The following is a 44,493-nucleotide window of genomic DNA, read 5'->3' on the forward strand; positions in this document are numbered from 1 at the left end:
CGCCATCGGCGCCGCGCCCGTGGTGCTGCTCCCCATCATCTGGAAGTTCCTCCCCGAGTCCCTCGAATACCTTGAGTCCAAGGGGCGACGGGCTGAGGCCAAGGCGCTGGCGGCCAAACTGCAGATCTCCGACTACCGGCCGGTGGTTCCTGCCGCTCCCGTGCCCGGCGCCCAGGCGGAACCGTGGTGGAGGACGATCACCACGATGTTCTCCCGAAAGTACCTGCGCTCTACGGTCTTCTTCTGGATTTCCCTGTTCCTGGGCCTGCTGCTGGTTTACGGCCTGAACACGTGGCTGCCCAGCATCATGAAGAAGGCCGGTTATGACCTCGGCTCGTCGCTGACATTCCTGCTGGTCTTCAGCCTGGCTTCCGCGATCGGTGGCCTGCTTCTGGGCCGGGCCGCGGACAAGTACGGCAAGAAGCTCATCCTGGTGGTGTTCTACATTCTGGGCGGCCTTGGCATCATGCTGTTGGTCTTCCCCAACACCATGGTGGTCAACCTGCTCTTCGTGGCCTTCGCTGGTATTGGGTCAATCTCAACCTCTCTGGTTTTGACCGGCTACATCGCCGATTACTACCCGTCGAAGGTCCGTGGAACGGCAACCGGCTGGGCGTTGAGCTTCGCCCGGCTTGGTGCCATCTCGGGACCGTTGATCGGTGGCTGGATTGCCGGCTCGAAGCTGCCCTTCGAGGCGAACTTCGCGATCTTCGCCGGTATCGCAGTGCTGGCGGCCGGTGCGGTGGCGTTGATTCCCAAGCCACAACCTGAGGTGCCGGTATCCGACGTCGACGTCGACCCCGACGACGCCGCAGTCAGCGCCCGTTAGGAGCATAAGTGGAAAGGTTTCCGGAGGCGTGCGTCGAGCGAACGGTGGAATGGGTGGACACCGACGCCTCCGGACACCAGCACAATTCGGCCATTCTGCGCTGGGTGGAAGCCGCCGAAGCTGAACTCTTCCGGTTACTGGACCTGCCGGAGTATTTCCCCAGCGCACCCAGGGTCCAGCAGGTCATCAATTACAAAGCCAAGCTGTGGTTCGGCCAGCGCATCACCGCGACGGTGAAGATCAGCGCGCTGGGGCGCACCTCGCTCACCATGGCATTCGAGGTGACGTCCGACGGCGGGGACGTGGCGGCTTTCGGTACGGTCACCACCGTCCACGTTCCCGAGGGCGGCACCTCAGCGGAACCGTGGCCGGAGCACTTCGTCCGGAGGATCACCGCGCGGGATGGCACTTAATGACAATGCCAGGGCCCCGGATTGTCATTTAGTGCCATCTCGGCGGGGATTTGGGAGCCCTTAGCGGAGACCCTTCAGGATGTTCTTGGGCCGCTGCATCTCACCATGCTTGGCGCCGAGGATGATCACCCAGGCCGCGAATGCGGGGATGGCCCACTGCAGAGCCTTCAGCTGGGTCTGGGCTGACTTGAGTTCGTCGGAAGCGCCCGCGCGGGGCTCGGTGGCTCCTTCTGCGCCCTCTTCGGAGAGCTCATCGACCTTCTTGCCAACAACGCCCGCGTAGAGCGTGACGGCAGCTCCGGCCAATGTCACCACGGTCTTGTAGATGGTGTTGGCGGCGACGCTGTCCTGCTTCGCGATCCTGCCCTTGTTCTCCCAAGCGATTGCCAGGTCTGAGGCGAGGTGCCCGGCGAAGGCTGCTGTCTGCACAGGAGCCCACTTGCCCCAGCCCTTGCTCGACAACCGGGTACGCTCCGTGGGATCTTTGGCTTCCGCGGCGGCTCCATTCAGCCCAATGGCCCCCATCAATGAGCCGCCGAACCAGGCCGCGGCCGTAAGGTCGTGAATGGAGCGTGCTACCAGGTTTCCTGCCATGATGTGCTTCCTATCGTTTGAACGGAAAGATCTCTCCGGGGCAGTAACAGCCCTGGAACAGCGTCCGTCCATACTAAGCATGCTTAGTATGGCTCGGCTAGTCTCGGGCGAGGTCCGGCGCCGACCTATGATGAACTGGACTGGCGCCCAATGCGGGGCGCGGAAATGAGGATCCTTCCGATGTTCGCCGTCCCGGCACCCCCGGTGCGCCACCAGCAGCTGCTCGTTACCATTTTCGGGCTCTATGGTCGGAACGCAGGTGATGCCCTGCCGGTGTCCGCACTGATTTCCATGTTGGGCTCACTCGGTTACGACGCTCCGGGCGTGAGGTCCTCCGTCTCCAGGCTCAAGGCAAAAGGCGTGCTGAAGAGCGTTCGCGAAGGCGGGATTGCCAAATACAAAATCTCGGAGTCGGTCAGCGACGTGTTCCGCGAAGGTGACCGCCGGATCTTTGCCCCTGAGCAGCCTGCGCCGGTGGATACCTGGGTGCTGGCCGTTTTCTCGGTGCCTGAGTCCATGCGGAACCGGCGGCATCAACTGCGTTCAGCGTTGTCCGGCTTGGGCTTCGGCTCGGTGGCTAACGGCGTGTGGATAGCGCCGGCCCACAAACTTGAGCAGGCCAAGGAGCGTCTCACTGCCAATGGTTTGATCGAGTTCGTGGACCTGTTCCGGAGCGACTACGTCTTTGATGGACCCATGCGCCCCAAAATCTCCGAGTGGTGGGACCTCAAGGAACTTGATGAACAGTTCACCGAGTTCCTTGGACTCTATGGGGACGCGGAGCAGCAATGGATTGAGCGCGTGGGCGAGGACCCGAACGTTGCCCTGGCCCAGTCCACAGAGGAGTTGCGGCGTGACGCGTTCCGCTACTACATCCCCATGCTGACTATGTGGCGCCGGTTTCCGTACCGGGACCCGAACCTGCCGACGGATTACCTGCCGCCAGAATGGCACGGCCCGGCTGTCCGCAGGACTTTCCAGGCTGTGCATCGTCTGGCCGCACCCTTGGCTGCCGCCCATGCGCACGAGATCATCGCCGAAGCGCTGGACCCGGCCGCGGCCTGACTATTCGCTGGTTCGCGGTGCGTCGATGAGGCCGAACACCTCTCCCTGTGGACCCCGCACCACGGCCATGCGTCCCAGCGGGCTGTCCGTGACCGGTTCCAGGAGTGTCGCACCCAGTTCAACAGCCCGGGTGGCAGAGCCCTCCACAAAGTCGCTGGCGAACCAAGTCATCCAATGGTTGGGTGTGGTCCCGGAGAGCCCGGTGTCATGGTGGACCCCTGCTACTTCGCGGCCATCCAGGGGCCTCCGGATAGTGGAGTAGACCAAGCCATCCTCCGTAACGTCCTGGTAGCTGACGTCGAAGACTCCGGAGTAGAAAGCGCGGGCCGCTGCGTAGTCGCGGGTATGGAGCTCGTTCCAGCACAGTGCGCCGTGCTCGTTGACCCGCTCCGCGCCGATGTGGTTGCCTGCCTGCCAGACTCCGAACACTGCGCCGGCGCTGTCCACGGCCAAGGCCATGCGGCCGGAGTCCGTGACGTCGAACGGCTGCGCAATCAGCTGTCCACCCGCTGCGCTGATCTTCTTCGCGGTGACGTCAACATCGTCCGATGCGAGGAACGTTGTCCACGTGGTGGGCATGGATGGATCCTGCTTGGGGCCCAGTCCTGCCACGGCACGCCCGCCAACACAGGCCAGGACATAGCCGCCCGCGTTCTGGCCGCCGGAGATGAAATCCCAGCCGAACAGGCCAGAATAGAAGGATTTCGCCGCTTTGGGATCATTTGCGCCCAGGTCCACCCACATGGGGGTTGCTGCAGGCCAGCTCGAGATTCGTGTGGACATGGGACTCCTCGCGTAGGGGCTTTTAGGGCGAAGCTGCCTCCCCGTAAGCCCATGCGCCGGGCCTGACGGAGAGGCAGCCACCCATAATGTGCGCGCCGCCGCCGATTCGTGACACCGTTTCGCCGTCCTTTTTTCGGCCTCCAAGGGGCCAATTGCCGGAACCAAAAAGCACCTATGACAAAGGCGGCGGGCAAGCATCAGCCGCTTGCCCGCCGCCGTGCCTAACGGGATTAGACGGTGCGGGTTGCCTTAGCGAGGTTCTCGCGGAGTTCGTCCGCATTCTGCCGTATGACGTAGGCGGGGCGGTCGCGCTCGACGCGCCAGCTGTCTTCCAGCGGGCCGATGTTGACGGTGTCGAAGCCAAATTCGTCGTAGAGCTTGGTGACAAGTTCTGCGGCTTCGGGGAAGTCGCTGGCGGTCGCCAGGGCGCGGCGGTTCGGCGTCCCGGCGGGGGTGCCGTCAGTGGTGATGTCCTTGGCAAAGATGTGGTTGAAGCCCTTGGCTACCTTGGAGGTGGGGAGGTGCTTCTGGAGGAGGCCTGATGTGGTTGCTTCGCCGTTGTCCAGCTCGGGGATACGGCCGTCGCGCTCCCAGTAGTAGTTGTTCGTGTCGATGACCACCTTGCCCTCAAGCGGCTCCGTGGGGATGCTCTGGTAGTTCTTCAAGGGAACGGTCACGACGGCGAAATCGCCTGCCGCTGCTGCTTCGGCTGCCGTGGCGGCCCGGGCCCTCGGCCCAAGTTCCGCGACCAGATCGCCCAGCGTCTCGGGACCCCGCGAGTTGCTGATCACGACGTCGTAGCCCAGTTCCACGGCCTTGCGTGCAACCTGGCTGCCAATGTGTCCTGCACCGATGATTCCAATTGTTGTCATGTAGGTGCCAACAAGATGTTGCAGGCGCGTATTTCCCGCGTTACGCCACATTTCTTAGGTGGCCTATACTAAGTAGTCTTACTATGCATTTCATCGATGACGAGGAGGTTGGCGTGGCCGGGCACTTGGAGATGGTTGAAACGCCCGACGGGGGATATCGGATTCTGATGGTGGACGGCAATGACGCCCTCATGGGCCTCTCAAAGCGGTTCTCTTCGGTGGATGAGGCGGTGGAAGGCGTGGAGGCCATACGGGAAGTGGCCGGCACTGGGCTGCTGCGGCAAGCCTCTTCTGATCGGTACGCGGTACTGATGCTGGAAGAGCCCGCCATTGATTCGGCGCTCGCGGCGCAAGGTACCCGCACGGCATCGGAAGTGGTGGGTTGTGGCAGCTGAGGTGAAGTCCCAAAAGACGCGCGCAGTCCTCTTTGATGTGGACGGTACGCTGATCGATTCCAGCTACTTCCATGCAATGGCCTGGTGGCAGGCGTTCAGGCGCGAAGGGCTGGACATCGAAATGTCGGCCATCCACCGCCGCGTAGGCATGGGAGGCGACAAGCTGATCCAGAGCCTGGTCCCGGACTGCACCGACGAAATGCAGGAAGACTTGAAGTCGGCCCACGGTGCCGTATTTTCGACCTTCTGGCCGACGCTCCGGCCCTTCGATTCCGCGTGTGACCTTCTGGCGGCATGCTCCAACGCCGGTCTTGCGGTCGGCTTGGCATCATCGGCGCAGGAACGCGACCTCGACGTGAGCCGCCACCTCCTCGACGCAGGCTCCTCCATCGACGCCTGGACCAGTTCAGATGACGCCGAGGAAAGCAAGCCCGCCCCGGACATCCTGATGGCCTGCCTGGAGAAGCTCGGCGTGGACCCCGAGGATGCCGTCTTTGTTGGCGACGCCGTGTGGGACGTGAAGGCCGGCGCTGCGATCGGGGTGCCGGTGGTTGCCCTGACCTGCGGTGGAATCAGCGAAGCGGAACTGCGGGACGCAGGAGCCGCGGAAGTCTACGACAATCCGCAGCAACTGCTGGAACACTTGGAGACGAGCCTTATTGGGAAGTTGAGCGGCCGGGGAAGTTGAGCGGCCGGGCCAGCTGACCGCCAGAATCACCTGACCGGCAGGGGGGCGCCTGGCTCCTTGGGGCGAGGCGCCCCGCCCGGTTACCGGACGTCGTCGTGCTGGATGCCTTTGTCCCGACCGCGGCGGTTGCGCAGCGTCCAGATGATGAGCGCGATGATGATGACGGCGGCTACCCCAGCGAGGACCCACGGAACAACGTCTGTCCGGGTTTGCTGTTGCTGGCCGGTTTCGCTGGTGCCGGGGTTGGCCGGTCCTGTGCCCGCTGGGTTTGGAGCGTCGGACGTTGGCTCCGCCGTGGGGGTTGCTGTGGAAGGGCCGGTTGGGTTGCTCGGCTCGGGTGATGGGCTCTGCGTGGTTGCGGCAACGCTGCCCTGAAGGCTCGTGGCCGCGTTCGCGGCTCCCGCGGTGGAGGCGGCGGTGCCGGCGAAAAGGGTCACTGCCAAGGCGGTCATAGCTACTCTGCGAAGCATCTTCTTCTCCTGGGGTAGGGCCTGTTCGTAAATCCTCGCAGTAGTAAGCATACTGACTAAATTGCAGTCCGAGGGGTACCGGGTGTCGCCCGTTCAGGTCCGGGCGACACCCAACACGCGGTCCTAGCGGTTCAACTTGTCGGCATCCGGTTCCGGGTCGCCGATGTGGCCCGGTGCGTTGGCGGCAAGGACGCGCTGCACGAACGCGCTGTACTCCTCCATGTAGTGCCGCAGGAGGCCTGCGGTGCCTTCGTCCTTAACGGAACCGTCGTCGTCGTAAGCGTCCGCGACAAAACGGATGTACGCCTCCGGTGCGTTCAACTGCGGCGCGTCCAGGAAGCTCAGCACGCTCCGCATCGAGGACTGCATCACCGCAGTGCCGATGCCGCCCGGCGACGCTCCGATGATTCCGGTGGGCTTCCGGGCGAAGGAATTGGTGCCCCACGGGCGGGAGCCCCAGTCGATGGCGTTCTTCAGCGCGCCCGGAATGGAGCGGTTGTACTCCGGCGAGACGAACAGGATGCCGTCCGAGGCCGCGATGGCATCCTTCAACGCCTTGCCGGCGGGCGGAAAGTCGTCGTCGTAGTCGGAGCTGTAGAGGGGGAGGTCCTTGATTTCGATCTCATGGAACTCGAGTTCCGGCGGCGCCACGCTGATCAGCGCCTTGGAGAGGGTCCGGTTGATGGAGGTACTTGAAAGACTTCCTACGAAATAGCCGATTTTGAACGTGTCCATAGCGGCGTTCCTTCCCGACGGCACGGCCGGAACCGGCTCGTCGACGGTGTGGTGGCTGGTTGCCACCAGCTTCCACCGACCCTAGTGGACTTGTGCACATAGCGCAGCCCCCTACTCCCGCCCGGACCCTTGCGGTCATAGACTCATGCCAACTGGTTTCTGGCGAGTTCCGGAGAGGGGTGGCGTTGAAAGCAGGGATTGGGCGCGAGAGGCTCGACGGTGAGCGGCGGGTGGCCGCTACGCCGGAAACGGTCAAGCAGTTGGCGGGCCTTGGACTCGACCTTGAGATCGAGTCAGGCGCCGGCGCTGCCTCCGGCCACAGCGACGACGACTACCGGGCCGCCGGAGCGGCCGTCGTCCAGGCCCTGGACCTTGGGACACTCGACATCTACTGCCACGTGCGCCCCATGGACCCGACGACGGCGGGATCCCTCCAGCGTGGCGCGGTCACCGTGGGACTGGGGTCGCCGTCGTCGGAGTTGCCAACCGTGCGGGCCCTCGCCGCTGGCGGCATCACATCGTTCGCCCTGGAGCTGGTGCCCCGGATTTCGCGGGCCCAGTCCATGGATGCACTGACTTCCCAGGCCCTCGTGGCCGGGTACCGGTGCGTGCTCGAGGCAGCAATGCGTTTGCCCCGGTTCTTCCCGCTCTACATGACGGCGGCCGGAACCATCCCGCCGGCCCGGGTGCTGGTCCTTGGAGCTGGCGTGGCTGGACTGCAGGCAATCGGAACAGCCAAAAGGCTTGGCGCCCGCGTCTCGGCGAACGACATCCGGCCCGCGTCAGCAGACGAAGTAGCGTCCATGGGCGGAACATTCATCAAGCTGGACCTTGAAACGGCGGAAGCCTCGGGTGGCTACGCCCGGGAACTGAGCGCCGACAGGGGAGCCCTGCAACGGGCACTCCTTGCTCCACACGTTGCCCAGGCCGATGTCCTGATTACTACCGCCGCTGTTCCCGGAAGGCGGGCACCGCTCCTGGTGAGCCGCGAGATGGTCCAGGGCATGCGGCCTGGGTCGGTGGTGATTGACCTGGCGGCAGAGTCCGGCGGCAATGTGGAAGGGAGTATTCCGGGGCAGGATATCCCCGTCCCCACTGGCGACGGCCAGGGCACGGTGACCCTGGTGGGAATCAAGGATCCGGCCTCCGCCATGCCGGCGGACGCCTCGCGCTTGTACGCCAAGAACGTGGCCAACCTTTTGGCGCTCATGACCCGCGAGGGCGTGGTTTCACCCGACTTCTCGGACGAGGTGGTGGCGGGGGCGTGCCTGACGCACGATGGCGCCATCCGGCACGCGCCCACCGCGGAAGCACTTGCAGCACTTTCCCCCGGATCCGAAGGAGCACCTTGATGGACGGCATGAGCCTGTTGACGATCACGGTCCTGGCAGTCTTTGTGGGCTTCGAGGTTGTTTCCAAAGTCTCCAGCACCCTCCACACACCCCTGATGTCCGGGGCGAACGCCATTCACGGCATCATCCTGGTGGGTGCCATCATCGTCGCCGGGCAGGCTTCTGATCCGTGGGTCCTGGCGGTCGGCCTGCTGGCTGTCGTCCTTGCCACGGCCAACCTGGTGGGTGGGTTCGTGGTGACCGACCGCATGCTGGAGATGTTCCGGGGACGGCAGCGGCCGCCGTCGAGCGCTGATGCCGGGCAAGCCACGGGCAGGGAGGGGCGTCGATGACCCTTCTGAACCCCACTTGGACTGCGCTGCTGTATCTAGCAGCTGCCGCCTGCTTCATCCTTGCCCTGAAGGGGCTGAGTTCGCCCAAGAGCGCGCGCCGCGGCAACCTGATCGGGGCGTTCGGGGCGCTTGTGGCCGTGGTGGCGGTGTTTTTGTCCGTGAAGCTGGACAACATCCCCTGGATCCTGGGGGCGATCGTGGTGGGTGCCGGCGTTGCTGCCCCCGTGGCGCGCAGGGTGCAGATGACCCAGATGCCGCAACTCGTGGCCTTGTTCAACGGTGTGGGCGGTGGTGCGGCGGCCCTGGTTGCCCTGCTGGAACTGCCGCATACGGAAGACGCTTGGGTTCGCTTGGCCATCGTGTTCACCCTGTTGGTGGGTGCTGTGTCTTTCGCGGGTTCGGCGATCACCTTCGCCAAGCTGCAAGGGCTCATGACCACACGGCCCGTGACGTTTCCCGGGCTGCCCGTCCTCATGGCTGTGGTGCTCCTGGCCGCCGTCGCTGCCGGCGCAGTGGTCATCGCCAGCGGCGCGCCCGGCTGGGCTGTGGTGCTTCTGGTCCTCGGGCTCGGAGCCGGCGTCCTTCTGGTGCTGCCGGTGGGTGGCGCTGACGTGCCGATTGTCATCTCGTTCCTGAATGCCTTTACTGGCTTGGCTGTCGCCGCATCGGGCCTGGTGCTGGGGAACGTCCTCCTGGTCGTTGCCGGAACACTGGTGGGAGCATCCGGCACCATCCTTACCCGCGCCATGGCATCGGCCATGGGGCGCAGTGTTGCCGGCATCATGTTCGGTGCCTTCAAGGGTGGCTCCACCGCAGGTTCAACGACAGTGAGCGAACGGCCGGTCCGCTCCTCCAGCGCTGAGGACATCGCAGTGCTGCTCGGCTACGCGCAGCGTGTGATCATCGTTCCCGGGTACGGACTCGCCGTGGCGCAGGGGCAGCACACCGCGGCGGAACTTGCCTTGGCTTTGGAGGCCCGGGGGATTGACGTGGACTTCGCCATCCACCCTGTTGCGGGACGCATGCCCGGACACATGAATGTGCTCCTCGCCGAGGCAAACGTTCCCTACGAGTCGCTGAAGGAAATGTCGGACATCAACTCTGAGTTCAAAACCACGGACGTCGCATTGGTGGTGGGTGCCAACGACGTCGTGAACCCCGCGGCCAAGACCACGGCGGGCTCGCCCATCTACGGAATGCCAATCCTGGAAGTGGCCGACGCCCGGCAGGTGGTATTCCTGAAACGCTCCATGAGGCCGGGGTTCGCCGGCGTCGAAAACGAGTTGCTCTATGAACCGCAGACCACGTTGCTGTTCGGGGACGCGAAAGACTCGCTGACCAAGGTGTTGGGCGCCGTAAAAGCACTCTGATGAATGCGGACAGCATAAACGCGTCATTTATGCGCCGTTGATGGCACACGTCATGTACAGGAACTGTGTACACCAGGCTAGGAGTCATCGAGTGAAAGACCGTGGGAACGAATCGTTGTTTGGATCACGCCTCGAAACAGCGCGGGGAAAGCGGGTGTCCAACTGGAAACTGCTGGTGGGCCAGGCCGTCCAGATCTGGCGTGGGAACGAGATCGTTGACCAGGGCCAGGTGGAAGCCGTCACTGCTGACGGCAGCGTCCTGTGGCTGACCCAACGGGGAGCGATCGGACGCCGGATGGTCACGAAGGAGCGGGGCGCGGGCCTCTGGGTCCAGCTCATGAACTGACCCCAGAGGCTCGCCCTGTGCGCTCGCCGTCGGGTATTCCGGGCCGTCCGTCCGCGCCCTAAGCTGGGGCGTACCAGCCCAAAGCCTTAACTGAGAGGTTGCGACATGACCGTGAAGCTCAACAAGAAGGCCTTCGAGCACGCCAAGGCCCTGATCCGTGATGGCAAGGTGGCTAAGGACACCCGGGACGACTGGAGTGAGCATGCCCCCTCAACCAAGGACGAGAATGCGTTCCTGGACAAGCATGGCCATGCCGAGTACTCCAAGTGGTTCCTCGGCGTCGACGACGAACACCCGGATGACCAGAAGGGCCACTACAAGTTCCCCATCGGAGACTTCACAAAGATCCACCGCTGCGGTGTCATCGCCGCCGAAAGCCGCGCCGGCCAGAACGATTACGATGACATCCGCGATGCCCTGGGAAAATTGCTGGACCGGATCGACAAGGACTAGCCGGCAAGCAACCTGCCCCATGCGGGGTCAAGCAGCGGCGCGCCGGCCAGCCTCAGGGCGTGCCAGAGGGTGACCGCCACGGAATCGAGAACGGGTACTCCGGTGCGGGCCTCCACCTCCGCCGTGATGTTTGCGCCGTAGAGGTTGCCGACCGTCGTTAGCAGCTGTAGCTGCGGGTGCCCTGCTCGCGTGAGGGATTCTTGAGGAGGCTGGCGAGAGCGTCGCCGTGGGTCAACTGCGGGTGGTGCCCGGCGCCCGGAACCACAATCAGCTCGACGTTGGGAAGGGACTTGAGCTGCACGGCCGCATCGGCGGTGAGTGGGTCCTCGCTTCCCGTGATGATCCGGACCTGGCCGCTGAACCGCCCCAGGGCGTCCTGGAGTTCGCTGCGCCACTGCTTGGATCCCGTCAGGGCGAGATGCTGGGCCACCCTCGTGGCACTGCTTCGCTTGAGGTCGGCCACGCTGGATCGGAGGGCTTCCCTGCTCGCATCCGTGCCGGTCAGTTGCTGTGACAACCTTGCCGGTCCGACACGTCGCAGGTAGGAGCTGACCAGCGGCCGAAGCCTGGACAACGCGGGTGTCGCCGGCTGGAGGAAGAATGGCGCGATCAACGTAAGGGACGTGACCTTCGCGGGCACCCGGTCTGCTGCGACCACTGCTGCAGCGGCACCGATCGAATGGCCGATAAGGTCGACAGGTTCCCCCTCCAGCAGGGCGGGCAGCCACCCTTCCCAGTCCTGAACGCCCGCTCCTCCGCTGAGTCCGAGTCCGGGAATGTCCATCACGCGCGCCCCGATATCAGCCGCCACTCCAGCCCACGTGTCTGCGTTGACCGGCAGGCCGGGAAGGATCAGCCTGGTGGGCCCGGCGACGCCCAGTTCGAATGTCCGTATGCCGCCGACGTCCACGAACCGACGGTCCTCGGCCATGATGGCCCCGAACCGATGCGCGGCCAGGTAATCGGCCCACCGTTCCAAGGACAGCAGCACGTCCGGCATCCGGATTCCGTGTTTGTCGGCGAACTTGATTGCTGACTGGGTTGGGTAGCGGTCGGAGGACATGAAGGTAAGCGTCTCGGGATCTGCCTTGGTGATCCGCTCCGGGAGCCGCTTGATGACCCCAACCGGCAGCCTTAGCCGTGGGACCTTCGCGCCAAGATGCCGGCCGACATGCGTGAGCAGGTCCGCCAGTGGCGGTGTGGCGTCGTCGAGAATCCAATACGCGTTGCCCGCAGTAGCCGGGTCGACCGCGGCAGCCGTCATGAAAGCCGTAAGATAGTCGACCGTAACGACCGGGAGGAACGTCGTTTCGTCTCCTGGCAACGCCGCAACGCTGCCTTCCCAGATCTGTCCGATGGTGGTGGGCAGCCCGATGAGCTGGTCGGATTCCCCAGTCACGCTGTCGCCGATCAGGCTGGACGGGTTGACGATGGTCCAGGGGATTCCGCGTTCCATGGCCAAGGCCTGGAAGATCGCGTCGGATTCCACTTTTGAGGCTTCGTAGGCACCAAGTTCCTTGTAGGCCGCAGCGCGGTAATCCTCTGACCATGGAATGGTGGTTGGATCCTGTCCGCCGACGCGGTATCCCGACACATGGACGACGCGCTGCAGTTTGGGGAGATCCGTGGCGAAGTCCATCAGCTTCTCGACGATGCCGACGTTCGCGCTGCGTGCCTCGTGGGCGGTCATTCCGAATCGGTAGGTCCCGGCGCAGTTGTGGATCTCGGTGACGTCCGGGAATGTCGAGGGGCCTCCAGTGACGATCCCGGGGGAATCGAAATCGACGATCGTCGTGTTGATGCTCCCTGTCAGGCCGTGCTCCCGCACCCATCGCTCGACACGGGCACCGGACTCGGCGGTCCGTACAGCCGCCGTGACGTTCGCGCCAGCTTGGGCCAGGGCCAGGACGAGATGCCTGCCAACCAATCCCGAGGCCCCGAAGACCAGGGCGTGGCGGGGGCCTTCAAGTGTTGTCATCGGGTCCTCCCAGTGGTCTCGAGGCGCTGGTTGATGAGCTCTGCCACTACATCAGCGGCCGAAGCCAGGGGTTGGGTACTCATCATGGCGCGGGAGACGATCACCGCGCCCTCGATTGTCGACACAATGACCGTCGCCAAGGACCGCGCCTCCTCTGCGTCAATGCCGCTTGCTTCCAGCAGCGCGGACGTCGGTACGATCCACGACTCGAAGGCAGTGGCACATGCCTGCCGCAGTCGCTCGCTCTCAGCGCCCATCTCCAAGGTGACGACGGAGACAGGGCAGCCCAGTTGGAAGTTGCCCTCGCTGACGATCGTCGCCAAAGCCTCAATGGCGGCGCGGGCAGCTTCAGCCGGGCCGCCTGCGGAAGATGCCGCCTCCGCGATCAGGGCCTGGAATTGCGTCGCGGCGAGGTCGACCGCTGCGACTCCCAGGTCCTCCTTCCCGCCGGGAAAGTGGAAGTAGACAGACCCCTTGGGCGCGGCGGCGTGTTCGATCACAGCGTTCAGGCCTGTGCCGCTGTAGCCGCTGGTCTGGATGAGCTGCAGCATCGACTCTGTAAGCCGTGCCTTCGTCAGGTTTCCTTTGATAGCCATGAAAAAATAATAGACCGGTCTATATATTTTTGTAAACCAGCGCAACCCGAAGCAAAAACCCGGCCCCCTCGTGTGAGGGAGCCGGGTTTTGGGCGGAGCTATTTGTAAAGGCTGTACTGGCCCTAACGGACGGGGTCGGAGCCGAGCCCGGGGTCGAGCGCGGAAGCGGTACCTGCGTTGCGGGCCGCGGCTGCGTCCTTGAGGAGGTCGCGGATTTCGGCGAGGAGTGCCGTATCGGCGGGGAGCGGTTCTTCCTCGGGTTCCTCGGTGGAGAGGCGGTCCTTGACCAGGGAGTTGATCTTGTTCATGGGCGCCACGAAGATGAAGTAGACCACGGCAGCCGTGATCACAAAGGTGATCAGGGCGGTCAGGACGGCACCGAAATCGACGAACGTGGCGGGGTTGTTTTCCCAGATCTTGAAGCCCAGGCCCTCGGCGTTCATGCCACCGGCAGCGGCGATGACCGGGTTGATGATGTGGTTGGTGAAGGCCCCGACGAGGGCGGTGAAAGCACTGCCGATAACCACGGCAATGGCCAGTTCGATCACGTTGCCGCGAAGGATGAAGTCTTTGAAACCCTTAAACATGGAGTGTCCTCAGCTCGGGTGCGGATGTCTGCCTCAGCAGTGAACAAACTACCATCCCCATGTTTCAACCCGGTGTAACGGGGTAGGGGAGTGCATCACGCGCTCCCCTACCCCGTGATGTGCTCAGCCAAACAGCGACCGGGTGTGGTCGTTCAGGAACATTCCGCGGGGATCGAATTCGCGGCGGACCTGGAGGAAAGTGTCCAGTTCCGGGTAGAGGCGTTCCAGGCGGCTGCGGGTCATGAAGTGGATCTTCCCCCAGTGCGCCCGGGGCTCGAATTCCTGGAGCACGGCGTCGGCATCCCGGAAGAACTGCCAGTAGTCGGTGCCCGGCTTGGTGGTCAGGGTGACCACAGTGCTGTCGCGGCCCTGGAACTGGGACATGTACGCGTCGTCGGCCTTCACCCAGCGCACCTCGACGGGATACTTCTGGTCCGGGTGCTTGCTGCGGATCAGGTCCTGGATGGCCTCGACGGCGGCCAGGCCGTCCTCGCTCCGGACAAAGTATTCAAGCTCGTGGAACTGGGTGGTGAATCCGCCCGGGTAGATCCGGTAGGAGCGGTCCAGTCGGGCGCCTTCAACCGTTGAGATCTGGCGCTCGTCCTCGACGGACGCCACGTTGTACCGCTTGGTGTAGCTCCGGTTCCCCATCCGGTGATCCGGCGAGCCCGGCAGGTCCAGGAGTTCGCACGAGTCATCCTCGGGGCACCACAGGAATGAGTAATGCCGGTTGTGATCGATGTCTGCCTGCCATGTGGAGGTCGTTTCCGCCCATGTGGGATACGTGATCTGCTCCTGCAGGTAGTACCTGTCCTCCACCTCCAGTTCAACCTCCAGGAAGATCCCCAGCGTGCCCAAGGCCGTCTGGGCCGCCCGAAGTTCGCGGAGCTGGTCCTCGCCGATCTCCACGATCTCGCCGTAGCCGTTGATCAGTTTCACCCAGCGCAGTTTGGAGGAGAAACTGCCCAGGTCCTTGCCGGATCCGTGGGTGCTGGTGGCCAGCGCTCCGGCGATCTGCTGCTTGTCGATGTCACCTTGGTTGCTCAGTGCGAGTCCTTGCTCCCACAGCGCATCCCCGAAAGCATTGATCGTGGTCCCGGCCAACGCCCTGGCCCGACGCGCCAGTCGATCAGTGCCGGTGATCGCGGTGAGGCCCGACATGTCCATCAGGACGCCGCCGGTCTGCACCAACGGTGAGGAAGAGTGACCCGAGCCGACCGCCCGCACGGGCAAGCCTTCGCGGATGGCGAAGCGGACGGCGTCGAGCGCTTCTTGTTCGTTCCTGGGCCGAACGGTAAAGGCGGGCGTTGCGCTCTGGTTCCCGCCCCAGTTGGTCCAGGTGGCGTCGGTGTCGAAGGGGGCTGTGGGGGTGGCTGCCGCCGCTGCGCCCGATGCCCGGGAAACGTGAGTTGTCATGGTGGAAGCTCCGTTGCTTGGTTGGGCGCTCACGCGCCGTGGTTGATCATGACGTGCTTGGTGCGTGAGTAGTCATCCAGGGCGTAGAGCGAGAGGTCGCGGCCGTAGCCCGAACCCTTGAATCCGCCCCACGGTACCTCGCACGCCAGGACCAGGTGCGCATTGACCCACACCGTGCCGAAGTCCAGTTGCTTGGGAATCCGGAGGGAAAGGCTGGAATCGCGCGTCCACACCGAAGCGGACAAACCATAAGGGCTTTCGTTGGCGCGGATGACTGCCTCTTCCGTTGAGGCGAACGTCTCCACAGTGACCACGGGGCCGAAGATTTCGTGCGTCGCGATGGGCGCTCCCGCCGGAACATTGGTGATGACCGTCGGCTCGATGAAGTAACCAGTGCCTTCCACGGCCGAACCGCCGATCGCGATCTCCAACCCGGCAGCGCGGGCCTCAGCCAGTGCCTCCTTGACCCGTTCGAAGTGCGGAAGGGAGATCATGGGGCCAATTTCGACGTCGTCCCCTGCGTCCGGAGCGCCCAGAACCAAAGTGCCCACTTCCTGCACCAGATGCTGGGTGAACTCCTCTGCCACGGACTCGTGGACCAGGACCCGGCAAGCCGCGCCGCAGTCCTGGCCGGCGTTCCAGAAGCCGGCGTTGCGCACGCCGGCAGCGGCGGCGCGGAGGTCGGCGTCGGGGAAGACCACAACGGGAGCCTTGCCGCCGAGCTCCAAGTGCACGCGCTTGACGGACTTTGCAGCGGTTTCCGCCACGGCCTGCCCGCTGACGACGCTTCCAGTCAGGGCCACCAGGGCGATGTCCGGGTGGTCGGAGAGTCTCTGCCCCACGGTCCGCCCACGGCCCGTGACGACGTTGAGGATGCCGTCCGGGATGCGCCCGGCCAACACTTCCACCAACTTCAACGTGGTCAGTGGGGTTTGCTCGGACGGCTTGATGACGATGCTGTTGCCGGCGGCGAGGATTGGCGCGATCTTCCAGGCGGCCATCAGCAGCGGGTAGTTCCACGGGGTAATCACGCCGACGACGCCAACAGGTTCGCGGAGGATCACGGAGGTGTGGTCCGTTGCGTAGTCGCCGCCGGCCATGGAGGTCAGGGTCCGGGAAGCGCCGGCCATGAACCGGAAGGTGTCGATGGTGCTGGAGACGTCGTCTTCGGAGACTGCCTGCGGTTTACCCGTGTTGGCTGACTCGAGGGCCTCGAAAACCGCGCGGTTCTCTTCGATGATGGTGGCGACGAGGTTCAGGACATCGGCACGTTCCTTCGGGGTGGTGGCACCCCAGCTTTTTTGGGCGACGACGGCGGCGGCAACAGCTGCGTCCACGTCGTCGGCCGTGCCGGCCTGCACTGAGGCGATGACCACCTCGGTGGTGGGGTCCACGACGTCGATGGTCTGGCCCGAGGAGCCGGGGACGAAGGAGCCGTTGATGAAGTGCCCGGTGGGCGGGAGGACCGCAGCGACGTTGGAGGTGCCTTCAGCCGCGGAACGTTTGACGGTGAACTTCTCGGTCTGGGTGATGGTCATGGTGATTCGCTTTCAGGGAAGGTCGGGCCAGGGAAGGTCTGGTCGGAAGAATTCTGGTCAGGGAAAGTCGGGGGCGAGTGCAGTTGCGGGAAACGGCACGGCCTCCGTCTTCTTGCCGAACACGCGGGCCGCGACGTAGTACAGGGGAGCGACCACCACGAGCCCGACGATCCAGGAGATGTCCACGCCTCCCAGTGCGGCGGCCATCGGGCCTGTGTAGATGGCGGTTGCGGAGAAGGGAACCTGGATGAGGGCGCCGGCAACGTAGGAGCCGATGGCGACCCAATTGAACCGCCCGTACACGCCGCCGTCGCGCTTGAAGAAGTCTTCAACCCGGTAGTCGCCGTGCCGCAACAGGTAGTAGTCCACCAGGTTGATGGCCGTCCACGGGACCAGGACGTACATCAGGAAGGACAGGAAGTTGGTGTAGAAGAGGATGAAGTTGTCGCGGGCGAACAGTGCAATCGAGACCGCCAGGACAAAGAGGACGACGGCGGCGATGCTCCGGGTCTTCGCCCGGGGCAACCACGTGGGCTTGAAGGTCTGCCCGATCGTCAGGGTGCAGAGGACGCCGCAGTACAGGTTCATGGCGTTCGACGCAGCCACGCCGAGGCAGAAGATGCCCACGATGACCAGGGTCCACGGTTGAAGCAAGGCTCCCAGGCTGCCCACGATTTCCACGTTCTCAGCACTTAGGGTCATGGCCAGTGTGCCCACCAGAGCCCCCAGGATCATGGGGAACAGGGTGCCCAGGACGCAGCCTGAGTAGGAAGCCCAGAAGGCGGGCCCTGACCCGGTGCCCTGAGGCATGTAGCGGGAGTAGTCCGAAACGTAGGGCGCGTAGGCCAGTTGCCACAGGGCTGAGACGGAGATGGTTCCCATGAAGCCGACCCAGTTGAAATTGCCCGTTTCCAGGAAGCTAGCGGGCAGTCCGTCCACCACCAGGATCCAAGCGAAAGCCAACAGCAGCGCCAGTCCGGCTGTCACGCTTAGGACGCGTGCATAGGCGTGGATGAGCCGGTACCCGAAAATCGTCGCGATCACACTGACTACCCCGATGATGATGATGCCCGCATCAACGCTGATGCCGGGGCTGACGGCGGCCATGGCCTCGCCGCCGAACACCAGGTTGGCTGCGAAAAAGCCGACGTACATGACCACCACGATGACCACGATCAGCAATGCCCCGAATGAACCGAACTGGCCTCGGGTCTGGATCATCTGCGCCACGCCTAGTTGCGGACCCTGGGCCGAGTGCAGCGCCATGAAAATGCCGCCCACCACGTTGCCAATGATGATGCCCACGATGGCTGGCACGAAGCCCAGGCCGAACACCGTGGTGGCGAGTCCGCCGGTCACGATGGTCATGATCATGATGTTGGAGCCGAACCAGATGGTAAACAGGTCCCTGGCCTTGCCGTGCCGCTCGTTCAAGGGGATGGGCTGGATGGTCTTGTCCTCCAGCCGGGGCACTTCGGTGACAGGTGCGGTGCTCATGATGCGCTCCTGGATGCCGAAGCCAGTTCACGGTCACCTGCGGTGCTTGCCTTGCTGCGGTTCACCATCACACCGAGCAGATCGAACACCAGGGTAGCCGCTGCCACGGTGGTGATGTCCGCATGGTCGTACGCCGGAGCGACTTCGACGACGTCTGCGCCCACGATGTTGATGCCGTCCAGCCCGCGGAGCAGGGCCAGGAGTTCGCGGGAGTGGAGACCGCCCATCTCCGGAGTGCCCGTGCCAGGCGCGAATGCCGGGTCCAGGACGTCGATGTCGATCGAAACGTAGACCGGGGTGTCGTCGAGTCGGTCCTTCACCTGCTGGATCGCGGCCGGGACGCCCATAACGTCCAGGTCCGAGCAGCGGATGATCTGAAAACCGAACTCGTGGTCGCGGAGGAAGTCGTTGCGGTCGTAGACGGGGCCGCGGATCCCCACGTGCATCGACTTGTCCTCCACCAGGAGGCCCTCCTCAAAAGCGCGCCGGAAGATGGTCCCGTGTGTGATGGGCTGGTCGAAGTACGTGTCCCAGGTGTCCAGGTGGGCGTCAAAGTGCAGCAACGCAACCGGGCCGTGGACCTTGTTCAAAGCCCGAAGCATGGGCAATGCGATGGTGTGGTCGCCGCCGATGGAGATGAGTCGTTTCTCCTCGCTGATCAGGGGCAGAGCCTGCTCCTCGATCTCACGCACAGCGCGGGTGATGTCGTAGGGAGTGCAGGCGATGTCGCCGGCATCCACTACCTGTGCCTCGTACACGGGCTCGACGTCGAGTTCCGGGTGGTAGCCAGGGCGCAGGAGCCGCGAGGCCTCGCGGACTGCGGCCGGACCGAAGCGGGCGCCGGGGCGGAAAGAGGTTCCGCCGTCGAACGGAACACCGACGATGGCGATGTCGTAATCCGGGACGCGGTCGATCTGGGGGAGCCGGGCGAAGGTGCCCAGGCCTGCGTAACGGGGAACTTTGGTTGCATCCACGGGGCCAATGGGCTGGTGCGTTGTCATGGCTGGATCCTTCAGGTAGCTGGGGCGCTCGCCGTTGAGCGGGAAGTGCATACCTCAATTCTTCGTGACGCGGATCACTCCGCATAGCGGTACATTGACTACAAATGGTCGAAGCGTTTAGACAAACGTCTAAGCGCCGCGCGGCGACTGCCATGCGCAAGGGAAGGGAGGGCCCGGAACGGCAATCACAGTGGCAGAACTCGTGGCTGAGCCGCAGCTCGGACTGACGCTCCTGGCCGGCGCCTCCGGACAAGACAACCGCATCACCTGGGCTCATACCTCCGACCTCCCCAGGCTGTGGGAATGGGTCACGGGCGGCGAACTCATGATGACCAACGGGTTGTCCATCCCGTCCGATCCGGCGGGACAGGTTGCGCTCGCCGAGGCCCTGGTGGATGCAGGTGCCAGCGCTCTGGCAATCGGGGAAAAGATGCACGCGCCACCGCTGACGGCCGAGTTCCTGGCGGCCTGCGAACAGTTGCCCCTGCCCCTGCTCAACATTCCCTACCCCCTGCCCTTCATCGCGATTGCCCGGTCGGTTGCAGAGTCCTCGCTGCTCGAAGAATCGCGTCGGCTTCGGCAAACCGCGCGGGTCTATGACCTGCTGCGGACCGCTGGCGCCTCCGAGGACCACTGGCAGAGCCTGGTCCTGAGGTTGGCCACGGAGCTGGATTCGGAACTTTTCGTGGTGGACCGCCGCTGCCTGCATCCATGGCATCCGGAGGGCCATCCGCTGCCCGGCTTCCTTGTGGAGGAATGGTCGCCGCACCCGGGCCAGGTGTCCGTTGCAGGCAAGAACTTCCAGTGGCACCGGATCCGTGGCCGGCACGTGCTGACCATGGACATTCCCACCCACGCGAATGCGCTCCTGGTTGTGCTGCCCAACAGCGAACCGCACCCGGACGCCGTCGTACTCCTCCACGCCGCGACCGTGCTGGGACTGCAGCTCTCACGGATTGTCTTGTCGCTGGAAAGCCGCCACCGGCTGGCCGGTGAGTTCCTGCTGCAGGCCACGGATGGGCGGCTCGGGGTGGCGGAAATGGAAAGCCGGATGGTCTCGTTTGGCATACCGGCCGCGGACTTCCTGATGGTCGCCATGGCCGCGGGCAACGCGACGGAACCGCACGACGACCGGCTGGCCGGCGTCCACATCGACCTGTGGCGGCACGGGGTTGCGTCGGCGTCCTTGAAGCGGAACAACCGGCTCCATGTGGTGGTCCCGGCGGATGTGTCCGATGAGGTCCTGGTGCATTGCAGCGGCGTTGGCAGCGTGATCGGGATCAGCACGCCCGCTGCTGTGGCCGGAATCCAACGGGCGCTGCAGGAGTCGCTGTGGGCCTTGGGTTCGGCACGCGCCAACAGGCTGGAATTGGCCCGATACGCGCAGGGACCGTCGTGGCTTGGGTTGACCGGATTCGAGGAAGGGACGGCGTTGGTGCGCCGCTTGCTGGGCCCGGTTTTCGACTATGAGCAGAGACAGGACGGCGATCTGATCCTGACCCTGAGGACATATTTGGATTCTCAACGTTCCTGGCAAAAGACGGCTGCGACGCTGTTCGCGCACCGGCAGACCATCATCTACCGGATCCGGAAAATCGGTGAGTTGACGGGGCTGGACATGGGCGAAACGTCCACGGTTGCGCAGTTGTGGTTCGCACTGCAGATCCACGAAGCGATGCATCAGTAGCCACAGCTTGCTTGCGCTTTTTCAAAACAACCCGCTATGGTGTGAAGCGTGTCACTCACGTGATGCAACGCTTTTGATCTGCGGCGGGAGAGTCCTGCCGGTACATCCAGTCAGGCGCCGTAGGAGCAAATCCTCCCCAGGAATCTCTCAGGCCCATGTACCGCCGCGGTTAGGCAACTCTGGAAAGCAGTCCGGGAAACCGGGCTCACCGACGGTGCAAGCAGGCAACCATTCCTGCGGAATCTCTCAGGTCCAATACAGAGCGGGGAGGAACCCACATCATCGTGGCGCTCAGCAGGCGCCTGAATCATGGAGTTCCTCTTGACTGTTCAATCAACCCCCACCGCGTTCGCGGACCGGCATATCGGCGCCCGCCGCCAGGCCGATGTTGACACCATGCTCAAGGCCATCGGCCTTGACTCTGTCGACGGCATGGTGGACATTGCTGTCCCAGATTCCATCCGCCAGGACACTGCGCTGAAGTTGCAGGACGCCCTCACCGAGGTGCAGGTCCTCACTGAGCTGCGCAAGCTGGCTTCCAAGAACAAAACCGCCGTGCAGATGATCGGCCAGGGCTACTACGACACCGTGACGCCGCCCGTCATCCGCCGCAACATCCTCGAATCCCCGGCTTGGTACACGGCCTACACCCCGTACCAGCCGGAAATTTCCCAGGGCCGCCTCGAAGCGCTGCTCAACTTCCAGACCATGGTCCAGGACCTCACGGGACTTCCCGTGGCCAACGCCTCGCTGCTGGACGAAGCTACCGCCGTTGCCGAGGCAGTGCTGCTCATGCGCAGGGCGAACAAGGCTGTGAAGGACGGCAAGACCGTCCTGGACGCCGACCTCCTCCCGCAGACCATCGCAATCGTGAAGGGCCGCGCCGAGGCGCTGGGTTTTGAGGTCGAGATCGCGGACCTCTCTGCCGGCCTGCCCGACGGCGACATCAACGGTATCGTCCTGCAGCAGCCGGGCGTTTCGGGCCGCGTTTTCAACCATGCCCCGGTGATCGCCGAAGCCAAGGAACGTGGCGCCTTGGTCACTGTCGCGGCCGATCTGCTGGCGCTCACCCTCATCACGCCCCCGGGCGAGCAAGGTGCCGATGTCGCCGTCGGAACCGCGCAGCGTTTCGGTGTCCCGCTGTTCTTCGGCGGCCCGCACGCCGCGTACATGGCCGTCCGCGAAGGCATGGAGCGCACGCTTCCGGGCCGCATCGTCGGCGTCTCCAAGGACAACGCGGGCGTCCCCGCCTACCGCCTGGCCCTCCAGACCCGCGAGCAGCACATCCGCCGCGAAAAGGCCACGTCCAACATCTGTACAGCCCAGGCATTGCTGGCCATCGTGGCCTCGATGTACGCCGTCTACCACGGCCCGGAAGGCCTGAAGTCGATCGCCGAAACCGTTCACGGCCATGCACGAACGCTGGCGACGGCGCTGAAGGCGGCTGGCCGCGAACTCGTGACCGAGTCCTTCTTCGACACCCTCACGGTCCGCGTCCCCGGCAAGGCTGACAAAGTCATCGCCGCCGCCGAAGCCCGCGGCATCAACCTGAGGTTCATCGACGCCGACACCGTGGGCGTCTCGATTGATGAAACCACGACGCCGGAGGTCCTCTCCGCCGTTGCCGTCGCCTTCGGTGCCGGTCCGGTGAAGGACGCGGCGGGCTTCGAGCTGCCCTCGGACGTGGTCCGGACCAGCGATTTCCTGCAGCACCCGGTGTTCAACACGCACCGTTCCGAGACGCAGCTGTTGCGCTATATCCGCAAGCTGTCCGACCGGGACCTCGCACTGGACCGCACCATGATCCCGCTGGGTTCGTGCACCATGAAGCTCAACGCCACGGCAGAGATGGAAGCCATCTCCTGGCCCGAGTTCGCCTCCATCCACCCCTTCGCACCGGACCACCAGACGGCCGGCTGGCGCGAACTCATCGAGGACCTGGAAGCCGACCTCACGGAGATCACCGGCTACGACCAAGTGTCCATCCAGCCGAACGCCGGTTCGCAGGGTGAGCTCGCGGGCCTGCTGGCGATCCGCGGCTACCACCTGTCCCGGGGCGACGAGCAGCGCACCGTTTGCTTGATCCCCGCTTCCGCCCACGGCACCAACGCTGCGTCCGCGGTGCTGGCCGGCATGAAAGTGGTTGTGGTCGCGACCGCCGCTGACGGCACCATCGACCACGCGGACCTGACCGCCAAGATCGAAGCCAACAAGGACGTCCTGTCCTGCATCATGATCACCTACCCGTCCACGCACGGTGTCTACGACGCCGACGTCGTTGAGGTGTGCGACGCCGTTCACCAGGCCGGTGGTCAGGTGTACGTCGATGGCGCGAACCTCAATGCCCTGGTTGGCCTTGCCCAGCCGGGCAAGTTCGGCGGCGACGTCTCCCACCTGAACCTGCACAAGACCTTCTGCATCCCGCACGGTGGCGGCGGTCCCGGTGTTGGACCCGTTGCTGCGAAAGCCCACTTGGCCCCGTTCATGCCCGGCGATGCCAACAAGGCCGCCCACGAACCGGGTCATGGCGTGGCGATTTCCGCTTCGCGGTATGGATCCGCAGGTGTCTTGCCGATCTCCTGGGCCTACGTGAAGCTCATGGGTGGCCAGGGCCTCACCGAAGCCACCAAGTCGGCACTGCTGGCCGCGAACTACGTTGCTTCCCGGTTGGATGAGCACTTCCCGGTTCTCTACACCGGTGAAGGCGGCCTGGTTGCGCACGAATGCATCCTGGACCTCCGCGAGCTGACGGCACGCACGGGTGTTACTGCTGAAGACGTGGCCAAGCGCCTGATCGACTTCGGTTTCCACGCCCCCACCTTGGCCTTCCCGGTTGCTGGGACCCTGATGGTGGAACCGACCGAGTCCGAGGACCTGGCCGAAATCGACCGTTTCATCGAAGCCATGATCACCATCCGTGCCGAGATCGAGCAGGTGGCCAGCGGTGATTTCACTGTCGAGGAGTCGCCGCTGCGCAACGCGCCGCACACCGCTGCCGCCGTCGTGAATTCCGACTGGGACCGCTCCTACCCGCGCGAGCAGGCCGCCTTCCCCGTCCACCACCTCAAGCAGGACAAGTACTTCCCGCCAGTGGGCCGCATCGACGGCGCAGCCGGCGACCGCAACCTGGTGTGCTCCTGCCCTCCGATCGAATCATTCGAGAACTAAAGGATCCCGATCATGACTGAGAACTACACGGCTCTGTACGAGCAACACAAAAAGGCGGGCGCCTCCTTCACCGACTTCGGTGGCTGGCAGATGCCGCTGAAATACGAGTCCGAGCTCGCCGAGCACCACGCAGTCCGCAACGCCGCTGGCCTGTTCGACCTCTCCCACATGGGCGAAGTCTGGGTCACCGGGCCGGAGGCTGCGGCGTTCCTGGACAACGCGCTGGTGGGCAAGTTGTCCGCGATCGCGGTGGGGAAGGCCAAGTATTCGCTCATCTGCGACACCGACGGCGGCATCATCGACGACCTCATCACGTACCGGCGCCCCTCGCCCGAAGAAGGCGTGGACCGGTACCTGGTGGTTCCCAACGCGGGCAACGCCAAGATCGTCGCGCAGGCACTTCGCGAACGTGCAGCCGGTTTTGACGTTTCCGTGGAGGACGCCTCCGCCGAAACTTCACTGATTGCCGTGCAGGGACCCAACGCCGAGGGCATCCTGCTGAAACTGGTCCCCGGTGAGCAGCACGCGCTGGTCACGGAGCTGAAGTATTACGCGGCCGTTGAGGTTTCGATCAACGGGCAGGACCTGCTGCTGGCACGCACCGGGTACACCGGCGAAGACGGCTTCGAGATCTATGTCCCGAACGTCGACGCTGCCGTACTGTGGGAAGCCCTCCTTGAAGCCGGTGAAGGCCAGGGTCTCATCCCGGCAGGGCTCGCCGCCCGCGACTCCCTGCGCCTCGAAGCCGGAATGCCCCTGTACGGGAACGAGCTCTCCCGCCATGTGAATCCCTACGCCGCCGGACTGGGACCCGTGGTTTCCCTGGCCAAGGAGGGTGATTTCGTGGGCAAGGAAGCACTCGCCGCGATCAAGGCTGCGGGTGTCGGATCCGCTCTCGGCCAGAAGCTCGTGGGGCTCAAGGGTGCCGGCCGTCGTGCCGCCCGTGGGCACTACTCGGTCCTCAAGGACGGTTCCCTGATCGGTGAGGTGACCTCGGGGCAGCCCAGCCCGACGCTCGGTTACCCGGTCGCTTTGGCGTATGTCGACGTCGAACATTCCGTCGTTGGCACTGTGGTCGACGTCGATCTCCGCGGCAAGGCCGAGCAGTTTGAAGTCGTGCAGCTGCCCTTTTACAAGCGTCAAAAGTAACTCCCAGAGAGAAGGAACCGGAATGAGCAAGGTAGTTTCTGAATTGAAATACTCGGCTGAGCACGAGTGGGTTGCCGCCGATGGTGGCGGGCCGGTAGGCATTGGGATCTCCGCCGTCGCTGCGGACGCACTGGGCGACATCGTCTACGTTGACCTGCCCGAGGTCGGTTCCACTGTGACCGCAGGCGAAACCTGTGGCGAAGTTGAGTCCACCAAGTCGGTCTCCGACCTGTACTCGCCCGTCACCGGCGAGGTCACCGAAATCAACGACGCCGTTGTTTCCGACCCCGCCCTTATCAACAACGATCCCTACGGTGCAGGTTGGCTGTTCAAGGTGGCCGCCACCGAGGAAGGGCCGCTTATGTCGGCCGAGGAATACGCTGCAACGAACGGTGGAGAACTGTGAACCCTGTAACTGTCACTGAATACCAGCAGGTTGTATCGGCGTCGTTGGATGCCCAGCTGTCCGAGCTGGACCCTGAGATTGCGGTAAGGATCGACGCCGAACTGGGTCGCCAGCGTGACGGCCTGGAAATGATCGCCTCCGAGAACCACACGGCCGTAGCCGTGATGCAGGCCCAGGGCTCGGTGCTGACCAACAAGTACGCCGAGGGCTACCCTGGCAAGCGTTACTACGGTGGCTGCGAGCACGTCGACGTGATCGAGCAGCTCGCGACCGACCGCATCAAGTCTCTGTTCGGCGCCGAGTTCGCGAACGTTCAGCCGCACTCCGGCGCGCAGGCCAACGCTTCGGTAATGCACGCGCTCATCAAGCCGGGCGACACCATCATGGGCCTGAACCTCGCCCACGGTGGCCACCTGACGCACGGCATGCGCATCAACTTCTCCGGCAAGCTCTACAACGTGGTCCCCTACGGCGTACGCGAGGACACCCACACTGTGGACATGGCCGAGGTGGAACGCCTGGCCCAGGAGCACAAACCGGCACTGATCGTGGCCGGCTGGTCCGCGTATGCGCGGCAGCTGGACTTCGCCGAGTTCCGTCGGATCGCCGACTCCGTTGGCGCGTACCTGATGGTGGACATGGCCCACTTCGCTGGCCTGGTGGCCGCTGGACTGCACCCCTCGCCGGTCCCGCACGCCCACGTCACCACCTCCACCACGCATAAGACCCTCGCCGGTCCGCGCGGCGGAATCATCCTGTCCAACGACGCCGACATCGCCAAGAAGATCAACTCTGCCGTGTTCCCGGGCCAGCAGGGCGGCCCGCTGGAGCACGTCATCGCGGGCAAGGCTGTTGCGTTCAAGATCGCTGCCTCGGAGGAATTCCGTGAGCGTCAGGAACGCGTTCTGGCCGGTTCCCGGATCCTCGCCGAGCGCCTGGTCCAGGACGACGTTGCCGCCAAGGGCATCTCCGTGGTGTCCGGTGGAACCGATGTGCACCTGGTGCTGGTGGACCTGCGCAACTGCGAGCTCGATGGCCAGCAGGCCGAAGACCGCCTCGCCGCGATCGACATCACCGTCAACCGCAACGCAGTTCCCTTCGACCCGCGCCCGCCCATGGTCACCTCCGGACTGCGGATCGGAACCCCGGCGCTGGCAACGCGCGGATTCGGGGAAGCTGCGTTCCGGGAAGTTGCCGACATCATCGCCGAAGCGCTCATGGCCGACGCCGATGCGGACCTTTCGGGGTTGCGTCACCGCGTCGATGTCCTCGCGAAGGCGCACCCGCTGTACCCGGGCACGGCGAACCTGGCCTGAGCCTCGCGGGTCCCGTGGGGTGCCGACATCCTCCGCGTGCTCGGTCGCGAAAACGCCCGCTGGGCGGACGTGACGCTCCCTTGGACGCACGCTTCCGGATGCCGCCGCCCCAAAGGGCCCATGGTCTAGGCACCGGTTTGGGGGCCGGACAAGCGGGTTCGTTTGTTTGGAAAATGGGTCCACCTGCCGGGGGTGGGCTCGTGATGATCTCCCGGGTGTGGCATTTGCTGGGAACGAATGCCACACATCACTACCGGGTTTGGGGGTTCGCACTGGGACCTCCACGGGGGCCGGGCCGGCCTTGGCTCGGGATTTGGTCCGGCCCCACCTCCTTGTTTGTCTTCTTCTCCTCCCTGAAAGGGATCACGGCTATGGCTGTTGGTGTTTTCGATTTGTTCTCCGTGGGCATTGGTCCGTCGAGTTCGCATACGGTGGGCCCGATGCGTGCCGGGGCGGTGTTCGCCCGGGAACTTCGTGAATCCGGCGTGCTGTCTTCTGTTGCAGGGTTGCGCGTTGATCTCTACGGCTCCTTGGCTGCCACGGGCAAGGGGCATGGCACCTTCACTGCGACCCTGTTGGGGCTTGAGGGTTTTGAGCCGGAGTTGATCCTTCCCGATGAGGTGGAGGCACGGTTGGCGTCGATCGCTGAGACCGGCAAGCTGAACCTGGCTGGTGGTGTGCTGCTGGATTATGCGGTGGAGGATATGGTTCTTCATCCGTTGACGGTGTTGCCGCGGCATACGAATGGGATGCGGTTTGCCGTGTCCGATGCCGGGGGCAATGTGCTGAAGGAAGCGACGTTCTTTTCGGTCGGTGGTGGGTTCATTGTCCGTGAGGGCGAGGAGAACGCGGCTCAGGCTGAGTTGGAGGAGTCCAAGAAGGAGTTGCCGTTGCCGTTCAGGACGGCGGCGGAGTTGTTGGGCAGGTGCGCGTCCAAGGGGTTGGGGATCAGCGACATCATGTTCATCAATGAGCGGGCGTCCCGGTCGGAGGAGGAGATCCGGGAGGGTTTGCTGCATATCTGGCAGGTGATGGAGGCCTGTGTTGAGACCTCGTTGAAGCGTGAGGGTGTGTTGCCGGGTGGTTTGAAGGTGAAGCGTCGTGCACCGGACTGGTTGGAGCGGCTCCTGAAGGAGGACAAGGACCGGAACGATCCGAAGTACTGGCAGGAGTGGGTGAACCTGATCGCGTTGGCGGTCAATGAGGAGAACGCTTCGGGCGGCCGGGTGGTGACGGCTCCGACCAATGGTGCTGCGGGCATTATTCCGGCGGTGTTGTATTACGCGTTGAATTACGCCCCGGGCATGGATAAAGCGACCCAGGCTGATAAGGACGATGTGGTGGTGAAGTTCCTGCTCGCTGCCGGTGCGGTGGGTGTGTTGTACAAGGAGCAGGCGTCTATTTCGGGTGCTGAGGTGGGTTGTCAGGGTGAGGTCGGGTCGGCGTCGTCGATGGCTGCTGCGGGTTTGGCTGAGGTGATGGGTGGTTCCCCGGGTCAGGTGGAGAACGCGGCGGAGATCGCGATGGAACATAACCTGGGGCTGACGTGTGATCCGATCGGCGGGTTGGTGCAGATTCCGTGTATTGAGCGGAACGCGATTGCTGCGGCGAAGGCGATCAACGCGGCGAAGATGGCGTTGTGGGGTGACGGGACGCACCGGGTCTCGTTGGACGAGGTGATCGTGACCATGCGTGAAACGGGCAAGGACATGTCCCACAAATACAAAGAAACAGCGATGGGCGGCCTCGCCGTCAACGTCGTCGAATGCTGAAAAACGCCCGTTGTGAGGCCCGCTTTGCCGCCTAAAACCCAGGCAAAGCACGCAGAGCAGGCCCCGCAACGCACTGCCGCAAGAAGATTGAAACCCAAGAACGAAGGAACGTCATGACACTCGCACCTGAAGGCCGTAAGTTGCTGCGCGTTGAGCAGCGTAACTCGGCGGTACCGGTTGAACGTAAGCCTGAGTGGATCAAGGCCAAGGTCCAGATGGGTCCTGAGTTCGTTCAGCTCAAGAACCTGGTGAAGAAGGAAGGGTTGCACACGGTCTGTGAAGAGGCCGGCTGCCCGAACATTTTCGAGTGCTGGGAAGACAAGGAAGCGACGTTCCTGATCGGCGGGTCCGAGTGCACCCGCCGCTGTGATTTCTGCCAGATCGATACCGGCAAACCCTCCCCGGTGGACATGTTCGAACCCACGAAGGTGGCCCGCTCGGTGCAGGCCATGCAATTGCGGTACGCCACGGTGACCGGGGTGGCCCGTGACGACCTGGCCGATGAGGGTGTGTGGTTGTACGCCGAAACGGTGCGGAAGATCCACGAACTGAACCCGGGCACCGGGGTGGAGTTGCTGATCCCGGACTTCTCCGGCAAGCCCGAGCACATCGCGGCGATCTGCGATTCCAAGCCCGAGGTGTTCGCGCACAACGTCGAGACGGTGCCGAGGATTTTCAAGCGGATCCGGCCGGCGTTCCGGTATGAGCGGTCGCTGGATGTCATCACGCAGGGCCGGGATCTGGGCATGGTGACCAAGTCCAACCTGATCCTGGGCATGGGCGAGACCCGTGAGGAGATTTCCGAGGCCCTGCGTGACCTGCACGCGGCCGGCTGTGACCTGATCACGATCACCCAGTACCTGCGTCCTTCCGAACGGCACCTTCCGGTGGACCGGTGGGTCAAGCCGCAGGAGTTCGTGGACCTGCAGCACGAGGCCGAGGAGATCGGATTCCTCGGCGTCATGTCCGGCCCGCTGGTCCGCTCCTCCTACCGTGCCGGGCGTCTGTGGGCCACCGCGATGCGCAAGAAAGGCTGGGAAATCCCCGCCGCCCTGGCACACATCGAGTCCTCCGGCACCACCCGCCAGGAAGCCTCCACCATCCTTGCAGCCCACAGCTAACCCCCCGGACGCGCTCCCTTGCCGGCACCCGTCGTGGCTATTTAAGGCCGTGACATAGGGGGAGTAGTGTCGCGCCAGCGAAGAAAAAGGTTCGAACACCAGCGCAGTTTTTGCTCAAGACAGACACAATGTTTGCGCACCCACGCTTAAGCGGCTTCCCAAAGAGGAGTCGGGGCACCTGTCCGCACTGTGGACAGCGGCCCCGGAAGCAGGTACCTGTCCCTTGCCCTGCCAGCGATCGCGCGAGGGACAGCAAGTAGTTCACCACTGAAAACTGAGTACCTGCATGGCTCGTGTGGGTATTCCGGGGCCGATGTTCGGATGAAAAAGAGGCGTACACCGGATCGTAGCCGCGGGGCGTGTGCGGCATGAAGCATGGGTGACATCGCTTCATCCGCCACCCTCGGCCGGATGGTGGGGGTTGCCCAGCGGCTCCCGAAACCGATCAACCAAGGAGCTACATCATGCGCAAACTTTCTAAGAAGAGCCGGGTCACCGCCGCAGTCGCAGGCGTCGCGTTGGTGGCGGTGGGTGGCGGAGCTGCCTACGCCTACTGGACCACCACAGGTTCGGGCAGCGGCGCGGCAACCAACTCGGCCGGTGGCGGTACCGTCACCCTTCACGCGACCTTCGCAGGCGGACTCGCTCCGGGCAACTCCGTCCCGGTTTCCTACACCGCGGACAACTCGACGACGTCCAGCACCGTGGTGGGTGCCCTCAGCGCGAATGTGACCACCAACGTGGCGGGCTGCCTTCCCGCATGGTTCGAGGTCACCGCTGTAACGACCAACAGCCCCGTCGCAGCAGGCGCCACCGGAACTTCCGTAGGCAGCGGCGTCCTGAAGTTCAATGACAATGCCGTCAACCAGGATGCCTGCAAGTCCGCGATCGTCACGGTCAACGTCGGCAGCCTCTAGGCCGTCACGAGCCGGGGGCCACGTTTCACACGACGGCCCCCGGCTCACCTTTGCACCTCAACGCCTCCAACGCCCCAAGCAATCGTCCGAAAAGAGCCTCCATGGACCACCGGCCAGAGCGCACCGCACCGTTCCAGCGAGCAGGAATCCCACTCCGTGCCCTGCTGCTTGCACTGGTGGTGGCCGTGGTACCCGTTGCGGCCCTGGCAGCGAGCAACGGGCAGGGCAATAACCAGGGCAACGGGCAGGGCAACGCCGCAGCCAGCGTCAAGGGGATCACTGTCACGCTGTCCCCCTCAAGCCGCACCGTGGACCAAGGACAGTCCGCAACCTTCACGGTGTCCGCCACCTCAACGGGGGGCTTCACTGGTCCGGTGACGTTCACCGTGACCGGACTGCCGGCTGGAGCGGCAGCCAGCGCCGCGCCGTCGTCGGTTAACCTCACATCAGGGAGCACTGCCCAGACGACCCTGACCGTATCCACCGCGACTACCACTCCGGCGAACAAGACGGATTTCACTGTCAAGGGAACCAGCGGAGCAACGGTGTCGAACGCGGCGCCGGGCCAGTTGCAGGTCCTGGAAGTCAAACGCACTTTCGGGGTGACGGGGACGGTGAACGGGCTTCTGGCCCCGGGCATTTCCCGCGCTGTGGACCTCCAGATCTCCAACCCGCAGAACAAGAGCATCGCGGTGACGGACCTGTCCGTGGTGATCAGCCAGGTGGTCCGGACACCGGCAGCCGTGGCGGCCAACCTGCCGTGTACGACGGCGGACTACCAAGTCACCCAGTACTCGGGGGCGTACCCATTGACCGTGGAACCGGGCACCCGCTCCTTGTCAGGCCTTGGAGTGGCCCAAGCGAAGTGGCCCCAGATCAAGATGCTCGATACCAACAAACTGCAGGACGGTTGCAAAGGCGCGACCCTCCAGCTCACCTACACAGGCACGGGACAGGCGAACTGACATGAAGACGACAGTCCGAATCCCCCGCACCCCCAGCACGGGGCGCCTTGCACGAACGGCAGCGGCCACCGTAGCGCTTTGCCTCCTGGGCGGTGCCGGCTCCGCCTACGCCTACTGGGCGACTACCGGGGCTGGATCCGGCGCAGCAACCAACGGCACCATGCAGACCGTTACGGTGAGCGCCCTCGTCGCGGGCGATACCCTGCAAACCAGCTTGGTGCCCGGTGGAACCGCCGACGTCATCCTGAGGGCCAGCAACCCCAACCCTCACCCGGTGACCATCTACGGAGTCTCCGGCAACGGCCCCGTGACCGCCGATTCCAGCCACTCCGGCTGCACCACCACCGGCGTTACCTTCACGCCACCCGCGGCACCGCTGACGCCGACGGTCACTATTCCTGCGAGCAGCTCAATCCTGCTCACGCTACAAGGCGCCGCAAAGATGGACGCCACCTCCATGTCGGCCTGCCAAGGAGCCCAATTCGGCGTTCCCGTCACGTTGGAGGTACGGAAGTGAACCCGAAACGCACTGCCACTGTCACTGCCTTCGGCAAGTGGAACCGCCTTGCCCTGGTGATGGCGGGAATCCTCCTCGTCTCATGGGGCGGCCCGGCAGCCAGTGCATTCTGGGGTTCCGTAGGCACTGGTTCCGGCGCATCGGTAGCCGACGCCGTAGCCCAAGGAGCCAAGCCCACCACCGCAGTTTCAGGCGCCAACGTCACCGTCTCCTGGGCGGCCAGTACGACGGCGGCAGGCCGGCCCGTGGGCGGCTACAGCATCGCCCGCTATGGAACAGCAACCGGGGGAACCAAGGTGCCAGCGACCGGTGGCTGCGGCTCCAGCGTCGCAGGACTAAGTTGCATTGAAAGCAATGTTCCTGCGGGGACCTGGTACTACTCTGTGACGCCGATGCTCTCCCTCTGGCAGGGCACTGAAAGCACACGAAGCGTTGGTACCACCCCGGTCACCGACACCACTCCGCCCCTTGCTCCCGTGGTGACGGCTCCGACCTACGTACATCAGGGCAACGTCACCAACGTTCCTGTTGGTGGCACCGCGGAAGCCAATTCAACAGTGGTCCTCACTGTCACAGGCAGCGGGGCCGCAGCAATCACCCAAAACCTCACCACCTCCGGGGCCGGTAACTGGAACGCTGCGCCGTTGAACCTCAGTGCTTACAACCCGGGCACCATCACCTTCTCCGCCAAGGCAACTGACGCGGCGGGCAATACGGGACCGGCGGGCACGGCGACATCAACCAAGGACGTTTCGTCTCCCACGGTCACGGGAGTGCTGTTGACCAACGGTGGGACTGCGGGGACCGTGGACAAGGGTGACAAGGTGACACTGACGTTCTCTGAGCGTCTCAGTGGAAGCTCGATGTGCAACACCTGGGCCAACGCACCGGCGACTTTGACCGGCAATGGAGTCGTTACGGTAAAGGTTGACGCGGACAGCAACCTCACCGTGACCAGCACCGCCTGCACCGTCAATCTGGGAAGTGTCTACCTCGGCGCAAGCTACACCACAAAGGACCTGACCTTCTCCGGAAACGGCCAGGGCGGCAACATGTCCACCGTGGCTTGGGATGGTAACGGCACCATCGTCATCACGCTGGGCACAGCGAGCGGTAGTGGAACCACGGGACTCGCGAACGCCGTCCCCGTCTACACCCCGGCAACGAACATCACGGACATCGCAACGAACCCGGTTGTCCCCGGCGGAGTCAGCGGCACACCCTCCCGTTTCTGATCCCTCCATCGATCCAACGCAGTACGTCACAGATAGTGCCCCTCAGCGTGATGAGGGGCACTATCTGTGCCTGATCCCCGGGTAGCCCAGCGCTCGGAGCGTAACCTTGAAGCGGACGCCAGTGCCGCCGTCGTACGTTTGATCCTGCGACGAAAGGCGAGCCGCCCTTTGAAGGCTGTAGCGGAAATGTTCACGATGGGTCCGGGGAACAAGGACCACCATCCCGCCCTACGCTGCGCCGTAGGGGTGTTCGTGCCGCTGATCGTTTTGACGCTGCTGGGGCGGCTGGATCTGGCCGTGTTTGCGTCGTTTGGGGCCTTCACCGGAATCTATGGGCGCAATGAACCGCACAGCGTCCGTTTCAGCAGCCAACTCCGGGCTGGCGGCTTCATGCTTTTCATCATCCTTTGCGCCACGTTGTTGGCCCGTGGGGAGCATGCGTGGGGCCTGGACGCCAACTCGTATTCCTGGCTCCTGATCGTTGCGACCACCATCGTGGCCGGCGCCTGCTCCGTAGTGGTAGCTGCCTGGCGACTCCGCCCCGGCGGCTCCCTCTTTCACATTTTTGCTTTTGCCGCGATCGCTTCGATACCCACGCAACCGCCTCTGTGGGAGGCAATGCTGGTGGCAATCCTGACCACGGTTTTCTGCCTGTTGGTAGGGATGTCGTCCCGAGTGGTCAAAAGCCACCGGACGCCATGGAAGAAACCGCCGCGCATCCGGCACACGCCTGCCGAACTGCGGGCCATCTGGCTTGAAGGAGGTGGATATCTGGTAGCGGCCGGGCTCGCGGGGACCTTGGCGACGCTGGTGGGCCAACAGCTTGGCTTTGGCCACACGTACTGGGCCATGGTGGCAGCCGTGGTGCCGCTGGTGGGCCATTCCACCCGGCATCGGGTGAGCCGGGGCATCCAAAGGATCGCGGGAACGGTGCTTGGCCTGGTGCTCCTGGCAGGCATCCTGTGGCTCAATCCGGCTCCGTGGGCCATGGTCCTGGTCATAGCGGCGTGCCAGTTCGGGGCCGAGATGTTCATTGCCCGGCAGTATTTCATCGCACAGCTCTTCGTCACCCCGCTTGCCTTGATTGCCACGCTCCTCGCCGCGCCGGTGGACCCGAGTCTGCTCCTCCGGGACCGGATCATCGAGACCGTCATAGGTGCCGCCGTCGGTGTTGCAGTCGTGGTGGCCCCGGCAGTGTGGCGACGTGTACGGCTGCGCCAAGTCTCGTTCAGCGAACGGTAGTCCGGGATCTTCGCTTCATGGACTAGTATCAATTGGTTAGACAATCAAGATACATGTCTACCAAAGGACTGGTGTGAGCGACAAGGATGAACGCAAGGGATATTGGTACGGGCTGGAGAGCCGTAAGCAGATGGGCGCCGTGGACGTCCTGAACGCACTCAGGGACTACCGGACGGCCGAAGCTGACATGCGGCGGCGAACGCGCGCCTCGATGGGCATGGGGGAGACCGACCTGATGGCGTTGCGGTACCTGCTTGAAGCCGAGCGTGCCGGCCGGGAGGTGGGCCCGAAGGAGTTGGCGGTACGGCTTGGGGTGACCTCGGCCTCCATGACGTCCTTGGTGGACCGCCTGGTGAGGTCCGGCTACGTTACCCGAGAGCCCCACCCGACTGATCGTCGAGCCCTCATTCTCCGCCCGACGCCGGGGTCGGAACAGGAGGTCCGCAGCACCTTGGGCGACATGCATTCGCGCATGATGGAAGCCGCCGAAACGCTGAGCAGCAAAGACTCCGCGGTGGTGGTTGAGTTCCTTCGGCGTATGCGCAAGGCGATCGACAGCGTCTCCTCCTGAAGCTGAGTTGGACATTATTGATAAGTACACATATAACTAGATAGCCAAGCTACTTACTAGGGAATGTGTGGACAAGCGATGACAATCGTGCTGCGTGAACCGAGTTCCACCCCCGTCGTCCACGATGACGTTGACGTCATCACTGACCCGGTCATCCCGGCAGGCCCCGTACATTGCGGTTCACGCATGGCGATTTCCGCTGGCCCGGCCCACGATGCCATGCAGTGGGTTTCCGTCGAACCGATCTGGCCCGAGTGGGCCTGCGGTTGCGGCTTCCGGATGGACATCGACGCCATAGATCCGGTGAGCGGCGTCTGGATCGCCGCCCTTCGTCGCCAGAGCCTGCAACATGAGCTGGCAATCTCCCAGAACACCCTGGCGCTCGCCTTCAAGAGGGCAGTCGATGCAGGAGTGGACCCCGTCGCCCTCGCCGAGGTGGCAGGTGTGCCTGCTGCCGAGATTGAATCACTGCTCCAATGACGCTCATGGAGACGGCGGCCGACCGCGCTGATCGCGGGGCCGCCCCTTCCGACGTGGTCCTTGGAGGACGATATCGGCTGGGCAAGCAGCTGGGCGGGGGATCCGAGGCCTACGTCAAGGAAGCCCGGGACCTGGAGTCAGGCACCACTGTGGCCGTCAAGATCTTCAGGACCACAGCCAAGGACGCTCCCTTTCGACGCGAACTGGACATCCATGGCCCTTTGCGCCACAAGAACATCGCCAGGGTGGTGTCCTCCGGAAGCACCGAGGGCGACGACGTTCAAGGCGCCCACAACTACCTGGTGATGGAACTTGTGCGGGGCCAGGACCTGCGGACCCTCCTTGAGGAAGGGCCAGCCACGCCGGTTCAGACCGTTGGGTGGATGACCGGGATCGCAAGGGCATTGGCGTTCCTGCACCGGCGCGGGATTGTCCACAATGACATCAAGCCCGGCAACATCCTGGTGGATTTCGCCGGCGATCAGGGCGGCGCAGGAGTGGCCAAGCTGACCGATTTCGGCATCGCACTCAATGGGCGGCATCCTGCGCCGAGCTCCTCCTCCGGGACGCCGCACTATCTGAGTCCGGAAGAAGTCTGTGGAGGCACCTCAACTGCTGCCAGTGACATTTATTCGTTGGGCCTTGTTGCCCTCGAATGCCTCACCGGAACAAAAGCCTTTCCCGGCCCTCCCCTTGAGTCCATGGTTGCGAGGACCCTGGGCGAACCACGAATTCCCGGAACGGTCCGGCGGCGCTGGTCCATGGTGCTTCATGCCATGACAGACCCCGACCCGGCGGGTAGACCGTCTGCCAGCCACGTTGTCGGTATGCTCCGACGGCTCGGCTGGTAGCCAACAATCAGGTCGATAGCGGCGTGCGCTCTCATGCCGAACTGGGACCTCATCACGAAAGAGAGATAAATAATGGGAATCATTGGCTGGATTATTCTGGGTCTGATCGCCGGCGCTATTGCCAAGGCCATCATGCCGGGCCGTCAGGGTGGCGGCTGGATCGCTACCCTGCTCCTGGGCATCGTTGGCGCCATCCTGGGTGGATGGATCGGCAGCGCGCTCTTCAACGTTGGCATTAACGAGTTCTGGTCGCTGTCCACCTGGTTGCTGGCCATCGTGGGCGCACTGATCGTCCTGGCCATCTGGGGCCTGCTCACGCGCAAGAAGGCGTAACCGACTGACAGCAAGGGAGGCCCCGACGCCGCGTTTCACGACGCAGGCGCCGGGGCTTTCTGGTTTTAAGGGGCCCTTTGAGTTTTGAGGGGCCCTTTTGAGTGTCCCCTTTGATCTTCCCCCTCTTGAGGGCCGCCTGTTGAGGGGCCATGCACGGCGCTTTTCTGACCGCGGCCGGTCATATATCCCCCAGCCGGGCCCCGGCTGGGTGTGGCCCCGGGCCCTCCGCTACGCTGCTCAACGTCACCACCCACCGCACGCTAAGGGCCAACGATGTACTCTTCAGCCGCAGCCCCCGCCATCAAAGGTCCGCCGGGACAGAGCCCCAAACCAGGCACCCTCGGGACAGCCTTGGGCGCCTTCGGAGTCGCCGGCATCCTGGGCATCGTCGCTGTGGTCCTGCATGGCTTGGGGCAGCAATCCCCGTATGTTGGCCCCGGTTACTCCGGCTGGGCCCAAGCAGCCGCGGATTCCCCGGCGGCTGCTGCAAGGTGGTTCCTGGGGGACATGACGGAGCCGCTCTTCTACAAGTCCGACCTCGCAGCCCTCGGGCTGTTGGCAGGAGCGGGGTTGGCCTGGTGGGTCGGCCGCCGACAGGGCCGCGTCGCGCGGGGGGAGAGCCTGGGTCCTTGGATTCTTGCGTCGGCTTCGCTGAGTTTGCTGCTGTCCAACCTGGCGTTCGGATGGTTGCTCGACGACGGGTGGCAGCCCACGTTCGTGCCTTTCGTTTGCGTGGCTCCGGCCGTGGTGATCCTCTACGGGGCCGGGTGGCGAACGTGCATCACGGGCGCCGTGCTCGGCGCGGCCACCGTCACGCCCTTGGCGTTGATATTGATCCCCACCCTCGCCAACCCCCTTGGCCTGCCGCCCGTGGTGGCAAACGTCCTGGCGATGTCCGTGGGGTCCATTCTCTCTTTCCTGGTCGCACGACGGTTGCCCTGGCTTGTCCTGCGCGAGCCGGACCTCGGCGCGGAACGGAACCTGCCGGCGTCGGGCTTTAACCAGTCGCTACTCGGGGATGCGCTGTGGGCTGCGCAACGGGTCATCAGGGACTTCACGGAGACGCACTTCATCGCCAAGGGGTTCGCCAGCGTCGGCATGATTTCCGGGGCTGTGGTGGCGTATGTCCTTAATCCTGGGTTGCCGTCCTACGGGTCCAGCCTGCTTCCGCACATCCTCTTTGCGCAGGCACTCACCTCCGCCATTGGGGTGGTCCTTTGGCGGGCCTGGTACCTGGATGGCGGTTGGGCTGCGACGTATGCGTCCGTGGTGTCCGTCGCCCCGGCGGCCGTCCTCACCACCGGTGGTTCCTTTTTTGGCGTCGTGGGCGGGGCGATCCTGGGCGCTGTACTCGCGCCGCCGCTGGCCCGGTTTTTCTCCGCAAAGCTCCCCGCGGACTTCCACCCTGTCGTTGGCAACACTGCAGCCATGGCGGTATCGACGGCGGTCGCCGTGCCGTTGCTTGGACTGCTGCCTGCCTGAGACCGGGAGGCGGACGGGCTGCGGCCGGACTTCTTCATGCCTGCCGTGCTGGACAGGCCTTCGGGGACATTGAGATGAAGACGGCAGCAAGCCTCGCCGGACTGACGGCGCCACCGGCCAACAGCCCCACGCCAAGGACCACGGACTCGAGGATGCCGTCGATGAGCGCGCCCACGGCGATGGCGGTACCGCTGCCCGGAGAATCCTTCTCGGTGGGTTGGGGCTTACTGGAGCGCTTCCGGTGCTTCGCCCCCGCCCGGGCCAGGAGAACGTTGGACCCAACAAAGATCAGTGCCCCCAGAAGGAAGCCGAGGACCGTGGGGAGCAGCCCTCCGCCGTTCACGGCCTCGTCCACCAGTTTCATCGCCGGTCCATCTGCATCAAGCAGTGTTTCATAAGGAACCTTAGAAGCCGTAAGAAGTCTTGAGGTTTTCCTGAGGGACTGTTGCGGGTTTGCAGGATTGGTTCTTGAGGGTGGCCCGGCACAGTAGTTCTTGTCAGCCAGAGAGGCTGGAACGAAGAACGGCCGGCCGGTCTCACGGTGGCCTACCGAAAGGACACTGATTCCCATGGCCATCAGCCTCAAGACCACCTCCGGCAAGATCCTCGCTTCCGTCGCACTGGTCGGCACCGCAGCCGCCGTCGCCGGAATGGGAACCTACGGCGCGTTCACCTCCTCGACCTCCGCCTCACAGGCCGTCACCGCAGGAACCGTCACCATCGCCCTGGGCACCGGCGCCAACAACACCCTCAACGTCCCCGTCGCGGGCCTGCTGCCCGGGGACAAAGTCGAAAAGCTCGTCACCCTGGCCAACACCGGCAACTCCGACCTGAACAACGTCACCCTCACCACCTCCGCCGGCGCCACCGGATCCCTGCTCACCACCGACACCACCAACGGCCTGCAACTGACCATCGAAAACTGCTCCGTTGCCTGGACCGGCACCGCCGCCCCCTACACCTGCGCCGGCACCAAAACCACCGTCCTGGCCTCGGCCCCGGTCATCACCGCGAACAAGGTCCTGAACAACCTGACCTCCCTGACCAGCACCAAGACCGACAACCTCAAAGTCACCACCGCGTTCCCCACCACCGCGGACAACACCTTCCAAGGCGCCACCTCCACCATCGCCTTCTCCTTCACCGGCACCCAACGCACCGAAACCACCAAATAACCACCACCGCACCACCAAGCCCCGGGCCCCGGTTCCGAGAGGGAGCCGCACCAAACTCCGCCGGGCCTGATCAGGCATCCCCCCTGCCTGATCAGGCCCGTCGGGTTTTTCCTGAGCCAGACTTGAGGAATTTCCGCAGTAAGCCTGAGCCACGCCCTGCAGACTAAGAAGCAGAACAACAACCCCTCCCGGAAGGAACGCCAGGACAATGAGCGCACTGAGCACCATCCCCACCCCAGCCCTCCGCGGCCGGCGTTCCGCCGCTTCAAAGCCTGCACCATCCCCAGAGACCGCCGCTGTGAAGCAGCCCGCAGCGGCCACAACCGTCCCCGCCGGCGAACGGAGCGCGTTCCGCCGGATCACAAGCCTGGCTGTTAAGTCCGTCGGCGTTGGCATGCTGGTTCTTGCGGCGCTGGTGTTCCTGCTGCTGGCCATCGGCCCGCGGGTCCTGGGGTACCAGACTTCCACCATGCTGACCGGGTCCATGGCACCGCTGATCAACCCGGGCGACGTCGTCGTGACGGTTCCGACTCCTATCTCGGACGTCAAGGTGGGCGACATCATCACGTACCACATCCCGGTCGAAGACCAGCGGGTGGAAACACACCGCATCACCGAAATCACTGCAACGGCCGACGGCGGCGTAGCCGTGCAGACCAAGGGTGACGCCAATAACGGCATCGATCCGTGGATCGCCACCTTGCAGGGCAAGACCGTGGACAAGCAGGTCGCAACCATCCCGTACGTCGGTAACGCGATCCGGGCACTTCGCGAACCGATGGTCCGGAACATCCTGATGTACGGCGCACCGGCAATCCTGGTCATCGGTATGCTCGCCTCCATCTGGACCAAGGACGGCAACAAGACGACGCCGAAGGGCGCCGCGGTGCCGCAGGCGGCCAGCGGTAAGTGAGGGACGGGGTGCTCCTGCCCTGGAACGGTGCAAGACGCAGGCGCCGGCCGGGGAGTTGGACGACTCCCGGCCGGCGCTCCGTTTTCTCTCGACCTATCTCTCCATGCTGCCGGGACCCGTTGGCTCCCCGAACGCCGTCGCGGGGTTAGCGTCCGGCGAGCACGTTTGCGGCGGCGGTTTTGACTTCGCGGGGCACCAGGACCAAGGCGGCAACGGCCAGCAGGCCGGCGATCGCGAAGACGTAGAAGCCAGCAGGGTAGGCGATGTTGGCGGCAACCAATGTTCCCGTCACTGCCGGGCCGACGATTGCGCCGAGCCTGCCGACGCCGGCGGCGAAGCCCAGCGCAGTTCCCCTGAGCCGTGGCGGGAACAACTGGCTGACCCACGCATAAACCAGGACCTGGGAGCTGAAAACGAAAATGCCGGTTACGAAGACGGCGGCATTGAGCAGGAATTCGTTCGGGATCTTGACGCTGAGGATCGCCAGCAGCACTGCGGACAGTCCAAACCACAGCAAAACAATCTTCTTGGTACCGTGCTTGTCGGCGAGGAATCCGGCCAGGAACAGGCCTGCGACAGCGCCCAGATTAAGGACCAGCAGCAGCGTCAGGCCGGTGCTGACCGGGTACCCGGCGGCAGCCATCAGCTGCGGAAGCCAGGTGTTCAGCCCGTAAACCAACAACAAGCCCATGAACGACGCGATGCCGATGCCAACCGCAACCAGGGGGTACGGCTTCTGCAGCAGGTCGCGGAAACCGGTCTTGGGTGCGGCTTGGCTGCTTTCAGCGGAAGGCACGACGGCGGCAGGCGCCTTGGTGGCCTGGCTGGACCCACCGGGGGCGGCTTCGGGCAGTGACTCGGGCAGCTTGGCCCAAAGGAACGGCAGGAGAACCAGCCCGGCAGCGCCGCCGATGATGAACATGAGCCGCCAGTTCGGAACAATCAGGATTGCCAGCAAAGCGGTGGCGACGGCACCAACGTGGTAGCCAGTCATGGTCCGGGTGGTGGACTTTCCTGCTGAACCCGCTGGCGCGTAGTCGTTCATATAGGCCAAGGCTGCGGGAAGGCATGCGCCCAGTCCCAGCCCGGCGAGAAGGCGCAACACCGAGAACACTGCAACGTTCGGTGCGAACGCGACCCCAATGGTGAAGATCGAGAAACCGGCAACGCACGCGATCAGCAGCTTGCGGCGGCCGAACGTGTCGGAGAGGGGTGCAATGAACAGTGCGCCAAGTCCTACGCCCACCAAGGATATGGTGGCGGCGAAGGTGGCTCCGACTGCATCGAATCCCAGCTCCCCGGTCTTGATGAGTGTTGGTATGACGGTTCCCAGGATCACCAGGTCGAAGCCGTCCAGCACCATGGCTAGCCAGCACAGCCACACAGGCCATTGAGATCGGTGGGCAGATGGCATCGTTGGCATAGCGTCCTCGGTACGTCTGGGCAGTGCGTCTTGGTGATGGTCCCCGGGCCAGCGGCGCGGCCTGTCGGGTATGAGAGTTGTATCACCGTCGCGTGTTGCCTGGCACACGTTCTACCATTGAATGGAAGGCACCTCCGTGCTTTTTCTCAAGGGCGCTCCAAATGAGGATGGCATCGTGGCTAACTCCGCATCCGGCGATTCCGTGGTGGACCGGGTCGTGCGGGTCATCGAGGCATTCCCTGAGGGTGTAACCACTCTTCAGCTGACGGAGTTGGCTGACCGGGCTGAGCTCCCTTTGTCATCTGCCCACCGGCTGATCCGTCAGCTTTCCCACCACGGGCTCCTCGACCTGGGGGCGGGCGGAACCGTCCGCCTGGGCTTGCGGCTCTGGGAACTCGTCAATCGAAATTCACCCACGCTGGCCCTCCGCCAGGCGGCAATGCCGTTCATGGAGGACATTCAGCAGGTCCTCCACCAGAACGTGAATCTGGCTGTGCTCGATGGCTGGGAGGCGCTTTTTGTTGAACGGCTCTCCCGTCGCGGATCGGTGGCCAACCGCGCACAAATCGCAGGTCGCATGCCCGTACACATTTCCTCAGCTGGCCTGGCCCTGATGTCCCACCAGTCGCGGGAGCTGCAGGCCGAGTACCTCCGGCAGTTCCAAGACCCGGCCGGGAAAGTGAGCGCCGACGTCGTGCGCCATCTCCTGGCCGAAGCCGCTCAACAGGGGTACGCGCAACTGGCTGGGGTGGTGGATCCGGACACTTGGGGGATCGCCGTTCCGGTGATGAACGGTAAGCGGAAGACGGTTGCCGCGTTGGGGGTCGTAGTGCCCCTTGCCGAGATGCGGCTCCAAGCGCTGGTTCCGGCCCTTCAGACTGCGGCCCGCGGAATCGGACGCCAGCTCGCCTAGCTGTCGGCTTCCGTTGAACGGAATTGCTGTAACGGTCATCACGCCGATGGGGACAGACTGATGCCAGACCAATACAGCCCTGGCCGAAGCGCCGGGATCCGCAACGAAGCGAGGAACAACCATGGCACGCACGCCCATCAAGACCCAAGTGGCCATTATGGGGGCCGGCCCCGCGGGCCTCATGCTCTCCCACCTTCTGGCCAAGCAGGGCATCGAGTCCGTGGTGGTGGAAATCCGCAGCCGCAAGGACATCCAGGAAACCGTACGGGCCGGCATCCTGGAGCACGGCACGGTGAACCTGCTGGTCGACTCGGGGGTGTCGGACCGAGTGCTCCGCGAAGGCGACCGGCACGACGGCATCGAACTGCGCTTCAACGGTGAAAGCCACCGCATCAACTTCAAGGAACTGGTCGGCGAATCCGTGTGGCTCTACCCGCAGACGGACGTTTTCATGGACCTGGCCGCCCGACGCGAAGCCGACGGCGGCGCCGTCCACTACAGCGTCACGGACACCACTGTGCACGACCTCGAAGGCAAGCCGAAGGTCTGGTTCACCAATGCCGACGGGCAGGAATTCGAGATTCAGGCCGACTTCCTCGTTGGCGCCGACGGATCCCGCAGCCACTGCCGCTTCCAGATTCCTGAAGCGAACCGCAAGTGGTACTTCCACGAATATCCGTTTGCGTGGTTCGGCATCCTTGCCGAAGCCCCACGCAGCTCAGACGAGCTGATCTACGCGAACTCGAACAACGGTTTCGCTCTGATCAGCCAGCGCACCGAGACCGTTCAGCGCATGTACTTCCAGTGCGACCCCAAGGAGAACGTTGCCGACTGGGACGACGAACGCATCTGGTCCGAGTTCCGCAAGCGCGTCAACGGCAACGGCTTCGAGCTCAAGGAGGGACCGGTCCTCGAAAAGATGGTCCTGCCCTTCCGCAGCTTCGTCCATACCCCCATGCGTCACGGAAACCTGTTCCTTGCCGGCGATGCGGCCCACACCGTGCCGCCGACGGGTGCCAAGGGCCTCAACCTGGCCATCCACGACGTCAAGGTGCTCTTTGAAGGTCTCGACTCGTTCTACTCCAACGGCTCAACCACGCTGCTGGACTCCTACAGTGACCGGGCGTTGGAGCGGGTATGGAAGGCGCAGCACTTCTCCTACTGGATGACATCCATGCTGCACACCGTGCCCGGCGCCGCCGAGTTCGACCGCGCCCGCCAGCTTGGCGAACTCCACTCCGTGGTGACCTCGGAGCACGCCAAGGCGTACCTCGCGGAGTCGTACACAGGCTGGCCGACCTCACGCTGACGCTGCACCTGGCAAACCACCTCCAGCGCCCGACGTCGGGAAGTCCTCTTTGGGGCTCCCGACAGTCGGGCGCTTGTTGCGTTAACTGCGCTCGACCTGAAGGTGGCCCAAAGGGTTTGCCTGGCTGGTCGCCGGCCCCACCAGCCTCAGGTTCTGAGGGGTGTGTGGTGGTGGTTGCGTCGTGGTGTTTGTGTGGGGTCGATGTGGGGTGGGGGGATGAACCAGGGGACGCCGGTTG

At 64.1% G+C, this 44,493-nt stretch carries 44 protein-coding genes, 1 pseudogene and 1 riboswitch (1 of these 46 only partly in view); of the genes and pseudogenes, 31 read left to right on the forward strand and 14 right to left on the reverse strand.

Translation table 11 applies throughout. The features are described from left to right. Together QRM57_RS17045 and QRM57_RS17050 are read left to right on the forward strand one after the other, a co-directional pair. Positions 1-829, forward strand: partial view of an MFS transporter gene (locus tag QRM57_RS17045; protein WP_284987431.1) — the 3' portion only. The gene continues 530 nt to the left of window position 1, outside the view; the window shows 829 of its 1,359 coding nt (coding positions 531-1,359); its start codon lies beyond the left edge, outside the window; its stop codon occupies positions 827-829. Positions 830-837: 8 nt separating this feature from the next. Then, the gene (locus QRM57_RS17050) at positions 838-1,242 is read left to right on the forward strand and encodes an acyl-CoA thioesterase (RefSeq protein ID WP_284987432.1); all 405 of its coding nucleotides are present in this window, start codon (positions 838-840) and stop codon (positions 1,240-1,242) included. A 60-nt stretch (positions 1,243-1,302) separates the two neighbouring features. Here the strand turns inward: QRM57_RS17050 and QRM57_RS17055 are convergent, their stop codons facing one another. After that, complete coding sequence (locus tag QRM57_RS17055; protein ID WP_257369770.1) at positions 1,303-1,836, reverse strand: ABC transporter permease family protein; 534 nt, start codon at positions 1,834-1,836, stop codon at positions 1,303-1,305. A gap of 165 nt (positions 1,837-2,001) precedes the next feature. On the opposite strand from QRM57_RS17055, the gene QRM57_RS17060 reads away from it, so the two are divergent. Continuing rightward, positions 2,002-2,901 carry a PaaX family transcriptional regulator gene (locus tag QRM57_RS17060; RefSeq protein ID WP_284987434.1) on the forward strand — a complete coding sequence of 300 codons (900 nt, stop codon included), beginning with the start codon at positions 2,002-2,004 and terminating at the stop codon, positions 2,899-2,901. On the opposite strand, the gene QRM57_RS17065 is transcribed toward QRM57_RS17060, so the two are convergent. Beyond that, complete coding sequence (locus tag QRM57_RS17065) at positions 2,902-3,684, reverse strand: VOC family protein (RefSeq protein ID WP_284987435.1); 783 nt, start codon at positions 3,682-3,684, stop codon at positions 2,902-2,904. It lies immediately after the preceding gene. A 230-nt stretch (positions 3,685-3,914) separates the two neighbouring features. Continuing rightward, positions 3,915-4,556 (reverse strand): NADPH-dependent F420 reductase, encoded by a 642-nt coding sequence (locus QRM57_RS17070; protein WP_284987436.1) that lies wholly within the window; start codon positions 4,554-4,556, stop codon positions 3,915-3,917. A gap of 83 nt (positions 4,557-4,639) precedes the next feature. On the opposite strand from QRM57_RS17070, the gene QRM57_RS17075 reads away from it, so the two are divergent. Next, entirely contained in the window at positions 4,640-4,951 is a 312-nt protein-coding gene (locus QRM57_RS17075; RefSeq protein WP_284987437.1) for a hypothetical protein, read from the forward strand. Then, the gene (locus tag QRM57_RS17080) at positions 4,941-5,639 is read left to right on the forward strand and encodes an HAD family hydrolase (RefSeq protein WP_284987438.1); all 699 of its coding nucleotides are present in this window, start codon (positions 4,941-4,943) and stop codon (positions 5,637-5,639) included. Before QRM57_RS17075 ends, QRM57_RS17080 begins: the two co-directional genes overlap by 11 nt. Positions 5,640-5,719: 80 nt before the next feature. Here QRM57_RS17080 and QRM57_RS17085 read toward each other — a convergent pair whose 3' ends face one another. Further along, positions 5,720-6,160, reverse strand: a complete 441-nt coding sequence (locus QRM57_RS17085) for a hypothetical protein (protein WP_284987440.1) — start codon at positions 6,158-6,160, stop codon at positions 5,720-5,722. 72 nt (positions 6,161-6,232) lie between these two features. Beyond that, complete coding sequence (locus QRM57_RS17090; RefSeq protein ID WP_284987442.1) at positions 6,233-6,844, reverse strand: NADPH-dependent FMN reductase; 612 nt, start codon at positions 6,842-6,844, stop codon at positions 6,233-6,235. A 185-nt stretch (positions 6,845-7,029) separates the two neighbouring features. Here QRM57_RS17090 and QRM57_RS17095 point away from each other — a divergent pair, with 185 nt between their 5' ends. The 5 genes from QRM57_RS17095 (at position 7,030) to QRM57_RS17115 (ending at position 10,697) form a co-directional block, all read left to right on the forward strand. After that, entirely contained in the window at positions 7,030-8,196 is a 1,167-nt protein-coding gene (locus QRM57_RS17095; protein ID WP_284987443.1) for a Re/Si-specific NAD(P)(+) transhydrogenase subunit alpha, read from the forward strand. After that, positions 8,196-8,528 carry an NAD(P) transhydrogenase subunit alpha part 2 gene (locus QRM57_RS17100; RefSeq protein WP_257369756.1) on the forward strand — a complete coding sequence of 111 codons (333 nt, stop codon included), beginning with the start codon at positions 8,196-8,198 and terminating at the stop codon, positions 8,526-8,528. Before QRM57_RS17095 ends, QRM57_RS17100 begins: the two co-directional genes overlap by 1 nt. Next, positions 8,525-9,898, forward strand: coding sequence for an NAD(P)(+) transhydrogenase (Re/Si-specific) subunit beta (locus QRM57_RS17105; protein WP_284987444.1), 1,374 nt, complete (start codon positions 8,525-8,527; stop codon positions 9,896-9,898). The genes QRM57_RS17100 and QRM57_RS17105 overlap by 4 nt, the downstream gene beginning before the upstream one ends. Before the next feature lie 91 nt (positions 9,899-9,989). Beyond that, on the forward strand, positions 9,990-10,244 hold the full coding sequence (locus QRM57_RS17110) for a hypothetical protein (protein ID WP_235518444.1): 255 nt from the start codon (positions 9,990-9,992) through the stop codon (positions 10,242-10,244). Positions 10,245-10,349: 105 nt separating this feature from the next. Further along, positions 10,350-10,697, forward strand: coding sequence for a hypothetical protein (locus QRM57_RS17115; protein WP_235518452.1), 348 nt, complete (start codon positions 10,350-10,352; stop codon positions 10,695-10,697). Positions 10,698-10,854: 157 nt separating this feature from the next. On the opposite strand, the gene QRM57_RS17120 is transcribed toward QRM57_RS17115, so the two are convergent. The 7 genes from QRM57_RS17120 to speB form a co-directional block, all read right to left on the reverse strand. Beyond that, positions 10,855-12,675, reverse strand: a complete 1,821-nt coding sequence (locus QRM57_RS17120; protein WP_284987445.1) for an alpha/beta fold hydrolase — start codon at positions 12,673-12,675, stop codon at positions 10,855-10,857. Continuing rightward, positions 12,672-13,271, reverse strand: coding sequence for a TetR/AcrR family transcriptional regulator (locus QRM57_RS17125; protein WP_284987446.1), 600 nt, complete (start codon positions 13,269-13,271; stop codon positions 12,672-12,674). Before QRM57_RS17125 ends, QRM57_RS17120 begins: the two co-directional genes overlap by 4 nt. Before the next feature lie 122 nt (positions 13,272-13,393). Beyond that, positions 13,394-13,858, reverse strand: a complete 465-nt coding sequence (gene mscL, locus QRM57_RS17130) for a large conductance mechanosensitive channel protein MscL (RefSeq protein ID WP_284987447.1) — start codon at positions 13,856-13,858, stop codon at positions 13,394-13,396. 123 nt (positions 13,859-13,981) lie between these two features. Then, positions 13,982-15,274, reverse strand: coding sequence for a D-arabinono-1,4-lactone oxidase (locus QRM57_RS17135; protein ID WP_284987448.1), 1,293 nt, complete (start codon positions 15,272-15,274; stop codon positions 13,982-13,984). 29 nt (positions 15,275-15,303) lie between these two features. After that, positions 15,304-16,812 (reverse strand): aldehyde dehydrogenase family protein, encoded by a 1,509-nt coding sequence (locus tag QRM57_RS17140; RefSeq protein ID WP_284987449.1) that lies wholly within the window; start codon positions 16,810-16,812, stop codon positions 15,304-15,306. 57 nt (positions 16,813-16,869) lie between these two features. Next, a complete protein-coding gene (locus QRM57_RS17145; RefSeq protein ID WP_284987450.1) occupies positions 16,870-18,309 on the reverse strand; it encodes a purine-cytosine permease family protein in 1,440 nt (479 codons plus the stop codon). Then, the gene (speB, locus tag QRM57_RS17150; RefSeq protein ID WP_284987474.1) at positions 18,306-19,310 is read right to left on the reverse strand and encodes an agmatinase; all 1,005 of its coding nucleotides are present in this window, start codon (positions 19,308-19,310) and stop codon (positions 18,306-18,308) included. Before speB ends, QRM57_RS17145 begins: the two co-directional genes overlap by 4 nt. Positions 19,311-19,500: 190 nt before the next feature. Between speB and QRM57_RS17155 the strand changes: the two genes are divergently transcribed. The 17 genes from QRM57_RS17155 to QRM57_RS17235 all read left to right on the forward strand — a co-directional run bounded on the left by QRM57_RS17155 (position 19,501) and on the right by QRM57_RS17235 (position 38,522). Next, positions 19,501-20,997: a PucR family transcriptional regulator gene (locus tag QRM57_RS17155; protein ID WP_284987451.1), complete on the forward strand. Its 1,497-nt coding sequence runs from the start codon at positions 19,501-19,503 to the stop codon at positions 20,995-20,997. Between the two features lie 74 nt (positions 20,998-21,071). Then, positions 21,072-21,170: riboswitch (glycine riboswitch) on the forward strand. A gap of 148 nt (positions 21,171-21,318) precedes the next feature. Next, on the forward strand, positions 21,319-24,165 hold the full coding sequence (gcvP, locus tag QRM57_RS17160; protein ID WP_284987452.1) for an aminomethyl-transferring glycine dehydrogenase: 2,847 nt from the start codon (positions 21,319-21,321) through the stop codon (positions 24,163-24,165). Between the two features lie 12 nt (positions 24,166-24,177). Beyond that, positions 24,178-25,314: a glycine cleavage system aminomethyltransferase GcvT gene (gene gcvT / locus QRM57_RS17165; protein WP_284987453.1), complete on the forward strand. Its 1,137-nt coding sequence runs from the start codon at positions 24,178-24,180 to the stop codon at positions 25,312-25,314. 22 nt (positions 25,315-25,336) lie between these two features. Next, positions 25,337-25,720, forward strand: coding sequence for a glycine cleavage system protein GcvH (gene gcvH / locus QRM57_RS17170; protein WP_284987454.1), 384 nt, complete (start codon positions 25,337-25,339; stop codon positions 25,718-25,720). Beyond that, positions 25,717-27,036 (forward strand): serine hydroxymethyltransferase, encoded by a 1,320-nt coding sequence (glyA, locus tag QRM57_RS17175; protein WP_284987455.1) that lies wholly within the window; start codon positions 25,717-25,719, stop codon positions 27,034-27,036. Before gcvH ends, glyA begins: the two co-directional genes overlap by 4 nt. A gap of 371 nt (positions 27,037-27,407) precedes the next feature. Next, complete coding sequence (locus tag QRM57_RS17180; RefSeq protein WP_284987456.1) at positions 27,408-28,808, forward strand: L-serine ammonia-lyase; 1,401 nt, start codon at positions 27,408-27,410, stop codon at positions 28,806-28,808. Between the two features lie 113 nt (positions 28,809-28,921). Next, positions 28,922-29,929, forward strand: a complete 1,008-nt coding sequence (lipA, locus tag QRM57_RS17185; RefSeq protein WP_178995563.1) for a lipoyl synthase — start codon at positions 28,922-28,924, stop codon at positions 29,927-29,929. Positions 29,930-30,393: 464 nt separating this feature from the next. Next, positions 30,394-30,846 carry a hypothetical protein gene (locus QRM57_RS17190; protein WP_284987457.1) on the forward strand — a complete coding sequence of 151 codons (453 nt, stop codon included), beginning with the start codon at positions 30,394-30,396 and terminating at the stop codon, positions 30,844-30,846. Positions 30,847-30,947: 101 nt separating this feature from the next. Beyond that, positions 30,948-31,811: a hypothetical protein gene (locus tag QRM57_RS17195; RefSeq protein WP_284987458.1), complete on the forward strand. Its 864-nt coding sequence runs from the start codon at positions 30,948-30,950 to the stop codon at positions 31,809-31,811. Position 31,812: 1 nt separating this feature from the next. Continuing rightward, a complete protein-coding gene (locus tag QRM57_RS17200) occupies positions 31,813-32,328 on the forward strand; it encodes a hypothetical protein (RefSeq protein ID WP_284987459.1) in 516 nt (171 codons plus the stop codon). Further along, complete coding sequence (locus QRM57_RS17205) at positions 32,325-33,563, forward strand: hypothetical protein (RefSeq protein WP_284987460.1); 1,239 nt, start codon at positions 32,325-32,327, stop codon at positions 33,561-33,563. Before QRM57_RS17200 ends, QRM57_RS17205 begins: the two co-directional genes overlap by 4 nt. A 168-nt stretch (positions 33,564-33,731) precedes the next feature. Next, on the forward strand, positions 33,732-34,805 hold the full coding sequence (locus tag QRM57_RS17210) for an FUSC family protein (RefSeq protein WP_284987475.1): 1,074 nt from the start codon (positions 33,732-33,734) through the stop codon (positions 34,803-34,805). Between the two features lie 73 nt (positions 34,806-34,878). After that, the gene (locus QRM57_RS17215; protein WP_235518516.1) at positions 34,879-35,376 is read left to right on the forward strand and encodes a MarR family winged helix-turn-helix transcriptional regulator; all 498 of its coding nucleotides are present in this window, start codon (positions 34,879-34,881) and stop codon (positions 35,374-35,376) included. A 78-nt stretch (positions 35,377-35,454) separates the two neighbouring features. Continuing rightward, on the forward strand, positions 35,455-35,856 hold the full coding sequence (locus tag QRM57_RS17220) for a hypothetical protein (RefSeq protein WP_284987461.1): 402 nt from the start codon (positions 35,455-35,457) through the stop codon (positions 35,854-35,856). Further along, complete coding sequence (locus QRM57_RS17225) at positions 35,853-36,707, forward strand: serine/threonine-protein kinase (RefSeq protein WP_284987462.1); 855 nt, start codon at positions 35,853-35,855, stop codon at positions 36,705-36,707. Before QRM57_RS17220 ends, QRM57_RS17225 begins: the two co-directional genes overlap by 4 nt. A gap of 72 nt (positions 36,708-36,779) precedes the next feature. Continuing rightward, entirely contained in the window at positions 36,780-37,040 is a 261-nt protein-coding gene (locus tag QRM57_RS17230) for a GlsB/YeaQ/YmgE family stress response membrane protein (protein ID WP_235518535.1), read from the forward strand. A 273-nt stretch (positions 37,041-37,313) separates the two neighbouring features. Beyond that, entirely contained in the window at positions 37,314-38,522 is a 1,209-nt protein-coding gene (locus QRM57_RS17235) for a hypothetical protein (RefSeq protein ID WP_284987463.1), read from the forward strand. A gap of 17 nt (positions 38,523-38,539) precedes the next feature. Here QRM57_RS17235 and QRM57_RS17240 read toward each other — a convergent pair. Beyond that, positions 38,540-38,889: pseudogene (locus QRM57_RS17240) on the reverse strand (ZIP family metal transporter); the annotation flags it as partial. A 202-nt stretch (positions 38,890-39,091) separates the two neighbouring features. Between QRM57_RS17240 and QRM57_RS17245 the strand changes: the two are divergent. Further along, positions 39,092-39,697 carry a TasA family protein gene (locus QRM57_RS17245; protein ID WP_257368994.1) on the forward strand — a complete coding sequence of 202 codons (606 nt, stop codon included), beginning with the start codon at positions 39,092-39,094 and terminating at the stop codon, positions 39,695-39,697. 208 nt (positions 39,698-39,905) lie between these two features. Beyond that, the gene (locus QRM57_RS17250) at positions 39,906-40,610 is read left to right on the forward strand and encodes a signal peptidase I (RefSeq protein WP_284987465.1); all 705 of its coding nucleotides are present in this window, start codon (positions 39,906-39,908) and stop codon (positions 40,608-40,610) included. A gap of 145 nt (positions 40,611-40,755) precedes the next feature. Here QRM57_RS17250 and QRM57_RS17255 read toward each other — a convergent pair whose 3' ends face one another. After that, positions 40,756-42,033: an MFS transporter gene (locus QRM57_RS17255; protein ID WP_502868663.1), complete on the reverse strand. Its 1,278-nt coding sequence runs from the start codon at positions 42,031-42,033 to the stop codon at positions 40,756-40,758. A gap of 175 nt (positions 42,034-42,208) precedes the next feature. On the opposite strand from QRM57_RS17255, the gene QRM57_RS17260 reads away from it, so the two are divergent. Both QRM57_RS17260 and QRM57_RS17265 read left to right on the forward strand, forming a co-directional pair. Next, on the forward strand, positions 42,209-42,946 hold the full coding sequence (locus QRM57_RS17260) for an IclR family transcriptional regulator (RefSeq protein ID WP_284987467.1): 738 nt from the start codon (positions 42,209-42,211) through the stop codon (positions 42,944-42,946). Positions 42,947-43,067: 121 nt separating this feature from the next. After that, positions 43,068-44,255: a 4-hydroxybenzoate 3-monooxygenase gene (locus QRM57_RS17265; RefSeq protein WP_284987468.1), complete on the forward strand. Its 1,188-nt coding sequence runs from the start codon at positions 43,068-43,070 to the stop codon at positions 44,253-44,255. The last annotated feature ends 238 nt before the right edge of the window (positions 44,256-44,493 follow it).

The organism is Arthrobacter sp. fls2-241-R2A-172, from assembly GCF_030208885.1.
Taxonomy (GTDB): Bacteria; Actinomycetota; Actinomycetes; order Actinomycetales; family Micrococcaceae; genus Arthrobacter.

Coding starts and splice junctions, on each gene's coding strand:
- QRM57_RS17135 (WP_284987448.1), bottom strand. CDS start 15,274: ATGACAACTCACGTTTCCCGGGCATCGGGCGCAGCGGCGGCAGCCACC.
- lipA (WP_178995563.1), top strand. CDS start 28,922: ATGACACTCGCACCTGAAGGCCGTAAGTTGCTGCGCGTTGAGCAGCGT.
- QRM57_RS17085 (WP_284987440.1), bottom strand. CDS start 6,160: ATGCTTACTACTGCGAGGATTTACGAACAGGCCCTACCCCAGGAGAAG.
- speB (WP_284987474.1), bottom strand. CDS start 19,310: ATGACAACGCACCAGCCCATTGGCCCCGTGGATGCAACCAAAGTTCCC.
- QRM57_RS17105 (WP_284987444.1), top strand. CDS start 8,525: ATGACCCTTCTGAACCCCACTTGGACTGCGCTGCTGTATCTAGCAGCT.
- QRM57_RS17235 (WP_284987463.1), top strand. CDS start 37,314: ATGTACTCTTCAGCCGCAGCCCCCGCCATCAAAGGTCCGCCGGGACAG.
- QRM57_RS17255 (WP_502868663.1), bottom strand. CDS start 42,033: ATGCCAACGATGCCATCTGCCCACCGATCTCAATGGCCTGTGTGGCTG.
- QRM57_RS17075 (WP_284987437.1), top strand. CDS start 4,640: ATGCATTTCATCGATGACGAGGAGGTTGGCGTGGCCGGGCACTTGGAG.
- QRM57_RS17225 (WP_284987462.1), top strand. CDS start 35,853: ATGACGCTCATGGAGACGGCGGCCGACCGCGCTGATCGCGGGGCCGCC.
- QRM57_RS17200 (WP_284987459.1), top strand. CDS start 31,813: ATGAAGACGACAGTCCGAATCCCCCGCACCCCCAGCACGGGGCGCCTT.
- QRM57_RS17140 (WP_284987449.1), bottom strand. CDS start 16,812: ATGACCATCACCCAGACCGAGAAGTTCACCGTCAAACGTTCCGCGGCT.
- QRM57_RS17100 (WP_257369756.1), top strand. CDS start 8,196: ATGGACGGCATGAGCCTGTTGACGATCACGGTCCTGGCAGTCTTTGTG.
- QRM57_RS17065 (WP_284987435.1), bottom strand. CDS start 3,684: ATGTCCACACGAATCTCGAGCTGGCCTGCAGCAACCCCCATGTGGGTG.
- QRM57_RS17115 (WP_235518452.1), top strand. CDS start 10,350: ATGACCGTGAAGCTCAACAAGAAGGCCTTCGAGCACGCCAAGGCCCTG.
- QRM57_RS17245 (WP_257368994.1), top strand. CDS start 39,092: ATGGCCATCAGCCTCAAGACCACCTCCGGCAAGATCCTCGCTTCCGTC.
- QRM57_RS17265 (WP_284987468.1), top strand. CDS start 43,068: ATGGCACGCACGCCCATCAAGACCCAAGTGGCCATTATGGGGGCCGGC.
- QRM57_RS17195 (WP_284987458.1), top strand. CDS start 30,948: ATGGACCACCGGCCAGAGCGCACCGCACCGTTCCAGCGAGCAGGAATC.
- QRM57_RS17090 (WP_284987442.1), bottom strand. CDS start 6,844: ATGGACACGTTCAAAATCGGCTATTTCGTAGGAAGTCTTTCAAGTACC.
- QRM57_RS17120 (WP_284987445.1), bottom strand. CDS start 12,675: ATGACAACACTTGAAGGCCCCCGCCACGCCCTGGTCTTCGGGGCCTCG.
- QRM57_RS17070 (WP_284987436.1), bottom strand. CDS start 4,556: ATGACAACAATTGGAATCATCGGTGCAGGACACATTGGCAGCCAGGTT.
- QRM57_RS17125 (WP_284987446.1), bottom strand. CDS start 13,271: ATGGCTATCAAAGGAAACCTGACGAAGGCACGGCTTACAGAGTCGATG.
- QRM57_RS17190 (WP_284987457.1), top strand. CDS start 30,394: ATGCGCAAACTTTCTAAGAAGAGCCGGGTCACCGCCGCAGTCGCAGGC.
- gcvH (WP_284987454.1), top strand. CDS start 25,337: ATGAGCAAGGTAGTTTCTGAATTGAAATACTCGGCTGAGCACGAGTGG.
- QRM57_RS17060 (WP_284987434.1), top strand. CDS start 2,002: ATGAGGATCCTTCCGATGTTCGCCGTCCCGGCACCCCCGGTGCGCCAC.
- mscL (WP_284987447.1), bottom strand. CDS start 13,858: ATGTTTAAGGGTTTCAAAGACTTCATCCTTCGCGGCAACGTGATCGAA.
- QRM57_RS17145 (WP_284987450.1), bottom strand. CDS start 18,309: ATGAGCACCGCACCTGTCACCGAAGTGCCCCGGCTGGAGGACAAGACC.
- QRM57_RS17220 (WP_284987461.1), top strand. CDS start 35,455: ATGACAATCGTGCTGCGTGAACCGAGTTCCACCCCCGTCGTCCACGAT.
- QRM57_RS17250 (WP_284987465.1), top strand. CDS start 39,906: ATGAGCGCACTGAGCACCATCCCCACCCCAGCCCTCCGCGGCCGGCGT.
- QRM57_RS17180 (WP_284987456.1), top strand. CDS start 27,408: ATGGCTGTTGGTGTTTTCGATTTGTTCTCCGTGGGCATTGGTCCGTCG.
- QRM57_RS17055 (WP_257369770.1), bottom strand. CDS start 1,836: ATGGCAGGAAACCTGGTAGCACGCTCCATTCACGACCTTACGGCCGCG.
- QRM57_RS17230 (WP_235518535.1), top strand. CDS start 36,780: ATGGGAATCATTGGCTGGATTATTCTGGGTCTGATCGCCGGCGCTATT.
- gcvT (WP_284987453.1), top strand. CDS start 24,178: ATGACTGAGAACTACACGGCTCTGTACGAGCAACACAAAAAGGCGGGC.